Genomic DNA, 54,228 nt, shown 5'->3' with positions numbered 1-54,228 from the left:
GGCCGGGCCCTTCGGCATGCGCCCCTGGCCCGCCTCGCGGTCCCCGGGCCGCGATACCCCAGACTGGGCGCATGTCCATTCACCAGAACCTGCTCGGGGGCCCCGCCCCCACCCACCTCCCCGACGAGCCGGGCCGCGAGGCCCTCGCCGCGGGCACCCCCGCCGTCGAGGTGGCGGCCGCGCACCCCACCTCCTCCCTCGCCTGGGCGACCCTGGCCGACGAGGCCTTCGCCGCCGGTCGCACGGTCGAGTCGTACGCGTACGCCCGTACGGGCTACCACCGCGGCCTCGACGCCCTGCGCCGCGCCGGCTGGAAGGGCCACGGCCCGGTGCCGTGGGAGCACGAGCCGAACCGCGGCTTCCTGCGCGCCCTGAACGCGCTGGCCCGCGCGGCCGGGGAGATCGGCGAGAAGGAGGAGTACGAGCGCTGCTCGACCTTCCTGCGCGACTCCTCGCAGACGGCTGCGGACGCGCTCGGCGCCTGACGCGTACGCGGGTGTTCCGGCCGGGCTCCGCAGGGAGTCCGGCCGGAAGTGGAATGTGACCTACCTCACTCCCTATTGGAGCCTTCACCCGACCCGGTCTTATGATGCGGACAGGGGACCGGAGCTCCACTCACCTCACCGGAAGGAGCGGACCGCTACCCGGAAGCACGTGTCGAGGAGACAGCGATGTCGCACGCCCTTGATGCCTCCGGAGACGGCGGTTCGGACACCCCGAACCTCGACTTCGCCGGCACCACCCCGTACGAGGACTACGTTCAGGCGGACGTCCTGACCCACCTCCAGCACCTGCGCTCGGACGACCCGGGCGAGATGGTCTTCCTGGTGACGACCCAGGTCATGGAGCTGTGGTTCACGGTCATCGTCCACGAGTGGGAAACCGCCGCCCAGGCGCTGCGCGAGGACGACCTGCCGGTCGTGATGGACGCGCTGAAACGTTCCCTCCGGGAGCTGGAAGCCCTCAACTCCTCCTGGCGCCCCCTCGCCCAGCTCACCCCGGGCCAGTTCAACTCCTACCGCGCCGCCCTCGGCGAGGGCTCCGGCTTCCAGTCGGCGATGTACCGCCGGATGGAGTTCCTGCTCGGCGAGAAGTCCGCCTCCATGCTGGTCCCGCACCGCGGCGCCCCCCGCGTCCACGCGGAGCTGGAGAAGGCCCTGCACGAGCCCAGCCTCTACGACGAGGTCCTGCGCCTGCTCGCCCGCCGCGAGCTCCCGGTCCCCGAGTCGGTCCTCGGCCGCGACCTCTCGCAGCGCTACGAGCCTTCCCCCGAGGTCGAGGCCGTCTGGACGGCCCTGTACGCGGACCCCGACCGGCACCCGGACCTCCACCGCCTGGGCGAGGTCCTCACGGACGTGGCCGAACTGGTCTGGCGCTGGCGCAACGACCACCTGACCGCGACCCGCCGTGCGATGGGCGCGAAGACGGGAACGGGCGGCTCGGCAGGCGTGACCTGGCTGGAGAAGCGCGCCACGAAGAACGTCTTCCCGGAACTCTGGACGGCCCGCAGCCATGTCTGATCCGACGGCGAACGCCGCCCCCGGCGGGTCCCGCCCAGCGGATCTCCAGGCCCGCGCAGCCCGGCTGGACGCCACCGACGAGCTCGCCAAGCTCCGCGACCGCTTCCAGCTCCCCGACGGTGTCGTCTACCTCGACGGCAACAGCCTCGGCGCACTGCCGACCGGCGTCGCGCAGCGACTGGCCGAGGTCGTCACCCGGGAGTGGGGCACCAGCCTCATCGGCTCCTGGTCCGACGGCACCTGGTGGACCGCCCCCGAGCGCATCGGCGACAAACTCTCGCCGCTCATCGGCGCGGCCCCCGGCCAGACGGTCGTCGGCGACTCCACCAGCGTCAACCTCTTCAAGGCCCTGGTCGGCGCCGCCCGCCTCGCGGGCCCCGGCCGGACCCGGATGCTGGTCGACGCCGCCACCTTCCCCACCGACGGCTACATCGCCGGGTCCGCGGCCCGGATGACCGGCCTGACCGTGGTCCCCACCGACCCGGCGGACATCCCCGCGGCGCTCGGCGAGGACACCGCCGTGGTGCTCCTCAACCACGCCGACTACCGCACCGGCCGCCTGCACGACCTGCCCGCCCTCACCCGCGCGGCCCACGCCGTCGGCGCCATCACCGTCTGGGACCTGTGTCATTCCGCCGGCGCGCTCCCCGTCGGCCTCGACGCCCACGCCGTGGACCTGGCGGTCGGGTGCACGTACAAGTACCTCAACGGCGGCCCCGGCGCGCCCGCGTACCTGTACATCGCCGCCCGCCACCAGCAGGCCTTCGATTCTCCGCTGCCCGGCTGGAACGGCCACGCGGACCCCTTCGCGATGACCCCGGACTACGCGCCGGCCGCGGGAGCCACCCGCGGCCGCGTCGGCACCCCGGACATCCTGTCGATGCTCGCCCTGGAGTCGGCGCTCGACGCCTGGGACGGGGTGTCCATCGAGGCGGTCCGGGCCAAGTCCCTCGCGCTGACGGACTTCTTCCTGGAGTGCGTCGCGGCGTACGTCCCCGAGGGCGCGGTGGAGTCGGTGACCCCCGCCGAGCACGCCCACCGTGCCAGCCAGGTCTCGCTGCGTACCGAGAACGCCCGCGAGGTCATGGCGGAGCTCATCTCCCGGGGGGTCGTCGGGGACTTCCGCGCCCCCGACGTCCTGCGTTTCGGCTTCACCCCGCTCTACGTCGGTTTCGCCGACGCGGAGCGCGCAGCGCGCACGTTGGGTCACATTTTCGGGTGACTCTCTAGCGAACCGTCACATCACCGGGCGGGCGGGGCTGCGGCTCCGCCCGCCCGCGTGCATGGCGGACCCCGCACGGATCGCCCCGTTCCAGCCTGATACGGTCCCGCTCTGCCGGATCACCGGAACAACCGGAACATCTGTCCCTGCTGTCCCACGCGTTACCGAGAGGTTGAGTCGATGACGGACCCCGCAGTGGAACGGGACGCTGCCGAGGCCGCCTCGGCCTTCTCCCATCCGCCGGTCGCCCCCGACGCGACGGCGGCCTACGGTGAACACCCCGATCAGGTCGTCGATTTCTACGCCCCGCGCGGTGACGGGCCCCACGGGCCGGCCCCGCTGGTCGTGGTCCTGCACGGGGGCGCCTGGCGCGCTCCGTACGACCGGCAGCACATCACCCCCTTCGTGGACTTCCTGGCCCGCCGGGGTTTCGCGGTGGCCAATGTCGAGTACCGGCGCGGTAGTTCGCTGCCGCACCAGAACGCCGAGGGCCCGATCGCCGGGCGCTGGCCCGAGACCTTCGACGACGTCGCCGCGGCGATGGACGCGCTCCCGGGGCTGGCCGGGGCCGCGCTGCCGCTGGCCGACTCCCGCCGCGTGGTGATCACCGGCCACTCCGCCGGCGGACACCTCGCCCTGTGGGCCGCGGCCCGGCACGTACTGCCGGCCGGGTCCCCGTGGCGGCTGCCTTCCCCGCCGCTGCTGCGCGGCGTGGTGGCTCTGGCCCCCATCGCGGACTTCGGGGTCGCGGAGGAGTTGGGCGTGTGCGGCGGGGCGTCGGCGCAATTGCTGGGCGGCGGTGCGTTCTTCGAGGAGCGCCGCCCGTACGCCGACCCGGCGGCGCTGCTCCCGACGGGCATCGCCACGGCGGTGGTGCAGGGCCGGGAGGACATCGTGGTCCCGCACGCGGTGGCGGAGTCGTACGTGGCGGCGGCCGCGCAGGCGGGGGAGATGGTCGGGCTGACGCTGCTGGACGGGATCGGTCACTTCCCCCTGATCGACCCCGCGGCGGACGCCTGCGCGGTGGTCGCGGAGGAGATCTCGCAACTCGCCTGGTAGAGCCCGGCGGCCCGGTACAGGAGCAGCGCGTGCACGAAGCGGTCCTCCGCGGTCGGCCGGCACCGCCAGGCGAGCGGCCATGAGCCTTCCAGTTCGGGTACGGGGATGTAGGTGGTGCGGCGGGGCCCGGAGGCGAGCCGGGTGAACCCGGGCGGCCAGACGCGGTACGCGGCGCTGCCGACGGGGATCAGGAAGTAGACGGGCCGCCGCCCGTTGCTCTGGACCACGATCGGCCCGGGGTCACCGCCAGTGAGCGTGACGAGCAGATCGGCGAGATCCCGTCCCATGTCACCGTCCACGCGTAGAGCGTCAAATTGCACTCCTGCCTTGCGGATTCCGATGCCGGCGGCCGGAATCCAGCTGGGGACGGGGGAGTTGGGCGTGACGGGGGAGTGACTTTCCGTGTTCATGCGTCCAGCTTGATGGGTGAGGTCTAGCGTTTTCCATATCCCGGACTTGAGGGCTCAGAACTCTGGGATAGCGCCGCCATGCGGTGGAGACCGTTTGAGTTCGTTTGAGTTCGGGGGTGTTCGCATTGGCCAAGGCAGACGGCAACAAGGACAAGGAACGGGACGAGGACGACCGCCATGCGACGTCCTTGATCGCGGAGATCGCCCGCATCCTGCGACTGGAGAAGGGCCTGACCCAGGAGGAACTGGGGGTGCTCATCGGGTACACGGGCTCGGCCATCAGCGCCATGGAGACCGGGGCGCAACCGGCGAGCGACGTGATGCTGGAGCGGCTGGAGACGGCGATCGGGGACAGGCGCAAGATCTTCGAGGTGGCGCGCAAGTACGTGCTGATGGAGAAGTACCCGGTGCGGTTCCGGAGCTTTTCGCAGATGGAGGCGTTGGCGCACACGATCTCGTCGTACGAGACCTTGGTCGTGGACGGGCTCTTCCAGACGGAGGAGTACGCGCGGGCGCTGATCGGGGGCGGCTATCCACCGGTCTCGGAGGCCAAGGCGGAAGAACTGGTCGAGGCGCGACTGGCCCGCAAGAAGCTCTTCGACCGCGATCCGACGGCGATGATCGAGCTGATCCTCGAAGAGGGGGTCCTGACCCGCCCCTTCGGGGACCGGGAGGTCATGCGCGAGCAGCTGCTCTCGCTCGCCAAGGACGCCCAGCGCGACAACGTGACCGTGCAGGTGCTGCCCAAGGACCGCGGCCTGAAGGGCAGCTATGCGGGCGACCGCGGCCCGATGAAGCTGGTGGAGACCAAGGACCACGAGCGCGTGGTCTACCTGGAGATCGAGGACGAGAGCATCCTCATCAGCAACCGGGCCAAGGTCTCCAGGCTGTTCCAGCGGTATGCGAAGATCCGCGCACAGGCACTGAGCCCCGATGAATCCCTGGGTCTCATCGAGCGGTTGGCGGGAGAACGGAAATGAGCACCAGCACCCTGCGGTGGTTCAAGTCGAGCTACAGCGACAGCGGCGGCGGGAACTGCGTCGAGGTCGCCCGCGGCTGGCGGAAGTCGAGCTACAGCGACGACGGCGGCGGGAACTGCGTCGAGGTGGCGGAGTGCGCGACCGCCGTGCACGTGCGGGACTCCAAGAACCTCGGGCCCAGCTTCGCCGTCACGGCAACGGCGTGGGCCGAGTTCGCCGGATGGGCGGGGCGGCCGTGACCTGGTGGGGGCTGATCGTCGAGCAGAACTCCGGCTCCGGCTCGGACCTGACCTGGTCGGTCGACATCCTCGGACACACCAGCGGCACCCGCGAAGACGCCCTGGCGGCCCTCCAGGCAAAGGCCGAGCGGTACGTGCCCAAGCACCCCCACAAGGCCCGGCGCCGCGCCCTCTACCGGCAGAGCGACGGGTTCCTGCTGGTCCTGGACGGGCGGTACCGGCAGTACCTCTGCCGTTTCACCGTGGCGGAACAGCTGGCGGTGGAGGCCCCGGACGGGACCGGGAAGTGATGCTCGGCGCAGCGATGAGTTTTCGGCGGAGCGACGGTCTCAACACCGGAACACCGGAACGGCAGACGTGAAACGAAACGAGGAGACCCGTGCGCATCGTCATCAGTGAGTTCATGAGCCTGGACGGCGTCGTACAGGCGCCGGGCGGGGCCGAGGAGGACACGGACGGGGGCTTCGCGCACGGTGGGTGGTCGCACCCGTTCTTCGATCCGGAGGTGGTGGGCGGCGCTTTCGCCGACGCCACCTCGAAGGCCGAGGCGCTGCTGTTCGGGCGGCGGACGTGGCAGACCATGGCGGCGGCCTGGCCCGGGCGGGCGGGTGACCCGTTCGCGGACCGGATGAACGAGATCCCCAAGTACGTCGTGTCCGAGACGCTGACGGATCTGAACTGGAACAACAGCACACTCGTCACCCTGGACGGGATCCGGGAGCTGCACGGGCGGGACGGCGGTGACCTGCTGGTCATGGGCAGCCCCACGCTCGCGCGCACCCTCCTGGCCGAGGGGCTGGTCGACGAGCTCCGGCTCATCGTCATGCCGGTGCTCCTGGGAGGCGGCAAGTCGATCTTCCCGGCCGACGGTGGCCTCCGTACGCTCGAACTGGTCTCCACGGTCACCAGTCCCGCCGGCGCCAACGTATGCACCTATCGGCCCGTTAAGCAGTAGGTCCGCGCTGGTAGGAGTCAGGGCATGCCGTTCATGCGCGCAGGCCTGAATCTCTACTACGAGGTCACCGGCGAGGGCGATCCGCTCGTCCTCGTCCACGGATCCTGGAACGACCACACGTCGTGGCAGCCGGCGATCGAGGCCGATTTCCGGGCGTCGTTCCGGGTGGTCAGCTATGACCGCCGTGGTCACGGTCGGAGCGAAGCGGGGGCGGGCCAGGGCACGCGCCGGCAGGACGAGGACGACCTGGCCGCCCTGATCGAGCAGCTCGGCCCCGCACCGGCGCACGTGGCGGGCAACTCCTTCGGCGGCATCATCGCGCTCGGCCTGGCCGCCCGCCGCCCCGAGCTGCTGCGCAGCATCATGGTCCACGAGCCCCCGCTCGTCTCGCTCGTGGCCGACGACCCGGCCGCGATGCGGGAACTGGCTCCGACGCAGGCCTCGATCGCCGCTGTCCTCGACCACCTCCGCGAGGGCGAGCACGAAGCGGGCGCTCGTCTCTTCGTCGAACAGGTCGCGATGGGCCCCGGCACGTGGGACGGGCTCCCCGCCCAGCTCCGCGAGAAGCTCGTGGACAACGCCCTCACCTGGCTGGACGAACAGTCCGACCCCGACTGGTCCACGCTCGACCTCACGGCCCTCTCCCGCTGCACCGCCCCGGTCCTCCTGAGCCAAGGCACCGACAGCCCGGCTTGGTTCACGAGGATCCTCGACCGCCTGGCCGAAGCCCTCCCCCAGGCCCACCGCCAAACGATCGAAGGCGCGGGCCACATCCCGCACGTCACCCACCCCGATGAGTACGTAGCCACCCTCACCCACTTCCTCCAGCAGGCATGACCCCGGACGGCGGTCAGCCGGCCGCCCCCGCCTCGCTCCTTCAGGCGAAGCATCGGCATATGCCTGCTCTCGCGCGTGCAAGCTGGACTGGGCCCTGTCCCGGGTCAGGATCGAACCCGTCACCGAGCAGACGGCCAGATCCGCAGCGCGGCTCCTCAAAACCGCCGGCCTGCACGGCCACAAGTGCGCGATCGATGCCACGGTCGCCGAGTTGGCGCTGCGCCAGCCCGGACCGGTGGTCATGCTGACCTCGGACGTGGAGGACATGACAGTGCTCTGCGGCGACCGGGTCAAGCTCGTCGGGATGTGACGCCGAAGGGGGCGGGACGCTCGGTGCGTCCCGCCCCCTTCGGGCGGCCTGTGGGCGAGGCCTAGGCCTACAGGAACGAGTTGATCTCGATCGTCTCGGTGCGGCCGGGGCCGACGCCGATCGCGGAGATCGGGGCGCCCGACATCTCCTCAAGGGCCTTGACGTACGCCTGGGCGTTCTTCGGGAGGTCCGCGAAGGTCTTGGCCTTGGTGATGTCCTCGGACCAGCCGGGGAGGGTTTCGTAGATCGGCTTCGCGTGGTGGAAGTCGGTCTGCGAGTACGGGAGCTCCTCGACGCGCTTGCCGTCGATCTCGTACGCGACGCAGACCGGGATCTCCTCCCAGCCGGTCAGCACGTCCAGCTTGGTGAGGAAGAAGTCCGTCAGGCCGTTCACGCGGGTCGCGTAGCGCGCGATCGGGGCGTCGAACCAGCCGCAGCGGCGGTCGCGTCCGGTGGTCACGCCGCGCTCGCCGCCGATGCGGCGCAGGGCCTCGCCGTCCTCGTCGAACAGCTCGGTCGGGAACGGACCCGCACCCACACGCGTGGTGTAGGCCTTGAGGATGCCGATGACGCGGCTGATCTTCGTCGGGCCGACACCCGTACCCGTGCAGGCGCCGCCCGCGGTCGGGTTCGAGGAGGTGACGAAGGGGTACGTGCCGTGGTCGACGTCGAGCAGGGTGCCCTGGCCGCCCTCGAAGAGCACGACCTTGTCCTCGTCCAGCGCGTCGTTGAGGATCAGGGTGGTGTCGGCGACGTAACCCTTGATCTGGTCCGCGTACTGGAGCATCTCCTCGACGATCGCGGAGGCCTCGATCGCGCGGCGGTTGTACAGCTTCGCGAGGAGCTGGTTCTTGCCCTCCAGCGCCGCTTCGACCTTCTGGATGAGGATCGACTCGTCGTAGAGGTCCTGGACCCGGATGCCGATGCGGTTGATCTTGTCCGCGTAGGTCGGGCCGATGCCGCGGCCGGTCGTACCGATCTTGCGCTTGCCGAGGAAGCGCTCGCCGACCTTGTCGAGGGTGACGTTGTACGGCGTGATCAGGTGCGCGTTGCCGCTGATGAGCAGCTTGGAGGTATCGATGCCGCGCTCGTTCAGGCCGCGCAGCTCGGAGAGCAGGACGGCCGGGTCGACGACGACACCGTTGCCGATGACCGGGGTGCATCCGGGGGAGAGGATGCCGGAGGGGAGAAGGTGCAGTGCGTACTTCTGGTCGCCTACGACGACCGTGTGGCCGGCGTTGTTGCCGCCCTGGTAGCGCACCACATAGTCAACGGATCCACCGAGCAGGTCGGTGGCCTTTCCCTTGCCCTCGTCACCCCACTGAGCTCCGAGCAGCACAAGAGCGGGCACAGGCGTACACCTCTTCCGGATGGGGCATGTCCAAGGTCAGGGGGCGTACGACGATGTACACCGCAGGCTGAGCCGTCGGACCGGTACCCCGGAATAGACGAAGGCCCTGGCGCAATAGCGCAAGGGCCTCTTGCACAAAGATGCTACCCGAGGAAGGACCGAGGTGTCGGCTCCAGAGCCCACCATGAGCCATGCGGGCGCGCCGGTAGGCGGCCTGCTCGTGCTCGTCGACCCGGTCGCCCGCCGTCTTGACGGCGAGTCCGTGCGGATCGCGAAAGATGTGTTGTCAGCCGGAGCTGCGGCGAAAATCTGCCTCCCGGATTCACAGGAGGAGTTTGCGCGGGCCCTGGCCCGCCGGGGTCATCGGCAGCCGGTGATCGTGGGCGACGACCGGGCGCTCGTACGGGCCGTGGGGCTGCTGTACCGGGAGCGGGCGCTGTCCGACGGGGCCGTTTCGCTGATCCCCGTGGGGCAGCCGGGGTCGCTGATGCTGGCGAGGCTGCTGGGGGTGCCGTTGTCGGCCGTGTCGGCCGCGCGGGCGGTCCTGGACGGCACCGTCGGCACGCGGGACCTGCTGGTCGACGACAGCGACGGGGTGGTGCTGGGCGGGCTCAGCATTCCACCCGTCCGGGCGGTACCCCGTCCGGCGGGGCCCTCGGTCTGGAGCGCGTACCGCTCGCTGGTCCGCACCCTCGTGCGGCCGCCGGTGGGGGAGGGCCCGGACGGGTCCGGGCCCCCGGGAGTGGGGCACCGGCTGCGCGTGGAGGCCGACGGGGTGGTGATCGCGGACGTGGACCGGCTGGTGGAGGACGTGTCCGTGACGCCGCGGGAGGGCGACGGCCTCGCCGAGGTGGTCGTCCGGATGGGCACGGGCCCCGGCTCGGTGGTCCGTACGCGGGCCACCGCCGTGACGGTCTCGGGCGCGGACTTCCGCTACCGCGCCGACGCGGCGGTCACCGGCCCGGTCCGGCGGCGCACGTGGACCCTGCGGCCGGGGGCGTGGGCCCTGACGCTGCCGCACCAGCGGTGAGCGGTCCGCCGTCGCCTCCGGCTCCGCCTCCGCCTCCGTCGGCCCCGGTGCTGGCGGCGGAGCTGGGGGAGTGGCGGCGCGAGGGGCTGCTGGTGCCGGTGCCGGCGCCGGTGCTCGATCCGGACAGCACGCCGATCGACCGTGACCCGGGCCGCCCGGGCTGCCGCTGCCCCCGGTCGGCTGACGCTCAACGTCATCCGGGCGCCCGCCGGGGAGCCGGCGCCGAGGCCGGCCGCGCCGGTCCCGGCGGGAGCCGGGCTCAGCCTGCGGTGGCGGCGAACGGGCCGGCGGCGCCGAAGGCCTGCTCGGCGAAGCGCTCGCCGATGCGGCGGTGGCCGGCGGGATCCGGGTGGAGCGCGTCGGGCAGCGGCAGTTCGGCGAAGTCCGCTTCGCCGTAGAGCGAGCGGCCGTCGAGGTAGTGCAGGTTCGGGTCGTCGGCCGCCCGCGCGGCGGTGATGGCGGCGAGCGCGTCCCGGATGACGTTGAGCGTCAGCCGACCGGGGTCCGAGGGGTCGCCGGTGGCCCGGAAGCTCAGCTTTCCGTCGGCGTAGTCCGGTGCGATGGGGCCCGGGGTGTCCTCCTGGATGGGGCAGAGGACGGGGGAGAGCACCAGCAGCGGCGTGGTCGGGTGTCCCTCGCGGATGGTGTCGAGGAAACCGTGGACCGCCGGGCCGAAGGCGCGCAGGCGCATCAGGTCGGTGTTGGCCAGGTTGATGCCGATCTTGATGCTGATCAGGTCCGCGGGGGTGTCGCGCATGGCGCGCGCCACGAACGGGTCGAGCAGGGCGTTGCCGCCGAAACCCAGGTTGATCAGCTCCACGCCGGCCCGGACGGCGGCCACGGCCGGCCAGGTCTCGGTCGGGCTCTCGGCGGTGGACCCGTGGCTGATCGAACTGCCGTGGTGCAGCCACACCCGGCGGCCGAGGTCCGGCGCGGCCTCGACCGGGGCATCGGTGCGCAGGGCGATCACCTCGGTGATCTCGTTCTGCGGGAGCCAGATCTCGACGTTCTTCAGGCCGGCGGGCAGCTCGGCGAACCGGGCGGTGCCGGCCGGGCCGGGCGTGGTGGTCGCCGACCAGGTGGCCATGTCGACGGTGTGGAGGTTGCCGCCGGCCACGCTCGTCCGGTCGCTGAGCCGGCCGTCCACGAGCAGGTCGTACACGCCGTCCGGGCGGACCGGGCCGCCCCGGTAGACCGTCTTCGTGGGGAGCACGTCCAGCTCCACGGCCGTGGCCCGGGTGCGGAAGGCGAGGCGCACACCGGAGGGCTGGGCCTGCGTCATGGCCAGGTACTGATCGGGGAACTGCTTGCGCGCCCAGGCGGGCAGCCGGTGCGGCAGCACGCCCCGCGCGGTGCGTTCCACATCGAGGGCGCCGCGCAGCAGGCCGGCGTCGACGGGCGTGCTGATCCAGTCCGCGGCGCTCACGACGCGATGACCCTGGCGACGAAGGCGTCCAGGTTGCCCGACATGCGCGCGATGCGCTCGTCGAGGGTCAGGGACTCCTCGTACCGCACCGTACGCAGCTTCGGCTGCCGCTTGCCCCGCAGGTACAGGGGGCAGGCGAGGTCCGAGCAGATGTAGGTGCCGACCGTGTTGCCCTCGCGGCCGGCCGCGCCGGCCAGGGGGGCGACGAGCAGGGTGGTCCCGGAGGAGGCGTGGCCCGTCAGGCAGACCTGGCACAGGCTCGACTTCATCGCACTGGTGCGGCTGATGGCGGGCACGCGCAGGGAGATCCCCAGCGGCCCCTGCTCCCGGGGCAGCACGAGATGGGCCCGCAGCGGTGCGCCGGGGTCCACCCAGCCCAGGAAGTCCAGGTCCTGCCAGGGCAGTTCGGCGAAGTCGAGCGGCAAACGCAGGCGTGCCGCCTCGCCCTTGGTGCAGTTCACGAAGGACGAACGGATCTGTTTCTCACTGAGCGGTTCCACGGTCGTCGACCCTATGTCCGTGCCCATGGCCCCGCATCTCAATATTGCGTGATGTCATGATTTGCCGTCCGGCCCCAGCTAGAACTCGACCGCGAGCTCCCGCAGCCCCCGCATGACGTACCCGTCCTGCCACCGCGGCTCCCGGACCAGCCGCAGCGGCGGGATCCCGTCCGCCAGCAGCGCCCCGAAGGACGCGACCAGCTCCCGCCGGGCGAGCGGCGCGCCCAGGCAGTAGTGGATCCCGGCCCCGAAGCTCAGATGCGGATTGTCGGCCCGTACGAGGTCCAGGGCGTCGGGATCCGCGAAACGCGCGGGGTCCCGGTTCGCGGACCCGAAGAGCAGCGCGACCTCGGCTCCGCGGGGGATGGCGGTGTCACCGATGTGGATGTCGTCCAGGACCCAGCGCTCGAACATCTGCAGGGGAGTGTCGTAACGCAGAAGTTCATCCACAGCTGTGGACAACTTTTCGGGATCCGCCCGGAAGGTGCGCAGCAGCTCCAGCTGCGCCGGATTGCGGAACAGCGCCCACCAGCCGTTGGCCGTGGCGTTGACCGTCGCCTCGTGCCCGGCGTTGAGGAGCAGTACGCAGGTGGAGACCATCTCCTGCTCGCTGAGCCGGCCGCCCTCATCGTGGGCGGCGATCATGCCGGAGATCAAATCGCCGCCGGGTCGCCCCCGCCGGGCGGCGATCAGCCCGCGCAGGTAGTCGCTGAACTCCACGCTCGCCCGCACGGCCCTGCGCGCCGTCTCCTCGTCGGGCCGCAGCTCGAACATCCCGCAGATGTCCGCCGACCAGGGCCGCAGCAGCTCCCGGTCCGCCTCGGGCACCCCCAGCAGCTCCGCGATCACCGCGACGGGCAGTGGTTCGGCGACGGCGGTGAGCAGATCCCCGCCCCCGTCGGACACCAGCCGCCCGACCAGCTCCCCTGCCAGCCGCTCGACGGCGGGCGCGAGCTGCTCGACGGTGCGCGGGGTGAAGGCCTTCGCCACCAGCCGCCGCACCCGCGCATGCGCGGGGTCCTCCAGGTCCAGCAGGCCGGTCCCGTTGAGCACGTGGAACGGCTCGTGCTCGGCCGGCGGAGCTTGCTGCCCGAACTCCTCGTGGGTGAAGCGGTGCAGATACGTGCGCCCGAGCCGCCGGTCTCGCAGCAGCGCGCTCACGTCGGCGTGGTGCGGGACCAGCCACTGCCCGGTGGCCTCACACCACACGGCCCGCCCCCGCTCCCGCAACTCCCGGTAGGCGGGGTACGGATCGGCGACGAACGCGGCATCCCACGGATCAAAGCCCATCCCGGCAGCCTAGTGCTGCGCCTGGGAGATCAGGCCGGAGTGACCAGCCGGGTCTCGTACGCGTACACCGCCGCCTGGGTGCGGTCGCGCAGGCCCAACTTGACCAGGATCCGGCTCACGTGGGTCTTGATCGTGGACTCGGCGACGATCAGGCGGTCCGCTATCTCCGCATTGGACAGTCCCTGCGCGATCAGTACCAGCACCTCCGTCTCCCGCTCCGTCAACTCCTCCACACCCGCCGGGTTCGCGAGCCTCGGGGTCTCCGAGAGCTTCGAGAACTCCGAGATCAGCCGCTTGGTCACCGAGGGGGCCAGCAGGGCCTCCCCGGCCGCGACCACCCGCACCCCGTCGGCCAGTTGACGCGCCGACGCGTCCTTGAGCAGGAATCCGGAGGCTCCGGCCCGCAGGGCCTGGTACACGTACTCGTCGAGGTCGAAGGTCGTCAGGACCAGCACCTTCGCGTCCGTGTCGGCGGCCACGATCTCCCGCGTCGCCTCCAGGCCGTTCATCACCGGCATCCGGATGTCCATCAGCACCACATCCGGCTTCAGCGCCGCCACCTGTGTGATGGCCTCGCGGCCGTCCACCGCCTCGCCGACGACCTCGATGCCCTCCATCGCGTTCAGCAGGACGGAGAACCCCTCGCGGACCATCATCTGATCGTCGACGATCAGCACTCTGATCGTCATCCCTTGCCCTCCACCGGCTCGGGCTCCGGCTGGGGCCGACTGGCGACCGGTATGAACACCGCCACCTCATACCCGCCCGTCGCCGTCTTCCCTGCCGTCATATCCCCTTCCAGCATGGCCACCCGCTCCCGCATCCCGGTGATCCCGTGCCCCGCCCCCGGAGAGGGGCGCACATCCCCGGTCGCCGCGCCATTGACGACGCGTATCCCCAGGCCGCCCAGCACATACGACACCTCCACCCCGGCCACCGCGCCCGGCGCGTGCCGCAGGGTGTTGCTCAGGGCCTCCTGGATGATCCGGTACGCCGACAGCTCCACGCCCTGCGGCAGCTCCCGCACCGCGCCCGTCACCGTCTTCTCCACACTCAGCCCGGCCTCCCGCACATTGGCCAGCAGCCCGTCCAGCGAGGCCAGCGTCGGCTGCGGGGCGTCCGGCGCCTCGTAGTCCGCGGAGCGCACCACGCCGAGCACCCGCCGCAGCTCCGTCAGGGCCGCCACCGCGTTCTCCCGGATGGTGACGAATGCCGCCTCCAGCTCCGGCGGCGGGTTCTTCACCCGGTACGGCGCGGCCTCGGCCTGGATCGCGACCACCGACATGTGGTGCGCGACCACGTCGTGCAGCTCGCGGGCGATCGTGGTCCGCTCCTCCAGCAGAGTGCGCCGGTCCCGCTCGACGGCTGTGACCTCCTGCTGTGCGGTCACCTCCGCCGCGGCATGGCGGCGGATCTGGATGCTGGCCGCGATGGCCAGCGCGAAGGCGGAGAAGACGAACATCGTGGGCTGGGCCGGGCCGCCGATGCCGAAGCGGGCGCTGAAGGCGATCGAGGTGCTCACCCCGAAGGCCACGGTGATCACCCACATCCACGCCGCGACGCGGGGCCCGGTGCGCAGGGTCACCAGGAACATGACCGCGATGTACGAGAAGAAGGTGCCCGGGGTCCAGGGCCAGGTCTCCGACCAGCCGCCGCTCCCCAACGCCGCCGCCAGTGTCACTCCCACGACCGCCCAGTACGCGGCGATCGGGCGGGACAGGGTCATCAGCACCGGTGCGCCTGCCAGCAGCCCGATCGCGAACCGGGACGTATCGCTGATGTACCCCTCATGCGTGGCGCCCGCGAAGAGCATGATCACTACGGCCACCGCCCCCACCGCGGCATGGCGGCGCCACACGGCGCGGTGGCGTATCCCCCGGGGGAGCATGCGGGCAAAGGCGTCGTCGGCCGCCGCCAGCGCCAGCGGGCGGTAGGCGAAGGCGTCGGTGAAGAGGTCGTGACGCAGGGACTGCAACAGTCCCTTCGCCATTTTGATCTCCGGTGTCCGGGTGGTCCCCCCGGTGGTCGTCTTGCTCATGTACACGAAGGTACGTGCGGCCCCGCGTCACCCGCGTCGCCGCTGAAGGGGATTTCCCCGCCTCCCCCTTAAGTACTACTCCTGATCCTTCAGTAGCCCGTCGGGCGGATCAGGCCGGTCTCGTACGCGAACACCGCGGCCTGGGTACGGTCCCGCAGGCCCAGCTTCACCAGGATCCGGCCGACGTGGGTCTTCACCGTCTGCTCGGCCAGGAACAGGTGCTCGGCGATCTCCGCATTGGACAGGCCCTGGGCGATCAGGGAGAGCACCTCGGTCTCCCGCTCGGTCAGCTCGTCGATCCGCGACTTCGTGGGCGCCCGCGGGGCTCCCATCCGGGAGAACTCCGTGATCAGCCGCTTCGTGATGTTCGGCGAGAGCAGGGCCTCCCCGGCCGCGACCACGCGCACCGCCTCGGCGAGCTGGTCGGCCGAGGCGTCCTTGAGCAGGAAACCGGAGGCGCCGGCGCGCAGCGCCTCGTACACGTACTCGTCGAGGTCGAAGGTGGTCAGCACCAGCACCTTCACGGCCGAGCCCGGCGCGGAGGTGATGACGGAGGTGGCCTCGATGCCGCCCATGCCGGGCATGCGGATGTCCATCAGGACCACGTCCGGGGCCAGCTCGGCAACCTTCGCCACGGCCTCCGCGCCGTCCACGGCCTGGCCGACCACCTCGATGCCGGGCTGGGCGTTGAGGAGCACGGTGAAGCCCTGCCGGACCATCATCTGGTCGTCGGCGATCATCACCTTGATGGGGCCGGCGGTATCGGTCGGGGCGCTCATGCGTCCTTCTTCCTCGTGTCGGCGGCGGGGCTCGGCCCCATCGGGAGTACGGCGCTCACCTCGTACCCGCCGTCGGGACGCGGACCGGCAGCCAGCTCGCCCCCCAGCATGCCTGCCCGCTCGCGCATCCCGAGCAGCCCGTGCCCGGCCCCCTGCGACGGCGGAGCCGGCCTGGTCGGCGCGGTGTTGGCGATGCACAGGTGCAACTCGCCGGGCCCGTAGGCGACGCCGACCTCCACGCGGGAGCCGGGCGCGTGGCGCAGGCAGTTGCTCAGGGCCTCCTGCACGATGCGGTACGCGGTGAGCTCGACGCCCGGGGTCAGCGGCCGCCGGGTGCCCGCGAACTCGGTGGTGACCTCCAGGCCGGCGCCCCGGACGTTGTCCACGAGGCCGTCCAACTCCGCGAGGGTCGGCTGCGGATGGTGGGGAGCGGCCGGGTCGTCCGGGTCCTCGGAGCGCAGCACGCCCAGGACGCGGCGCAGCTCGGTCAGGGCCTCCAGCGCGTTCTCCCGGATGCCGGCCAGATTCTCCTTGAGCTCCTCGGAAGGGTTCTCCACCAGGTGCGGGGCGACCTGCGCCTGGATGGAGATCACCGACATGTGGTGGGCGACGACGTCGTGGAGTTCGCGGGCGATGCGGCTGCGCTCCTCGAGCAGGGTGCGGCGGGCCCGCTCCTCCTCGGTGAGGGTCTCCTGCTCGACGAGCTCGCCGCGCGCCAGGCGCAGTGCGCGCAGCGCGTACCCGAGGAGGGCCACGAAGCCGAAGAGGAGCGTCGCGCCGATGATGCTGCTCTGGCTGTGCTCCGGTTTGAAGAGGCCCTCGGCCAGGGCGGTGCAGGCGACCGAGATGCCGACGACGGCGATCGTCACCCGGGGCGGCACCCGCAGCGCGACGAGCAGCACCAGTGGCGCGAACGCGAAGATCCCGCTGGGCAGCCAGGGCCAGGTCTGGCCCTGGCCCACGTGGTCGTGGATCGACCAGGCGGTCAGGCCGGCCGTCAGCAGGCCGAGCCACCAGGCGGGAATCGGCCGGAACATCGCCAGCAGGATGGACACGCCCGTCAGGGCCGAGGTGGCGACCAGGAGGCTGCCGAAGACTTGGTAGTGGTCGCCGATCTGTTCCGCGTTGAGGAAGGCGAAGAAGGCCGCGAGGTAGCCGATGAGCACGTGCGGCAGCCGGGCCAGCCAGCGCGGCCGGGACATCCGGGGCAGCGGGTCCGAGCGCAGGGTGAACAACGCCCGGACCACCTGCCGCCCTTGGGCGCCGCCTTCGGCGGCGGAGGGCGGGGCTTCGGCCAGGGGGGCGCGCTGCTCGGTCACGTCCGCCAGCCTAGGCATGCCCGGCTTCCTTCACCGCTGTGGGCCGGAGGCGGACGGTGCGGGGTATCGGCACGCTGCGGGTGGTGCGGCCGGTGCCGGCCGGGCGGGGGGTCCGTGCGGGCCGGGGACGGGCGCCCTGTTCGTACGTGCGGAACGCGGCCCAGCAGATCGCCAGCGCGGCCGCGAACGCGGGCAGCCACAGCAGCCGGGCGGCTATCCACCCCGCGGAGCCGGGCACGGTGTGCAGTCCCGGCAGGTCGGTGGAGACCAGCAGCCCGAGGGCGGTGACGGCCATCATGGCGGTCTGGTGCCAGAGGAAGATCGTCATGGCGGACAGGTTCACCAGGGCCACCTTCGCCCAGGCCCGCGGCCGGCGCATCGCGCGGGCCAGCGGCTCGCGGAGCAGCAGGGCCAGGCCGCACTGGGCCAGGCCGAAGGTGACGGCGGCGAGGGTCGGCGGGTTCAGGTTCGAGAGGGCGGCCCCGGGCACCCCGACCATGGACGCCGGATACCCGCCCCAGAGGATCAGCGCGGCCGTGGCCACCACGCCGCCGCCCAGCAGGAGCGGGGCCGGGGCGCGCCGGGCGAACGCCCCTCGGGACCAGGCGGCCCCGAGGGTGTAGGGGACGAGCCAGCCGGCGGCCACATTGACCCAGCCGATCCACTCGGGCCCGCCGAAGGCGAACCGCCAGACATCGACGGCGGCCACGACGGCCAGCGGCCACACCGGGCCCAGCCGGGACACGAGCGGGGTCGCGGCGGTGAGCGCGGCGAAGACGAGGAGGAACCACAGCGGGGAGAGCACCAGCTTGAGCAGCGTCCGGATGGTGTCCGGCTCCACCCCGCCGAGCAGCAGCCCGGCCGATGCCACGGCCCAGAGGACCAGCACCGCGGCCACCGGCCGGAACAGCCGGCCCAGCCGCCGGGCGACCCATGTGCCGTACGGGACGCCGCGCGAGCGCGCCGATGCGTAACCCTGGGCGCCGACGTGGCCGCCGACCAGGAAGAAGACGGCCAGGGTCTGGAACACCCAGGAGACCGGGGCCAGTTCGCTCATGTGGGCGAGCGGACTGGTGGTCCTCAAGCCGCCGTCGGCGGTGGTCAGTGCGGTGACCAGCCAGTGGCCCAGCACCACGCCGAGTATCGCGAAGGCGCGCAGGGCGTCCACGGAGCGGTCCCGGGTGGCAGGGGTCCCGGCGTCGATGCGGTCCGCGAGGGCGGACCAGCGGGCTCGGAGCTCAGACACGGGACGCCTCCAGGGCGGCGGTGGGGGCGGCGGGCGCGGCGGGAGGTGCGGCAGCGGGGCCGGTCGGTGGACCGAGGACGATCCGGGCCAGGCTGTCGAGGGACTCGGTGCCGGGCTTGAGGTAGTCGCTGTGGCCGGCGGATCCGGCCGAGAAGGGCCGGGCGCCGAAGGCGGGGTCCACGGGGTCGGCGGCGAAGCCGAGCCCGGCGAGCCGTACATGAGGGACGCCGCCTATCCAGTCGCCGCTGCCCCGCGCGGCCCACACCCGGGCGCTCGTCGGCAGGTCGGCGGCGGAGTCGACGCCCGTGCCCGGGCTGCCGAACAGGGCCACGTCGGTGACTTGGGGGCCGGTCGGGGTCCGGGCGCAGACCACGGATCCGTAGGAGTGGCACAGCAGCGAGAGGTGGGCCTCCGGGGCGGTCATCCGCCGCAACCCGTCGAGGAGCGGGACCAGTTCGGCCGCGGCGTCCTGCGCGCGGCCAGCCGTCAGGACGGTCGTGCTGACCGTGCCGGGGGTGTCGTACCCGAGCCAGGCGACCACGGCGGAGCGGGGGTGCTCGGCCTGGAGGCGCTGCTGCAGGGCGACGGCCCCGGCACGGAACCTTTCGTAGGTGTCCAGGGTCGTGTCCGAGCCGGGCACCAGGACGGCGATGCGGTCGGCGGTCTCCAGATCACCGAACACCGCCGTGACGCGGCCCTTGCCGCGGCCGTCGAAGGCGAGGAACCGGGCACTGCCGTCGGCCTCCATGGCGCGGAGCTTGTCGGCCCGGGCGTCGCGGCCGGCGTCCCGCGCCATGCGCGCGGCCTCGGCGAGGTTGGCGCGGTTGGCCGCGTACCGGGCGAGGGGGCCGGTCTGCTCGGTGAAGGCCACGGGGGCGGGGGCGGGTACATGGGGGGAAGCGGCGGCGGAGAGGGGCACGACGACGGCCGCGGCGACGAGCCCGGCCAGCAGGGTGCGGCGCAGACGGCCGCCGGCGCGGCGGCCGTTGGGACGGGCGGTGGGGCGGCGGGTCATGGCTTCCCGACTCCTTCGTTCGATCCAGAGGGCCGTTGCGAAGGCTGTTGTCAGGCCGTCGCGTTCTCTGGTGTCGAAATTAGGAATCGGACCCCGTCATCGGCGTCCCGCTGCGGAGCCGCCTTTGGCACTGGCTCTCAGGTATGACGAGGGCTACTTGGGAGCCACGAGACCTGTCGGTTTTGCCCGCACGACCCGTCGTCTAGGGTCCCGGGATGGTCGACACCGATTGGCGCCGCGACCGGATCGGAAGCGCGCACCGGGGCGAGAACCCCACCGTCCTGCGGCACCTCGACGCCGGCTTCGCCGTGATCGGGGACCGGCAGTTCCTGCCCGGATACAGCTTGCTCCTGACCGACGACCCCGCCGTGACGCGGCTCTCGGACCTGCCCCGGGCGCGCAGGGCCGCGTACTTGAGCGACATGGAGCGGCTCGCCGAGGCCGTCGAAGGGGCCTGCCGACGCCTCGATCCGGCATTCCGCCGCGTGAACATCGAGATCCTGGGCAACACCGACCCGTACCTCCACGCCCACATCTGGCCCCGCTACGACTGGGAGCCCGCCGACCTCGTCCGGATACCCGTCTGGTTGTACGAGGAGGAGTACTGGAGGAGCCCGGAGCACCAGCTCGGGCCGCGGCATGACGCCCTGCGGGTCGCGATCGGAGAGGAGCTCGACCGGTTGCGGACGGAGTGAGGGTGGGCGGGGTGAGGGCGAGCGGGGTGAGGGGGGTGGGCTGGTCAGTCCGCGCGGAGGGGTTCGACGTAGCCCGCGCGCCAGCGGGGGGCCGGGTCCTGGCCGGGGCTGGTCCAGTACTCCCGCGCGCCCACGATCAGGCCCTCCCGTACGGTCCACAGGGAGACGGCCCGGTAGACGACGTGGTCCTCGGGCATCTCCACCTCGGTGACGACGAGGTCGCCGTCCGCGAGGATGCGCAGGACCTCCACCGAGCTCTCGTCCGCGTAGTCGTCGTCGCTGATCACGGCGATGAAGTTGGCGCGGCCCACGATGCGTTCACCGCTGACCGGCCATTCGATGACGGCGTCCTCGGCGATGAGCCCGGCCACTGCGTCCCAGTCGCGCGCCTCGATGCGCTCCCACAGGTGTGCCACTACCTTCAACGGCTCCATGTGCCGCAGTGTGCGCGGGGATTGTGCGATGCAACAAGCTTTGCTTGCAGGCTTATTGACTTCGCAATAAATTACTCCCCGAGCGCGTCCAGGGCCGCCGCCAGACGTTCCAGGACGCGGACGGTTTCGGCGAAGGCCTCCTCGCCCAGTTCCTCCGTGAGGCGGGTGGCCAGTTCCGCGTGGCCCGGGCTGATCCGGGCGATGGCGGCGCGTCCGGCGTCCGTCGGGCGCAGCAGCTTCGCGCGCCGGTGCGCGGGGTTCGGTACGTATTCGGCCAGGCCCTTGGCGGCCAGCAGGTCGGCGCTGCGCTGCACGCTCTGCCGGGTGATGCCCATGGCGCGGGCGATCCCGGCGACGGGGAGCGGTTCCCGGAGCACGGCCCCGAGCACCTGCCACCAGGCCGCGGTCAGCCCGGCGGGACGCGCCAGCTCCTCCGAAACGGTCAGGAAGCGGCCGTTCAGCCGGAACACCCCGAGCGCGGCGCGGCTCAGCAGGTCCTGCCGGGCGCGTACGGGGAGCCGCCCCTCCGGTCCCTCCGCGGATCCCTCCGCGGATCCCTCCGCCGGTCCCCCCTCCACCCCCTCCGCCGGAAGATCAGGCATCGCCGGACTCCGACGCGGCCGCGAGGACGGGGTACGCGCTCGCGTCCGAATCGTGGAACAGGCGGTACCAGGCGTCGAGCACGTCCGGCCCGTACACCGACAGCCGGGCGAAGACCTCGCGGGCGAACGCCACCGGTTCCGTCGGGCCCGCGGTGATCAGGTCGCCGTCCGTGACCGCGTCGGCCTCGACGTACCGCTCGGCGCCCGCGTATCCCGGCTGCCCGGCCAGGTAGAAGGGGGCCGCGCTGGTGTGCGTACGGCCGTCCAGTACGCCGGCCCGGGCCAGCCCGGCCGTGGCTCCGCAGATCGCCGCGACCGGGACTCCGGCCGCCAGGAACTCCTTCGCCTTGGCCGCGAACGGCGCCAGCTCGTCGCCCGTGTCCCACAGGCTCGCGCCCGTCAGGATCAGCAGGTCGGAATCCTCCGGGCGCAGGTCCGCGAGGGCCAGGTCGGGCTGGATGCGGACACCGCCCATGGTGGTGACGGGCTGCCCGGGTCCCGAGGCGCTGACCGTACGGACCTGGTGGCCGCGCTGGGTGAGGTGCGCGGTGGTGTGGCCCGTCTCCCAGTCCGCGTAAGTGTCGTAGACCGCGAGGTGGACCTGCCGGCGGGCAGCCGGCCCATCGGTCGCCGCCGTCTCGCTGGATGTTCCGGTCATGGGGATCGCCTCCACGGTCCGTGCGCCAACCCGTATTGCGCGCATGCGCGCATGCGGTTATGACATCAGGCTGTCATCTCGACAGGGTGCTGTCAATGGTAGGGCCGCCCGCCCGGCCCCGCGGCGCAGACAGACTGCCGAGACCCGCCCCCCACCCCCATACAGTCCGCCGATGTCCCTCCCCACCTGCGCACTTCTAGCGTGGCCTTATGACCCCTCATGTCACCTCCGGTGCCGCCGTCAAGACCGCCGACCGCGCACACGTCTTCCACTCCTGGTCCGCTCAGGCCCTGATCGACCCGCTCGCCGTCGCCGGGGCCGAGGGCTCGTACTTCTGGGACTACGACGGCAACCGCTACCTCGACTTCGCCTCCCAGCTGGTCAACACCAACATCGGCCACCAGCACCCCAAGGTCGTCGCCGCGATCCAGGAGCAGGCCGCCCGGCTCTGCACCCTGGCCCCCGGCTTCGCCGTGGAACCGCGTTCCGAGGCCGCACGCCTCATCGCCGAGCGCACCCCGGGCGACCTCGACAAGATCTTCTTCACCAACGGCGGCGCCGAGGCCGTCGAGAACGCCGTCCGCATGGCCCGGCTGCACACCGGCCGTCAGAAGGTGCTCTCCACCTACCGCTCGTACCACGGGGCCACCGCCGCCGCGATCAACCTGACCGGCGACCCGCGCCGCTGGCCCTCGGACACGGCCGCCGCCGGCGTCGTGCACTTCTGGGGCCCCTACCTCTACCGCTCGGCCTTCCACGCCACCACCGAGGCCGAGGAGTGCGCCCGCGCCCTCGCCCACCTCGCCGACACCATCGCCTTCGAGGGGCCGGCCACCATCGCGGCGATCATCCTGGAGTCGGTGCCCGGCACCGCCGGGATCATGACCCCGCCCGCCGGCTACCTCGCCGGGGTGCGCGAGCTCTGCGACCGCCACGGCATCGTCTTCATCCTCGACGAGGTCATGTCGGGCTTCGGCCGGACCGGCAAGTGGTTCGCCGCCGACCACTGGGACGTCACCCCCGACCTGATCACCTTCGCCAAGGGCGTCAACAGCGGCTACGTCCCGCTCGGCGGCGTCGCGATCTCCGCCGAGATCGCCGAGACCTTCGCCACGCGCCCGTACCCGGGCGGACTGACGTACTCCGGGCACCCGCTGGCCTGTGCCGCCGCCGTGGCGACGATCAACGCGATGGAGGAGGAGGGCGTGGTCGAGCACGCCGCCCACCTCGGCGAGAACGTGATCGGCCCGGCCCTCGCCGAGCTCGCGGAGCGCCACCCCTCGGTCGGGGAGGTCCGGGGCCTGGGTGCCTTCTGGGCGCTGGAGCTCGTACGGGACAAGGAGACGCGCGAGCCGCTCGTGCCCTACAACGCGGCCGGCGCCGACAACGCGCCGATGGCCGAGTTCGCCGCGGCCTGCAAGGCCTCGGGGCTGTGGCCCTTCGTCAACATGAACCGCACCCACGTCGTGCCCCCGTGCACCATCACGGAGGCCGAGGCCAAGGAGGGTCTGGCCCTCCTCGACGAGGCGCTGACGGTCGCGGACCGTCACACCTCGGGCGCATAGCGTCCACATAACGGGCGGTAAATCCGCATACCGGCCACAAAACGTTCGGTTTCGGCCTCGCTGCCTGGCCTATGGTGTCCGAAGATCTATGGAGGAGACGGACCCCTATGCCAGGCAGCGGCGCTGTCACGCGCAACACACTTCGGCAGCAGATCGCGGACGCGCTGCGTGACGAAGTGCTCGCCGGACGTCTGCCGCCGGGGACCGAGTTCACCGTCAAGCAGATCGCCGAGCAGTACGAGGTCTCCGCCACGCCCGTACGGGAGGCGCTCGTGGACCTCTCGGCGCAGGGCCTGCTGGACTCGGTCCAGCACCGGGGCTTCCGGGTCCACGTCTACTCCGTCGAGGACTACCGGGCCATGATCGAGGCCCGGACCCTGGTCGTGGACGGGATCTTCCGCCGGCTCGTCGAGCGCGGCACCGTCCCGGGCCACGGTGAGCGGCTGGTGTCGGTGCGCCGGCGGGCGGACGAGGCGCGGCGAGCAGCGCAGAAGGGCTCGCTCGAGGTGCTGATCGGCTACGACCTGCGCTTCTGGCGGGAGCTGAGCGAGCTGGTCGGCAACACCTACATCACCGAGTTCCTGCACCGGCTGCGGGTGCAGACCTGGGTCTTCGCCGTACCGCACCTGCAACGAGCGCCGCAGCAGATGCGTTCCGCGCTCTGGAACGGGCACAGCGAACTCGTGGACGCGATCACCCTCGCGGACGCGGACGAGGTGCGCCGCCTGGTGCACGCCTACAATCAGCATGGCCTGGACTGGGCTGCCGCTCTGTAGACGAGGCGAACGGCTTGAACGGGTTGGACGGGTTGAAGACCAAGAAGAGCAGTTTGCTCGCCCCCCTTGCACCCGGGGCCGACCCTGCGCCCGGGGCCGCGCCCGGGGCCGCGCCCGGGGCCGCGCCCGGGTCCGTCGCCGCGCCCGGGTCCGTCGGCCTGTCCGTCGTGATCCCGGCCTACGCTGAGGAGGAGCGGCTCGCTCCGACTCTCGACGCCGTCCGGGAGTACCTGGAGCAGCACGTCGGGACCGGCCCCGCCGACTGGGAGATCGTCGTCGTGGACGACGGCTCCCCGGACGCGACCGCCGACGTCGTCCTGAAGGCGGCCGACGACCCCAGGATCCGGCTCATCCGTTCCGAGCGGAACCGCGGCAAGGGCAACGCCCTGCGCCTCGGTGTGGCGGCCTCCGCGGGCCGGCGCGTCCTGGTCATGGACGCCGACCTGGCGACTCCGATGGAGGAGCTCGCCAAGCTGGAGCAGTGCCTGGCCGGCGACGAGCACCTCGACGCCGCCATCGGCTCCCGCGCCCACCGCGACTCCGCCATCGAGCGCCACCAGAGCATGCTGCGCGAGGTCCTCGGCCGGGTCGGCAACCGGGTCATCCGCCTGGTGGCCGTCCCCGGGATCCGCGACACGCAGTGCGGTTTCAAACTGTTCGACGGCGACCAGGCCCGCGCCGCCTTCGGTGCCTCCAGGCTCGACGGCTGGGCCATCGACGTGGAGATCCTCCAGTACTTCCGACGCAAGGGGTGGCCAGTGGCCGAGGTTCCGGTCCGCTGGGCGCACCAGGACGGTTCGAAGGTCCGGCCCCTGGACTACCTGCGCACGCTCGGCGAGCTGATGCGGCTGAACGCCGCCGGCATCGCCGTCGCCGCGCTGTACCTGCTGGCCTCGCTCTACCTCTACCAGGGGCTGTGGGGCGGCCTCGACGGGTCGATCCTCGCGAATTCGCTCCAGGACCAGAACCAGTGGGAGTGGTTCTTCGGCGTCACCGCCGACAACATCGCCCACCTGCGCAATCCGCTCTTCACCGACTTCCAGAACATGCCCGACGGCGTGAATCTGATGGGCAACACGGTGATGCTCGGACTGTCGGTGCCGCTGACCCCGCTCACGCTGCTCCTCGGCCCGACCTTCACCCTGGCGCTGGTCTTCACCCTCGGCATCGCCGGGACGGCCTGGGCCTGGTACTGGCTGATCCACCGCCGGCTGACCGAGAGCCGCGTGGCGGCCGCGGTGGGCGGCGCCCTCGCCGCCTTCGCGCCGCCGATGATCTCGCACGCCAACGCCCACCCGAACTTCGTCGTGCTCTTCATGATCCCGGTCATCATCGACCGGGCGCTGCGCCTGTGCGAGGGCAAGAACATCGTCCGCGACGGTGTGCTCCTGGGCCTGTTCTCCGCGTACCAGGTCCTGCTGGGCGAGGAGCCCTTCCTGCTGGCCGCCATGGGCATGCTGATCTTCGCCCTCGGGTACGCCTGCCACGACCGCGAGGGCGCCCGCAGGGCCGCCCGGCCGCTGGCCAGGGGCCTCGCCATCGCCGCGGCCGTTTCGGTGCCGCTGGTGGCCTACCCGCTGTACTGGCAGTTCTTCGGCTCCCAGAGCTACCACTCGGTGCTGCACGGCGACGAAGCGGGCAACCCGCTGCGCGCGCTGAGCGAGTACTCGGGGGGCTCGCTGTTCGGCGACCCGGAGAACGCCGGCAAGCTCGCGATCAACATCACCGAGCAGAACGCCTTCTACGGGTGGACGCTGCTGGCCCTGGCCGCCGCGATCACCGTGTGGATGTGGCGCCGGCCGGTCGTCCGCGCGCTGGGCATCACCGCGGCCGTCGCGGCCGTGCTCTCCCTCGGCCCCGAGGTCGAGATCCAGAGCCTCGGGATCACCGTCCCGGGGCCGTGGGCGCTCATGCGGCACCTGCCGCTGCTGGAGTCGGTCATCGAGAGCCGCGTCGCGATCATCTGCGCGCCCGTCTTCGCCCTGCTGATCGCCCTGGCGCTCGACCGGTTCACCGGCTTCGGCGCCCGCGAGCACCGGGTCCTCGGTTACATGGCGGTGGGCGCCGCGCTCGTCCCGATCCTGCCGCTGCCGCTGGTGGTCAAGGACCGCGAACCCGTGCCGGCCTTCATCACGCAGGGCCTGTACGAGGACTACGTCAAGGACGGCCGGTCCCTCGTAGCGGTGCCGCTGCCGGACCCGGCGGTGGCCGACGCGCTGCACTGGCAGAGCAGCACCGGCTTCGGTTTCAAGCTGGCCGGCGGCTACTTCAACGGCCCGTGGGGACCGGACCGCATCGGCATCTACGGCGCCGTGCCGCGGATGCTGTCCAACGTGCTCAGCGACGTCGGCTGGGGCGCCGCGCCGCCGGTGGTCACCGAGGAGATGCGGGAGCAGGCCCGCCGGGACCTCGAGTCCTGGAAGGCGGGCGTACTGGTCCTGCCGCAGCGCCACAAGCACGCCGAGGAGCTGCGCACGACGATCACGGAGCTGCTGGGCCAGGAGCCGGAGCAGGCCGCCGACTGCCTGGTCTGGCGGGTCGGGCCCCGGTAGGTTTTGCGCACCCCTTCGCGGAGGGTGTCCGGCGCACTACGCTGGCCCGATCGGCGGCAACGACTGATCGGAGGCCGAGTGGCCTGTGACCTGTGGCTGGTCCCCCTTGTCGACGTGCTGTGCCACAGCCCCGACAACCCCTTCGCGGAAGAGATCGCCTCGTACGACAAGGCGCTGAACGAGGCCGGGCTGCCGTCCGTGCCGGTGTTCGCGTACATGCCGGGCCTGAGCGGGGACGTCGCCCCGGTCGCCGGCTTCGACTACGACGCCCTGCACTTCCTGCGGCGGGCGTACCTGCTGCAGATCTGCGGGCTGCCGGTGACGCCCGTGGACGAGCTGGGCGGGGACTACGAACAGCTGCTGGAGATGTTCGAGCCGACGGCGCAGCAGTCGCACCTGGTGTGGCACTACGACCACGCGGGGGCGTACGTCCCGGTGGATTTCCCGGCCCCGCTGGCGAACGAGGAGCTGCTGGCCGGGGGCGGGCCGCTGGGGTCCGCGCAGGGGCTGCTGCGGGAGCTGGCGTTCGTCGCGCCGGCGATCGGGATAGACCCCGGGAACCCGCCGGCGGCGCCCGCGCCGCCGGGGCGGCCGACGTCGCTGGAGGAGCCCGCGGGGCCGATTCCGTACGACGACAGCCCCTTCGCGCGGGAGCGGCACGTATGGCTGGGGCTGCACGCGGCGGCGACGCGCAGCCTCGGACAAGGCTCGATGATCATCTTTAGCTGAGCCGGCCCCCGCCCCGCCCCTTCTCCTCGATCAGCGCGGCTGCTCCGGCGGGCGCTGGCGGGGCATGTTGGGGCGGGTGCCCGGGGGGAGGGGGAAGCGGGCCGGAGGGACGTACGCGTCCGCGCGCGAGCCTCCGGCGCCCAGGGACTGCATGACCAGCGGCGCGGGGCCGGAGCTGAACTCCACCATCCACTCCGCGGTCTCGGAGCGGACGAGTTCCGTCACGTCCTCCGAGAACCGGCGCAGCACCGTCAGACAGCGCTCCGCGGCCTCGCTCGCCGTGCCCTCGGTGGGGCCCAGGATCTCCCGTACGTTCTCCGAGGCCCAGTCGAACTGGAGCGTCTGCAGTCGGCGCTGCACCGCCTGGGCCGTGGCCACGTCCCGCATCCAGCCCGAGGTCAGGCCGAAGAACCGGTCGCAGGCCAGGCAGGCCGCACCCAGGAGCAGCGAGAGGTAGCCGTACGAGGCCGCGCCCGGCGCCGAGCCCGTCAGCTCCAGCAGCGGCATCGCGGCGCCCACGACGGCACCCGCCGCCGCCCCGGCGCGCAGCAGCCGCGCGCCCCGGCGCTTCCACGCCCGGTCGCAGAAGTACCACTCGGCGGTACGCAGGGCATCGGCCTCGACCCGGCGGTAGAGCTCGTCGAGCCGCTCGGCGGGCTCGCCCCAGTCCCCGAGAGGGAACGGTCGGCCGGTCAGGTCGCCGTCCTCTGCGGGATCCCGGGGTGGCCCCTCGGGCTGCATGTCCGGCTGACTCACCCGGCACTCCCTCTGCCTGCGCTGACGTGTGGTGGTGCGCGTGTGCGCAATGGTGCGCATGCCCTTCCTACCTTCGAAAGCCGATCGATGGGCGACGAATCCCGGGATTTCCGCCCGCAAGGAGGTCTCCATCAGGTACGCGCACGCCTCATCTCTCACTCGAAAGAGTTGGTCCTCACGGCGTAGGGCGCGGCGCCCGGGGAGCACGTAGGCTCGGATTGACCAAGCGTCCCGACATACGGAGTGAGTGACCTGTGATTCCCGGTGGTGGCCAGCCCAACATGCAGCAGCTGCTCCAGCAGGCCCAGAAGATGCAGCAGGACCTCGCCGTGGCCCAGGAAGAGCTGGCCTTGGCCGAGGTCGAGGGTCAGGCGGGCGGCGGCCTGGTCAAGGCGACCGTCACCGGCTCCGGTGAGCTGCGCGCCCTGGTGATCGACCCGAAGGCCGTGGACCCGGACGACACCGAGACCCTCGCCGACCTGGTGGTGGCGGCGGTCCAGGCGGCCAACGAGAACGCCCAGGCGCTCCAGCAGCAGAAGCTGGGCCCCCTCGCCCAGGGTCTGGGCGGCGGCAGCGGCATTCCCGGCCTCCCCTTCTAGTCCCCTCTCGTCCCCTCTCCCGCACCCGACCGCACACGTAACGAAAGAAGGCAGTCCGTTGTACGAAGGCGTGGTCCAGGACCTCATCGACGAACTGGGCAGGCTGCCCGGCGTCGGGCCCAAGAGCGCGCAGCGGATCGCCTTCCACATCCTGCAGGCCGAGCCCACCGATGTCCGCCGCCTCGCGCACACGCTGCTGGAGGTCAAGGACAAGGTCCGGTTCTGTGCGGTGTGCGGGAACGTGGCGCAGGAGGAGCGGTGCGGCATCTGCCGTGACCCGCGCCGCGACACCACGGTCATCTGCGTGGTGGAGGAGCCGAAGGACGTCGTCGCGATCGAGCGGACGCGAGAGTTCCGGGGCAAGTACCACGTCCTGGGCGGCGCGATCAGCCCGATCGAGGGCGTCGGCCCCGACGACCTGCGCATCCGCGAGCTGCTGGCGCGTCTCGCGGACGGCGAGGTGACCGAGCTGATCCTCGCCACCGACCCGAACCTGGAGGGCGAGGCGACCGCCACGTACCTCGCTCGCATGATCAAGCCCCTGGGCCTGAAGGTCACCCGCCTGGCCAGCGGGCTCCCCGTCGGGGGAGATCTGGAGTACGCGGACGAGGTCACGCTCGGGCGTGCCTTTGAAGGAAGGCGACTTCTCGATGTCTGACGCAACGCTGCACGCCCTGGGCCAGGATCCGGACGATTTCGCCGTCCAGATCGCCGACCAGATCGAGTCCTTCATCGTCGCGGTCACCGAGGTGGCCAAGGGCGAGGACCCGGACAGCGCGGTGCCCTTCCTCCTCCTGGAGGTCTCCCAGCTGCTGCTGGCGGGCGGCCGGCTGGGTGCGTACCAGGACGTCCTGCCGGACGAGCGCTACGAGCCCGACCTCGGCCCGGAGCCGGACGTGGACGACCTGCGCGAGCGGTTCGCGCTGATGCTGGAGCCGGTCGACGTCTACTCCGAGGTCTTCGACCCCTACGAGCCGCGCAAGGCCCCGGTCGCGCACCGGATCTCCGACGACCTGGCCGACGTGGTGGCCGACCTGCGCCACGGCCTCATCCACTACCAGTCGGACCGGATCACCGAGGCGCTGTGGTGGTGGCAGTTCTCGTACTTCACGAACTGGGGTCCGACGGCCTCGGCGACCCTGCGCGCCCTGCAGTCACTCGTCGCGCACGTACGCCTGGACCAGCCGCTGGAGGCGCTCGACGGCCTCGACACGGACGAGGACCTGGCCGAGGAGGACCTCGCGGAGCAGGCCGGACGGGTGATGGCGCAGGAGCTCGGCGGCCTCGGCAGGCCGTGAGATTCCGCCGTTCCGATGACCGGATTTCCGGAAATCGCCTGGTCAGGGAACCCGTTCTTTGATCTGTTCGTCTCATGATGTGGCATGGAGCGGCCGGATCGCGGTCGCTCGTTAGACTGCACCAGCAATGAGACGGACCGAGCGAGGAGCGCACGTGGGCCTTGTCGTGCAGAAGTACGGAGGCTCCTCCGTAGCCGATGCCGAGGGCATCAAGCGCGTCGCCAAGCGGATCGTGGATGCCAAGAAGAACGGCCACCAGGTGGTCGTCGTGGTTTCCGCGATGGGCGACACGACGGACGAGCTGATCGATCTCGCCGAGCAGGTGTCCCCGATGCCTGCCGGGCGCGAATTCGACATGCTGCTGACCGCCGGAGAGCGGATCTCCATGGCGCTGCTGGCCATGGCGATCAAAAACCTGGGCCACGAGGCCCAGTCGTTCACCGGTAGCCAGGCGGGCGTCATCACCGACTCGGTCCACAACAAAGCGCGCATCATCGATGTCACGCCGGGCCGTATCCGCACCGCGCTGGACGGCGGCAACATCGCCATCGTCGCCGGCTTCCAGGGCGTGTCCGCGGACAGCAAGGACATCACCACCCTCGGCCGCGGCGGCTCGGACACGACCGCCGTCGCGCTGGCCGCGGCGCTGGACGCCGAGGTCTGCGAGATCTACACCGACGTCGACGGCGTCTTCACCGCGGACCCCCGCGTCGTGAAGAAGGCGAAGAAGATCGACTGGATCTCCTCCGAGGACATGCTGGAGCTCGCCGCCTCCGGTTCCAAGGTGCTGCTGCACCGCTGTGTCGAGTACGCACGCCGATACAACATCCCGATCCACGTCCGGTCGTCCTTCTCGGGACTTCCGGGCACCTGGGTCAGCAACGAGAATCCGCAAGGGGACGAGCAGGTGGAGCACGCCATCATCTCCGGAGTCGCTCACGACGTCTCCGAAGCCAAGATCACGGTCGTCGGCGTCCCGGACAAGCCGGGTGAGGCCGCGGCGATCTTCCGCGCCGTCGCCGACGCCGAGATCAACATCGACATGATCGTGCAGAACGTGTCCGCGGCCTCCACGGGTCTGACGGACATCTCCTTCACCCTCCCCAAGACCGAGGGCCACAAGGCCATCGACGCCCTGGAGAAGGCGAAGGGCCGCATCGGCTTCGAGTCCCTGCGCTACGACGACCAGATCGGCAAGATCTCCCTGGTCGGCGCGGGCATGAAGACCAACCCGGGCGTCACCGCCGCCTTCTTCCAGGCGATGTCCGACGCGGGCGTCAACATCGAGCTGATCTCCACCTCGGAGATCCGCATCTCGGTCGTGACCCGCCAGGACGACGTGAACGAGGCCGTCCGCGCCGTGCACACGGCCTTCGGCCTCGACTCCGACAGCGACGAAGCCGTCGTCTACGGAGGCAGCGGACGATGACCGCGACCCGGTCCTCCGGCCCGGCGCTCGCCGTGGTCGGGGCGACCGGAGCTGTCGGCTCCGTCGTGCTCCGGATCCTGTCCCAGCGGGCGGACGTCTGGGGCGAGGTACGCCTGATCGCCTCCGCGCGCTCGGCCGGCCGGACGCTGACCGTCCGGGCGCGCGAGACCGAGGTGCTCGCCCTCACCGAGGACGCCTTCGACGGCCTCGGTGCGGGCGACGTCGTGCTCTTCGTGACCCCGGCCGAGGTCTCGGCGCGCTGGGCGCCCGTCGTCACCGCGCGCGGGGCCGTCGTCGTGGACCAGTCGTCGGCGTTCCGCGAGGACCCCGAGGTGCCTCTGGTGGTGCCCGAGGTCAACGGGCACGCCGTACGGACGCTGCCGCGCGGGATCGTCGCCGGGCCGGACTGCGTGACCGCGGCGATGATCGCCTCGCTGGGCGCGCTGCACGCCGAGTACGGGCTGGCCGACCTGGCCGTCTCCTCGTACCAGGCCGCGAGCGCCGCCGGCCGGGCCGGCTCCGAGGCGCTGCGCCGTCAGCTGTCGCTCGTGGCCGGGACCTCCCTGGGGGAGCTGCCCGGGGACGTACGCCGTGCCGTCGGCGAGGACACCGGCCCCTTCGCGGCGCCGCTCGCGATGAACGTCGTGCCGTGGTCCGGCGAGCTGTGCGCGGACGGCTGGTCCTCGCACGAGCTGGCCGTACGGGCGCAGACCCGCCGGATCCTGGGGCTGGACCGGCTCCCGGTGGCGGTGACCTGCGTACAGGTGCCGGTGCTGACGGGGCACTCGCTGACCGTGCGGGCCCGCTTCGAGGCGGAGGTCGGCGCCGCACGCGCACGGGAGGTCCTGGAGGCCGCGCCCGGGGTGGTGCTGGTGGACGATCCGGCGGCGGGGGAGTTTCCGACCCCGTCGGACGCGGCGGGCACGGATCCGGCCTGGGTGGGGCGGGTGCGGGCCTCGCTCGACGACCCGCGCGGCCTGGAGTTCTTCGTCTGCGCCGACAATCTGCGCCAGGGCGCCGCGCTGAACGCGACCCGGATCGCGGAACTGGTCGCGGGTGAGTTTGCGACTTTCAGTTTGTAGGATCGTCACTGATCCCTTGATCAAGGTGATGGCCCGACTGCCGCCTCGAAAGACGGGGCAACCGGGAAGAGCGGCACTGACGCATGAGGGCATTGGGGATATCGCGGGTGAGTCCGCCTCGCGCGTACAACCCTGACGGGGGGACGCGTGTCCAACAGGCGTGGCAGAGGCATTGCTGGACTTCGCAGTCATACCGGTGCGCACCGGGGGATATCCGGCGCGCCGGGGTTCGCGCTTTTCCGACGGCTTCCCGGTGATCGTTCCCGTCCCGCCGGCCCGCCCGGCAACCTCCGCCCCCACCGCGACCGCGGCCCCGCCGTCCGCCGTGCCGATCCGGGGCGGCCGCGTGCCCGCGCCCCGCGATAGCGCGGACGGCACCCGGAGCGGCACCGGAGCGGCCGCGAAGGCCGCGAAGACCTCGGTGGTCCCGGCGGTCCCGGCGGCCGAGGTGACCGGGCCGGCCGGGCTGACCGACGTGGTCGCGGGGACCACCGTCGACCACCTCACCGAGACCTACCAGGCCCACTACCGCTCGCTCCTCGGGCTCGCCGCGCTGCTCCTCGACGACACCGCCTCCTGCGAGGACGTGGTCCAGGAGGCCTTCATCCGCGTGCACTCCGCCCGCAACCGGGTCCGCGACCGGGACAAGACCCTGGCGTACCTGCGCCAGACCGTCGTGAACCTCTCGCGTTCCGCCCTGCGCCGCCGCATCCTCGGGCTGAAGCTGCTGTCGAAGCCGATGCCGGACATGGCGAGCGCGGAAGAGGGCGCCTACGACCAGCTGGAGCGGGACGATCTCATCAAGTCGATGCGCGGACTCCAGCGGCGCCAGCGCGAGGTGCTCGTGCTGCGCTACTTCGCGGACATGACGGAGGCCCAGGTGGCCGAGACGCTCGGCATCTCGCTCGGCTCGGTGAAGGCGTACGGATCGCGGGGCATTGCCGCGCTGCGGGTGGCGATGGAGGCTGCGCAGTCATGAACGAGGACCACAAGCCGATCGAGGAACAGGCACTGCGGAGCCTGCTGCACGGAGCCGTCGAGGGACTCGAACCCTCCGAGGGCGCGCTGGACCGCCTGCGGTACGAGGTCCCCGTGCGCCGGATCCGCAAGCGCCGGGCCGTCGTCGGCGCGGCCGCGGCGGTACTGCTGGCCGGGGCCGCGATCCCGACGGCCCTGCACCTGACCGCGGCGGACGGCGGGGCCCCCGACCACCCGGCCATGGCCGGCCACGGCGAGCTGCAGGGCGGCCAGAGCGCCGGATCCTCCGACCCGCACCAGAACGGCTCCGGCGCCCAGCCGAGGGCCGCCGAGCGCTCGGGCAGGAACCCCGGCGGCGCCGGCGGCACCACGGGCCTGCCCTCGCCGGTGCCCAGCGGCGCCCCCGCCACAGGGCCGACCGCCGGCTCCTCGGGCCTCGGCGCGTTCCCCGGGAGCGGGAGCATCGTCGGCCCGGGCACCGGGATGCTGCCCCCGCCGGCGGCCCCGGGCGTGCCCGGCTGCAGTGCCGAGCAGCTGGGGGTGTCGGCCAGTGCGCGGCCCCGCGAGGCGGACGGCAAGGTCTATGGCAGTTTCAAGGTCACCAACGTCTCGGCGCGCGGCTGTACGGTCCTGGGCCCGGACAGCGTGACCGCGGCCCCGGCGAGCGGGCCCGCGCCCGGCCAGGGCGGCACCGGCGTGGCCGTCGTCGAACACACCGCGGGGGATCCGGCGGCGGGGCTGCTGCCCGACCCGTCGAAGGAGGCGCCGCTGATGCTGCTCGCGCCGAACGCGGCGTACGAGGTCCGCTTCGCGTACGTGCCGCCGGCGCAGGGCTGCGCGGCGACGACCTCGGACCCGGTCGGCGTGCAGCCGCAGGGCGGCGTGGCGCAGGCTCCGTTGGAGGCCTCGGGCGCGGATCCCGGCGGCGCCGGTGGCGCGGGCGGTGGCACGGGCACCGGGTCGACGGGCGGGACGGGCGGGACGCCACCGACGACTCCGGCGGGTACGGGGGTGGCGGTGTCGCACACGCCCAGCACCACGCTGCCCGGCGCGGCCACCACGCAGACGACGATCCCCGACGCCTGCGGGGGCACGGTGTACCGCACGGGAGTGATCCCGGTCGACGCCCCGGCGAAGCCGTAGCGGGGCCTCGGCCTACGCCGCGGCCAGGCCCGCTTCCGCGTCGCGCAGGGTTTCCACCTCGCGGCGGTAGAGGCGGAACCACATGAAGAGCACGAAGGCGGCGAAGACGAACCACTCGCCGGTGTAGCCGAGGTTCTGGAAGGCCTTGAGGTCGAGCCCGGTGTTGGGCGGCGCCTGCGCGGGCACCGCGGTCAGCCCGTCCGCGGGGGTCTGCACGGTCAGCCAGGCGTCGTACAGCTCGTACGGCACGAGGTTGACGAGCGAGGCCGCGCCGATCACGCCGAGCTGCCCGGCCGGCAGACCGCCCTCCGCGCGCACGCCCTTGGTGCTGGAGTTCTCCGAGGGCTGCAGCGCGCCCGTCACCTCGACGTGCCCGGTGGGCGCGGCCGGCGCCCGGCCGGCGTCCGCGGTGCCCGGCAGCCAGCCCCGGACCACCGGGACGGCCTTGCCGGAGTCGGTCCTGAGCAGGGTCAGCACGTAGAAGCCGGACGTGCCGTCGAGCGACCGGTCGGGGACGAGCAGCTGCTCGGCGTACTCCCCGGAGGCGGAGGCGAGGCGTCCGGAGGTCTTCTTGTCCACCGGGAGCAGCGAATCCAGCGGCGCGGGCGCCTGGTCGGCGGGCCGCGCGGCGGTCACTTCCTCGTGGGTGGCGACGCGGTCCTCGAACCGGCCGAGCTGCCAGGTCCCCATGAACAGGCAGAAGGGAACGCCGAGCGCGACGAAGACGTTGATCCCCCACCAGCGCGGGGTCAGGAGAAACCGGTGCACCCCACCACCGTACGGGGGTGCACCGGGAACCCTTCCGCTGGGTCAGGCCGGCAGGTGCTTCAGGGCGAAGTCCAGTTCCATCCGGACCTGCTTGATCCGCTCCTCCACGACCAGCGAGCCGTGCCCGGCGTCGTAGCGGTACACCTCGTGCACCGCTCCGCGCGCCGCCAGCCGGTCCACGTAGTTGTCGATCTGCCGGATCGGGCAGCGCGGGTCGTTGACGCCCGCCGCGATGTGCACGGGGGCCTTGACCGCGTCGACGTAGGTCAGCGGCGAGGACACCTCGAAGCGCTCCGGGACCTCCTGCGGCGTGCCGCCGAAGAGCGTGCGGTCCAGGGACTTCAGGGCCTCCATCTCGTCGTGGTAGGCCGTCACGTAGTCGGCGACCGGCACGGCGGCCAGCCCCACCGCCCAGTCCTCGGGCTGCATGCCGATGCCCAGGAGCGTCAGGTAGCCGCCCCACGAGCCGCCCGACAGGACGAGGCGCGCCGGATCCGCGAGGCCGCTCGCGACGGCCCACGCGCGGACCGCCCCGATGTCCTCCAGCTCGATCAGGCCGACCCGGTGCTTGAGCGCGTCGGTCCACTCGCGCCCGTACCCGGTCGAGCCCCGGTAGTTCACCCGGACCACCGCGAAGCCGTGGTCCAGCCAGGCCGCCGGGCCCGCCGCGAAGGCGTCGCTGTCGTGCCAGGTGGGCCCGCCGTGCACCTCGAAGATCGTCGGGAAGGGGCCGTCGCCGTGGCCCACGGGCCGCTGCGCGAGCGCGTGGATCCGCCCGCCGGGGCCCTCCACCCACACGTCCTCCACCGGCACCGAGCCGGGCGCCCTGAAGCCGGGCGGGTCCAGTACGACCCCGCCCGCGGTCGACCGCAGCGCCGAGGGCTCGGCCGCCGAGGACCACTGGTACTCCACCGATCCGTCGGGCCGCGCCGTGGCGCCCGACACCGTTCCCGGCGGGGTGTCCAGCCGCAGCAGGCCCCGGGCGGCCAGGTCGTAGCGCCACAGCTCGCTGCGGGCCTCGTGGCTGTGCGCGATCAGCAGCGCGGAACCGTCCGGGTACCACTCGGCGCTGACATCGCCCGGCAGCTCGACCGCCAGCTCCTCCTGGGCGCCGGTGGCCACGTCCCACACCATCGGCTCCCACCGGCCGCGCCGCTGGTGGCCGATCAGGAGCCGGGTGTCGCCCGCGACCGGGGCGAAGCCGAGCACCTCCAGGCCGAGCTCCTCGGTGCCGCCCTTGGAGTCGTCCAGCTCGGCGACGGTCTTGCCGTCGAGGGTCAGCACGCGCAGGGAGCAGTGCATGGCGTCGCCGTGTTCGGTGTGCTCGACGGCGATCAGGGTCCCGTCGTGCGACAGGTCGCCCACGCCGGCCGACTCCCGGTGCCGGTAGACGACGACGGGCGCGCTGCCGTCGGCCGGTACGACGTGGATCGTGGACCCGTCCTCGTCGGTGGAGCGGCCGACGACCGCCGTGCCGTCCCGGCCGATGGCGAGCCCGGCGGGGTACGAGGGCTCCAGCCCGGGGGTGGCCGGCTCGTCGGGGCCGCCCGCGAAGGGCTGGCGCACCCAGGTGCCGAACTCGTCGCCGTCGGTGTCGGAGAACCACCAGATCCACTCGCCGTCGGGGGAGAGGGCGCCGTCGGTGGTGCCGTTGGGGCGGTCGGTGGCCTGCCGCTGCGCGCCGGTGGCGCGGTCCCAGGCGTAGAGCTCGTAGGTCCCGGTCGCGTTGGAGACGAAGAGCGAACGGTCCGGGGCGTCCTCGGCCCAGTCGGGCAGCCCTACGCGCGGCGCCCTGAACCGCTTTTCCCAGTCGGGCATGGCGTGTGCGTCAGTCATAGGCCCTATGTAACCCGATGGGCCGGGATGCCGACTGGTCCGGACGGGTGCATGGTGGTGTGCGTACGCCGATCGTTCCGGCGCCTCCGAGGAGGAGTGATCATGGCCAGGAAGGCTCGTACCGGTCAGCACGGCCACCAGGATTCCGAGCGCGCGATGGCGAAGAACACGGCGGCCGAGGCACGCGCCAAGGCCGCGGTCAGGGACCTGCACTCGAACGCCGCGAAGACGCGGGGCATGCAGCAGAAGGCGCAGTCCAAGCGCGGCTGAGCCCCCGCTGCGTAGGGTGGCGCCATGCGGATGACCGTCCGGGGCGCCCGGCTGCTGCACACCGAAGACCGCCCCGGAAGCCGGGGCCTCCATGACGTCGAGGTCGCGCAGGACGGGCGGATCGCGCGTGTGGTCCCCTACGACGACCAGAAGGAACCACCGGCGACGGGCGTGCTGATCGAGGCCCGCGGCGGGCTGCTCAGCGCCCCCTTCGTCGAGCCGCACATCCACCTCGACACCGCCCTGACCGCGGGCGAACCGCGGCCGAACGTCTCGGGCACCCTCTGGGAGGGCATCGCCTGCTGGAGCGAGCGCAAGCGGACCCTGACCCGCGAGGACGTGATCGCGCGGGCCACCGAGGTGCTGCGCTGGCAGGCGGCCCAGGGCGTGCTGCACGTGCGCACCCACTGCGACGTCACCGACCCGGCGCTCACCGCGCTCGACGCGCTGCTGGAGGTCCGCGACCGGGTCCGGGACGTCATGACCCTGCAGATCGTGGCCTTCCCGCAGGAGGGCATCGCCTCCTTCCCGGACGGCGAGGCGCTGCTGCGCGAGGCGATCGTCCGCGGCGCCGACGTCGTCGGCGCGATCCCGCACTTCGAGGACACGCGCGAGGACGGGGTGGCCTCGCTGGGCACGGCCTTCGCGCTGGCCGAGGAGTACGGGCTGCGGGTGGACGCCCACTGCGACGAGATCGACGACGAGCAGTCCCGGTTCGTGGAGGTGCTGGCGGCCCTCGCCCTGCGCTCGGGCCTGCGCGAGCGGGCGACGGCCTCGCACACGACGGCGATGGGCTCCTACGGCGGCGCTTACAGCTTCAAACTCCAGCGGCTGCTGGCGCGCTCCGGGATCAACCTGGTCTCCAACCCCTTCGCCAACCTGAACCTCCAGGGCCGCTTCGACGCCTACCCCAAGCGGCGGGGCCTGACCCAGGTCAAGGAGATGCTGGCGGCGGGGGTCAACGTGGCCTTCGGGCACGACGACGTGATGGACCCGTGGAACGCGCTCGGCACCGGCAACCCGCTGCAGACCGCCCTCGTCGGCGTCTACGCCGCCCAGCTCACGGGCGCGGACGAGATCCCGGCGGCGTTCTCGATGGTGACGGACCGCGCGGCGCGCGTGCTCGGCCTGTCGGGCGCGGAGTACGGGATCGCGGAGGGCGCCCCGGCCTCCTTCGTCCTGCTCCCGGCGCCGAGCCCCGAGGAGGCGATCCGCCGCCAGGTGCGCCCGCGCTACGTCGTCTCGCGCGGCACCGTCCTCGCGGAGACCCCGCCGGCGCCGGCCCGGCTGCTCGCGTGGCCGGGCGAACAGGAACCCTCCGAGGTGGACTTCGCCCGGCGCCCCCTACGCTGACGCCTCATGACTTGGACTCTTGACACCCCGGCGGGGCGCGCCGCCCTGGACATCGCCACCGAGTACGCGGACGCGGTGCTGCTCGGCCACTCCGTGCGCTCCTACGCCTTCGGCGTGCGGTACGCGGAGCAGCACGGGCTGGCGTACGACGCGGAACTCTTCTATGTCAGCGCGCTTTTGCACGACCTCGGCCTGACCGCGCCCTTCGACAGCCACACCCTGCCCTTCGAGGAGGCGGGCGGTCACGTCGCGCGCGTCCTGACGGCGGGGCTGGGCTGGCCGGTGGAGCGGCGGGCGCGGGCGCAGGAGGTCATCGTGCTGCACATGCGCGACGACGTCACGGCGGCCGAGGACGTGGAGAGCCACCTGCTCCAGGTCGGCACGAGCGCGGACGTCTCGGGGCTGCGGGTCGCGGACTTCGACCCGGCGTTCACCGCCGGCCTCCTCGCGGCGCATCCGCGGGGCGACTTCGGCGCGTCCTTCCTCGCGCTGGTGGAGGACCAGGCCGTACGCAAGCCCGCCTGCGCGGCGGCCGCGTACGTCGCCGGCGGCGCGGCCGCCCGGATCGCGGCGAACCCGCTGGGCTGAGGGCGCGTTCCTCGCGCTCCTCGCGTTCTCGCGTTCTCGCGTTCCGCGCGGTCAGAAGAGGCCGATGGCGTTGTCCAGCGACCAGACCTGCCAGCCCATGGCGAAGAAGGCGACGGCCGAGATCAGCGCCATCATCAGGTTCTGCCCCTGCTCGCCCCAGTCGTGGATCATGAGCACGAGGTAGACGAGGTTCAGGACCAGACCCGCCACCAGGGCTATCGGCGTCAGGAAGCCGACGACGAGGCCGAGCCCGAGGGCCAGTTCCGCATAGGCGACGAGGTAGGCCATGAAGCGCGGGTGGGGCTTCACCACCAGGTCGAAGCCGCGCGTGACGAAGGCCCATCGGTGCTCGGCCGCGACCCCGGCCGCCCAGCGGATGCCGCCGCCGCCGAACCAGTCCTTCTTGTCCTTGTGCCGCCAGCTCTCCAGCCACCACAGCCCGAGCCCGATCCGCAGAACGGCGACCCATTCGGGCCCGCCGAGCCAGATGGTCTGCATCCCCGGTTCCTTCCCTCGCACCGACCTGACGATCCGTCAGTTTCCAGGCAGGGGACCCGCGTGGCAAGGGGTCGGCGCCGCGCCCGCGCCCAACTTCCGCGCCGCGCAGGACGGATGTGGGGGGCATGTACTTCCGGCCAAGGGCTCGAGCCTGTCTCAAGTCTGCCCTTGACAGGGGTCTCGGGTCGGAAGAACCCTTACTGGGTGATCTTAGTTTCGTGCACGGCGGGACGGCGCCGGGTGCCTGACCACTCGCTTTGCGGCGCTCTTCGATGAGACCGCCCGGCGACTGACATCCAACTCCGCCCATCGAGATGGGGACCACCACGCATGGCCTACTTACACATCCTTCGGCTTCCCTCGGTGTTCCGGCTCCTCACCGGGAGCTGGGTGGGCCGGCTCCCCTCGGCCATGGCCGCGCTCGCCGTACCCCTGGCCCTGCGCGACGCGGGCGCCTCGTACGGCTTCATCGGCGTGACGGCGGGAACCTTCGCGATCTCGGCGGCGATCGGCGCGCCGCTCGTGGGGCGCGCGGTGGACCGGCGGGGCCAGACGCTGATCCTGCTCGTGACCGCCGTCCTGGCGGCGGCCGGGTTCATCACCATCGCCATCGCGCCGGAGCGGCACGCGCTGGTCCTGGTGGGCGCCGCGCTGGCGGGCGCGGCAACGCCCCCGCTGGAGCCCTGCCTTCGCGCGCTGTGGCCGGACCTGGTGCCCTCGCGAGAGCTGGAGTCCGCGTACGCGCTGGACTCCAGCGCACAGGAGCTGGTCTTCGTGGCCGGGCCCCTCGTGGTGGCGGGCACGGTGGCCGTGGTCTCGCCCACCGCGGTGCTCTGGGCCCAGGCCGCACTGGGCATCGTGGGCGTGCTGGTGGTCGCGAGCGCCGGTCCCTCGCGGCGCTGGCGGACCGAGGCCCGGTCGACGGACTGGCTCGGGCCCCTGCGTGAGCGGGGCCTGGTCCTCCTGCTGGTGTGCCTGGCGGGTGTCGGCTTCGCCATCGGCACCCTCAACATCCTGGTCGTGCACTACGCGGAGCGGAAGGGATTCCCGGGCGGGGCGCCCGGCCTCCTGGCCCTGCACGCGGGAGGGTCGCTGGTCGGCGTACTGCTCTACGGGGCACGCAAGTGGGCGGCTCCGCTTCCGCGGCGGGCGCTGTCGCTGGCCCTGGGGCTGCTGACCGGGTACACCCTTCTGATCCTGCTGCCGCCGCCGGCGCTGATGGGGCCGCTGATGGTCCTGACGGGGCTGTTCCTGGCCCCTCTGCTCGCCACCACCTTCATGCTCGTGGGCGAACTGGCCCCGGAGGGCACGGTCACCGAGGCGTTCGCCTGGCTGATCACGCTGTTCGCCACGGGCACCTCCCTGGGCTCCGCGATCACCGGCGGGGTCCTCCAGCACTCCAGCGAGCACTGGGGCGCGGCGTGCGGCGCCCTGGGCGTCTCGGTCACGGTGCTGCTGCTGTTCTCGGGCCGGCGCAAGCTGGTGTCCGCCAAGGTGCAGGGCCCCGGGGCGCTGGCCGCCGACGCGGTGTAGTCGCCCCTTGCGCGAGGGCCCGGATCCCGGTCGGATCCATGCCGGATTCCGGCCATCAAAGAAACGTTTCTGCATGGTTGCCCCGACGGGCACCTTCCTTTTCCTTCTCACCGGTCCGCGTCGCGGACCAGAATGGACTTGAGGCGTGCATTCCCATGTGATGTCCCGGCAGCCCGATATCGAAGGACGCAGCAAGAAGGTCTGGCTGGTCGATTCCGACACCTGCCTGGTCGAGCTGATCCCCTCCCTGCGCAGCCACACCTTCAACCGTGACGAACTGATCGACGGAACGGCCGAACTGCGCCTCGACTTCTACGAGCACGTGTCCGGCAAGCTGGCCGCCGAGGGCGTGCACACGGTCTTCCGCGAGCGGACCGGCCCCCTGTCCTACCTGGCCGACTACCGGCCCTCCTCGCCGTTCGAGGTCATCGTCAAGAACCGCGCGACGGGCTCGACGATGCGCAAGTACCCCGGACTGTTCACCGAGGGGCAGCTGCTGGACCGGCCCGTGGTCAAGTTCGACTACCGGACCGACCCCGAGGACCAGCCGATCGGCGAGGACTACCTCAGGATGCTGGGCCTGGACGTCGACGCGTTCCACGAGGCGGCGCAGCACTGCAACGCCGTGCTGCGCAGGCTCCTGGAACCCCTGGACCTCTGGGACTTCTGCCTGATCATCGCGCCCGACAAGGAGCGCGGAGTGGTGATCAACTCGGAGATCTCGCCCGACTGCATGCGGCTGCGGTCCGCGGAGGGCGAGTGCTACGACAAGGACCTCTTCCGGCAGGGCGCCTCGGGTGACGAGATCATCAAGCGGTGGACCGAGCTCATGGGGATCATCACCCGTGCGTGAGCGCCAGGCGCTCGTGACGGGATCCAACCGGGGCACGGGCCGGGCCATCCGCGGCCGCCTCACCGAGGACGGCTTCCACGTCCGCTGCCTGAACCGGCGTTCCTGTGACGACCACACCGACCCCGTCAGCGCCGACCTCACCGACGGACAGGCCGCGTACGAAGCGGCGCGGGCGGTCCTGGACGGCGTACCGGAGCTGGATCTGCTGGTACTGAACGCGGTCACGCGCAGCCTCGGCAGGGTCGAAGAGCTCAGCCCGGCGGACTGGGACGCCGCGGTGGCCGTCAACCTGACCTCCAACGTACGCATCATCCAGGCGGCCCTGCCCGCCCTGCGGGCCGCCGGCGGGCACATCGTGCTGATGGGCTCGCACGCGGGCGAGCGCCCCTTCGAGGGCGGGCTGGCGTACTGCGCGACCAAGGCGGCCCTGCGGTCCGTCGCCGAGGTGCTGCTGATGGAGGAGCGGCCCCACGGCGTCCGCACGACCCTGCTCAGCCCCGGCGCGATCCGCAATTTCGACGACGACTTCTCCGAACACAAGATGAGCGTCGAATCGGTGGCGTCAGTGGTGTCGTGGGTGGTCGCCGCCCCCGCCGACACCGTCCTCGGAGAGGTCGAACTGCGGCCGGCGCGGCTGGGAACCCCGCCGGCGGTCGGCTTCGACCGGCTCCAGCACGTGTGAGTCAGAAGTTCATCTGCTACCTGATGGGAGCGTTCTGATGGCGCCGCAAAGCTTCGTCACCGAGTGGAACGCGGTCACCGGTGTGCTGGAGGCCGAACTGGCCTCCGTGCCCGTGCGGTCCGGATCCTGCGGATCGTCGGGAGAAAACTCCGTCGACTTCCAGGCGGTCGCGGCGGTGAGCTTCACCTCCGACGGCGGTGTCTGCGCGGTCAACGTGCCGGACATCCCCGACCACGTCCTGCCCGCCATCCCGCCGGCCAGCGGCGAGGAGACGGTGGGACTGGCCTGGCTGGACAGCGGATGGCTGTGGATCCCGCTCAGCCACGAGCAGGTCGCGCGCAGGCGCTCGGGCCTCGCGCACATCGAACTGCGCCTGAACGAGGTCGGCGTAACCGGCGTGGTTCTGCGATTCGTTGATCAGGAGATGACGACGTGAGCTATGTGGCACTGCTGCGCAGGCCGTCCGTTGCGCACGCCCTGGGCGGCTCGCTGATCGGACGGCTGCCGACCGCGATGACCGCCCTCGCCATGACGCTCACCCTGCGCGCGCACGACGCGGACTTCCGCTTCGTCGGGCTCGCGACCGCGGTGCTCGCCGTGGCGGGGGCGGTCGGGGGGCCCGCGCTCGGGCGCATGGTGGACCGATGGGGGCAGAGAGACGTCCTGGTCGCCGCCGCCGTGCTGTCCAGCTGCGGCACCGTGCTCATCGCGCTCGGGCCCTCCAACCGGGCGCTGGTCCTGGCCGGCGCGGTGCTGGCCGGGGCGGCGACACCGCCGCTGGAGCCGTGCCTGCGTACCCTGTGGCCGCGCCTGGTCGGCCAGGAGAACCTCCAGCGGGCCTTCTCCATGGACGCCGCCGCGCAGGAACTGGTCTTCATCGGCGGTCCGTTGATCGTCTCGGCCGCGGTGGCGCTCGGCAGCCCGCAAGCCGCGGTGGTGCTGTCCGCGGCCCTGTGCCTGGTCGGCACCCTGATCATGGCCAGCTCGCGCCCCTCCCGGGAGTGGCGCGGACAGCCCGGCACCCGCGACTGGCTCGGCCCCTTGCGCAGCCGCGCCCTGGTCATGCTCTTCCTCGGCCTGGCCGGGGCCGGCGCGGCCATCGGCGGACTGAACATCGTGGCCGTGGCGTACGCCGAGCGCGAGCACGTCACGGGCGGCGCGGGCACGCTCCTCGCGCTGTCGGCCGTCGGGGCGCTCATCGGCGCGGTGGCCTACGGCCGGCGCGAGTGGCCGATGGCACCGACGGCGCAGGCCGTGCTCTACGGCGGCGGGCTCACGGTGACGTACCTGCTGGTCGCCACCATGGCCCCGGCGGGGGTGATGGCCCTCGTCTGCCTGTCGACCGGCCTGTTCCTGTCACCGCTGCTGGTGGTGTCCTTCACGCTGGTCGACGCGCTGGCCCCGGAGGGCACGGTCACCGAGGCCTTCGCCTGGCTGATCACGCTGCTCACCACGGGCACCGCCCTCGGCTCGGCCCTCGCGGGCCTGGTGCTGGAGGTCTACAGCCCCGGCCCGGCCGCCGCGGCGACCGCGCTGTGCTGCCTGCTGGGCACCGGGTTCCTGGTGCTGTGCCACCGGCTGCCCGAGAGCCGCAAGCCCGCCGAGGCCGCCCCGGCGGCAGGATGAGCGCGGTGACGGGCCACGGCCGCCACCGGCTCCTCGCCTGTGACCTCGACGGAACGCTCCTCGACTCGGACGGCCGGGTCACGGACGCCGTGTCCGCCGCACTGCTGCGGGCACGGGACGCGGGCCTCGCCCTCGCCGTCATCACGGCCCGGCCGCGCCGCGACGTGGCGCGGGAGGTGTCCTCCCGGGTGCCCGGGTCGGCGTACTGGGCGTACAGCAACGGAGCGGTGATCCACGGCCCGGGAGCCGCCGCCCCGCGGCGGCTGGTCGGGTTCGGGCCCGAGGAGGCACGGCGGCTCGTGGCGGCCGTGGGGGCGGCCGCCGCCGGCTGGTCCTGCGCGCTGGACCTCGTGGACCGCACCGTCACGATCGACCCCTTCCCGCAGGAGGCCTCGCGGCACTGGAACCACGTCGAGCGCCGTGGCGCGCGGGCGGCCGGGCCGTTCCCGGAGCAGCCCGTGCCGAAGGTGCTCGTGCACACGGGCACGGTCTGTGACGCGGCCGTCGTGGAGCGGGTCCAGCGCGTGGTCGGTCCCGGGGCGGTGGCCACCGCCTCGGGAGGGGCGTTCGTCGAGCTCGTCCCGCCCGGCACCGGCAAATCCGAGGCGCTCAAGTGGATCTGCGCGGAGCTGGCGCTGGAACCGCCGGCCGCGGTGGCCGTGGGAGACGGCCTCAACGACCTGACGATGCTGCGACTGGCCGGCCTCGGGGCCGCACCGGCGAACGCGCCCGCGCAGGTGCGGCTCGCCGCGGACCTCGTCCTGCCGTCGAACGACGAGGACGCGGTCGCCGCGCTCGTCGCCCTGCTGCTCGACTGACCCCGAGCACCGCAACACACCGCAACACGACGTACGAGGGGTGAAGGCATGCTGCACGACGAGCCGTTACAGGCGCCGTACGGGAGCTGGCGCTCGGCGCTCGGCGCCCGCGACGTGGCCCGCGGCGCGACCCTGCCGGAGTGGCTGGACTTCGTGGGCGGCGAGGTCTGGTGGACCGAGCCCCTGGCCCACGACGGCGGACGGGGCGCCCTGATGCGGCGGGGCCCGGACGGCTCCCCCCAGGAGGTGCTGCCGCCGGGCTGGGACGTGCGCAGCCGTCTGTGCGAGTACGGGGCCCGGCCCTGGCTCCCGCTGTCCGGCCACCTCGGCGACGGCATCGTGTTCACCCACTGGGCCGACCAGCGCGTGTACCGGTGGTGTCCGGGCACGCGCCCCGAGCCGCTGAGCCCGCCGGACGATCCGGAAGGCACGTACCGCTACGGGGACTTCGCCGCCTTCGCCGCGGAGGTCTGGTGCCTGCGCGAGGCCCGGGGCGGGCCCCGCGAGCTGGTGGCCCTGCCGCTCGACGGCAGCGCCGCCGAGGACCCCGGCTCCGTACGGGTGCTGGCGGCGAGCCACACGTTCATGACGGGCCCGCGGATCGAGCCGGGCGGCCGTCGCGTCGCCTGGCTGGGCTGGAACCACCCCGACATGCCCTGGGACAGCTCCGAGCTCATGGTCGCGGAAATCTCGCCCGAGGGCCTGCTCGGCCCGCCCGTGCGGGCCACCGGAGGCGCCGGGCAGGCGGTCGCCCAGGCGGAGTGGGCCACCGACGGCTCGGGCCGGCTGCTGGCGGTCACCGACCCGGACGGCTGGTGGAACCTCCACGAGGTCACCACCGGCGGAGACGCCGAGAACCTCTGCCCCCGGGAGGAGGAGTTCGGCGAGGCGCTGTGGCGGATCGGCACCCGCTGGTTCCTGCCCCTGCGCGACGGGAGCACCGCGGTCACCCACGGCGCCGGCAGCCGCCGGCTCGGGCTCCTCGGCCCGGGCGGCGAACTCACCGCCCTCGGCGCCGAAGGGCCCCGCGCCGAAGGGCCCTTGTCCGACGGGCCCCGCGCCGAATGCCCCTACACCGAGTGGACCTCGCCCGCCACCGACGGCCGCCGGATCGCCGCCGTGGCGGCCGGTCCCGGCCACCGGCCCACCGTGGTGCTGGTGGACCCGGCCGACGGCAGCATCGAGACCCTGCGCGCACCCGCCCACGAGCACCACGAGCTCGCGCCCGCCCCCTACCGGCGGACCTACCGGGGCCCCGGCGGCGAGGAGGTGCACGCGCACGTCTACCCGCCGCACCACCCGGCGTACCGGGCCCCCGAGGGAGAGCTGCCCCCGTACGTGGTGCTGGCGCACGGCGGTCCCACCAACCGCACCCACATGACCCCGCACCCGCACATCGCGTACTTCACCAGCCGCGGCATAGGCGTCCTGGACGTCCAGTACGGCGGCTCCACCGGCTACGGCAGGGCGTACCGGGAGCGGCTGCGCGGCGGCTGGGGCGTGGTCGACGTACGCGACTGCGCGACGGCTGCCCGCGGGCTGGCGGCCGAAGGGCTCGCCGACCCGCTGCGGATCGCGATCCGCGGGGCGAGCGCGGGCGGCTGGACCGCCGCGGCCTCGCTCATCGCCGAGCCCGGGCTCTACCGGGCCGCCGCGATCCACTTCCCGGTGCTGGACGCGGACACCTGGCAGCGCACGACCCACGACTTCGAGTCCCGGTACGCCCAGACGCTGATCGGCCCGTGGCCCGAGAGCCGTGAACTGTACGAGCGGCGCTCCCCGCTGCACGGCGCCGCCCGCATCCGGGCCCCGTTCGCGCTGTTCCAGGGCACGCAGGACGCGATCTGCCCGCCGAGCCAGGCCGAACTGCTGCTGGCGCGGCTGAAGGACAGCGACGTGACCTACACGTACGAGGCCTTCGAGGGCGAGGGGCACGGCTTCCGCAAGGCGGAGACGGTGCGGCGGACCCTGCGCACCGAGCTGGAGCTGTACGGCAGGGCCTTCGGATTCGAGCCCGCGCCGGAGTGACGGCGGGGCGCGGCGGACGGAGTTGTCACATCCCGGAGGCCGAGATCGTCTTCAACTCTGGGAGCCACCGTGCCGCTTGTGGGGCGCAATCCAGAGAGAAGAGTCGATGAAGCGCTGGTCCACGAAGGATCTGTACACACTGACACCGCCCGCGGACGGCCGGCCCGGTGATGGGATCCTGACGTTCACGGATCGATACTCCGTCTTCGATTTCGGCGTCATGCCCGACGAGATACCGGGCAAGGGCAAGGCCTCCTGCGCCATGGCGGTCCGGTCGTTCGGGCTGATGGCCGACGCCGGGATCACCACGCACTTCGTCGAGCAGGTCTCCGACAACGCCATCCGCATCAAGCTCCTCGACATCGACTTCGAGGGCCGCCGGGCGAGGACGGGACCGGGCGGCATGATCCCGCTCCAGGTCGTCTACCGGGGCGCGCTGCCCCGGGAGTCCTCGGTGCACCGGCGGGTCGCGGCCGGGCGCCTGGACCCGGCGCTGGTGCCGGGCCGCCGCGAGCCCGGCTCCCCGTGGCTGGCGGAGGTGATGGTCGAGTTCACCACGAAGTTCGAGGAGACCGACCGCTTCGTCACCCGGGAGGAGGCCGCGACCGTCGGCCGCGTCGGCCCGCAGGACATCGCCCGGATCGAGAAGCTGACGCAGGCGCTGGCCCCGGTCCTCACGGCGCACTGCGAGTCGGTCGGCCTGGAACTCGTCGACGGCAAGGCCGAGTACGGGTTCGACGCGGACGGCGAGCTGATGGTCATCGACCACGCCGGCACCCCTGACGAGAACCGCTTTTACCACGACGGAGTTCCGGTCTGTAAGGAGCTCCTGCGCCACCTCCACCCGGGTCTGCGCGAGCTCGTCCAGCAGAACATCCGCGCGGGGCTGCCGCGCGACCGGTGGGCGCCGCCGGCCCCGCTGGGATCCGCCGCGGTGGCCGCGACCAGCGAGGTGTACGCCGCGCTGACCGTGCTGTGGACCGCCCCGTCCGACGGCGCCCGTGAGCGGCTGTCGGCCGCGGTACGGGACTTCGTGGCGGCCACGGGGGCCACCCTCGGCGAGCGGACCGGGCTGTGACGGGGCGCGGCGGCGTGCGGGTGTCCGCCCCGGCCCGCCTGAGCTTCACCCTCATCAGCCTGGACGGCACCTCGATGCGCCGCAACGGCATCGCCGCCATGGCCGTGGACCGCCCCGGGCTGACGGCCGAGGTGCGGGCCGCCGCCGACGGGACCACCGTGGTGACCGGCACGGCCGAGGAGACCACCCGGGAGGTGGCCGCGGCCGTCGAGACGCTGCGCGGGCTCTGGGACGGCCCCGCGGCCCGCGTGGACGTCACCGAACCGCTGCCCCAGCACAGCGGGTTCGGTTCCAAGACCAACACCCTGCTCGCCATCGGGCACGCGTACGGGCGGCTGTGCGGGCAGAAGACCGATCTGCGGGAGCTCGCGCGGATCCTCGGCCGCGGCCGGACCTCGGGGGCGAGCACCGGCCTCGCCGAGTACGGCGGCTTCCTCGTGGACGGCGGGCACCGCAACCCGCCGGAGTTCGCCCGGGCGCCGCAGGACTTCCTGCGCCCGAGCCGGTTCGCCCGGGAGGTCGCGCCGCCGAAGCCCGTCGTCAGGCTCGACTTCCCCGACTGGCCGGTCCTCGTCCTGCTCACCAACGGCCGGCACCTGGGCGGCCAGGAGGAGCTGGACTGGTTCCAGAAGGTCACCCCGATCCCCCCGCAGGAGTCCTGGCGCACCTCGCACCTGGTCTTCATGGGGCTCGCCCCGGCGGTCCTGGAGCAGGACTACGAGGCCTTCTGCGCCGCGGTCGACGAGATCACCTTCACCGGCCACTTCAAGCAGGCGCAGATCGCGTTCCAGGGCGAGGCGGTGACGAGCGTGCTGGATGCGGGGCGCGCGGAACCCTCGGTCGACGCGATCGCGCTCAGCGTGACCGGCCCGGCCTGCTTCGCCTTCACGCAGCGGCCGCAGGCGGCCTCCGTGTGGGCCGAGGAGCTGCGTCGCCGCGGGCTGATCAGGGACTTCTGGTTCACCAAGGCGAACAACGACGGAATCAGCACCACTGACATCGATCCGACTCGGAAAGCAGTGCGATGAACGCGAACATCCCGGATGTACTGGCGGCCCGCTACGCCTCGCAGGAACTGGTCGAACTCTGGTCGCACGAGCACAAGATCGTGCTGGAGCGCCGGCTGTGGCTGGCGGTGCTCACCGCGCAGCGGGAGCTGGGCATCGACGTGCCCGCGCAGGCGATAGCCGACTACGAGCGGGTCGTCGACGAGATCGACCTGGACTCCATCGCCGAGCGGGAGCAGGTCACCCGCCACGACGTGAAGGCCCGGATCGAGGAGTTCAACGCCCTCGCGGGCCACGAGCACATCCACAAGGGCATGACCTCGCGCGATCTGACCGAGAACGTCGAGCAGCTCCAGATCCGCGACAGCCTCGTGCTGGTGCGGGACCGGGCCGTCGCGCTGCTCACGCGGCTCGGCCGGCTGGCCGCGCAGCACTCGGACCAGGTCATGGCGGCCCGTTCGCACAACGTGGCGGCGCAGACCACGACGCTGGGCAAGCGCTTCGCCACCGTGGCGGAAGAGGTGCTGGTGGCCTTCGGGCGGCTGGACGAGCTGGTCGGCCGCTACCCGATGCGGGGCATCAAGGGCCCGGTGGGCACCGCGCAGGACATGCTCGACCTGCTCGGCGGCGACCGCGGCCGGCTGGTGGAGCTGGAGGACCGCATCGCGGCACACCTCGGCTTCGCCCACCGCTTCACCAGCGTGGGCCAGGTCTACCCGCGCTCGCTGGACTACGAGGTGCTGAGCCTGCTGGTGCAGCTGGCCGCCGGTCCCTCCTCGCTGGCCCGCTCGATCCGGCTGATGGCCGGCGACGAGCTGGTCACCGAGGGCTTCGCGGAGGGCCAGGTCGGTTCCTCGGCCATGCCGCACAAGATGAACTCCCGTTCGTGCGAGCGGATCAACGGGCTGATGATCGTCCTGCGCGGTTTCGCGTCGATGGCCGCCGAGCTGTCGGGCGACCAGTGGAACGAGGGCGACGTGTCCTGCTCGGTGGTGCGCCGGGTCGCGCTGCCCGACGCGTTCTTCGCCCTGGACGGGCTGCTGGAGACCCTGCTGACGGTGCTGGACGAGTTCGAGGTCTTCCCGTCGATGATCGAGGCGGAGCTGGAGCGGTACCTGCCCTTCCTGGCGACGACGAAGATGCTGATGGCGGCCGTGCGCCGGGGCGTGGGCCGGGAGGCCGCTCACGAGGTCATCAAGGAGCACGCGGTCGGCTCGGCCCTCGACATGCGTTCCGACGGCGCCGACAACCGCCTGCTGGACCGCCTCGCGGCGGACGAGCGCTTCCCGCTCGACCGGGCGGAGCTCGACGAACTGCTGGCCGACCGCATCGGGTTCACGGGAGCGGCGGCCGAGCAGGTCACGGCGCTCGTGGCGCGGATCGACGCGGTCGCGGGCCGCTACCCGGACGGCGTGGGCTACAAGCCCGGCCGGCTGCTCTGAGCCCGTCGTCCCGCGGCGCGGACCCGGCGTCCGTCATAGCGCCGGGTCCGCGCCGCGGGGCGGCTTCCCTTCCACCGTCATCTGCACTTCCACCACCGGGAATTCGAGGGAATTGGCTTCCGTGCGAGACCACGAAATCGACACCATTGTGATCGGCTCCGGCGGCGCCGGACTGCTCGCGGCGTGCAGGGCCGCCGACGGCGGACGGCGGGTGCTCGTCCTTGAGCGCACGCCGGTGCTGGGCGGTACGACCGCCGTATCGGGCGGCATGGTCTGGGTTCCGAACAGTTCCGTGATGCGCGAGCACGGCATGCCCGACTCTCCCGAGGACGCCCTGCGCTACCTGGAGCTCGTCACCGAGGGCGCCGTCGAGCCGTGGCGCCTGGAGCAGTACGTCGAGACCGCCCCGGAGGTGGTCGACTACCTGCACGCCGAGACCCCGGTGCGGTTCTTCCCCATCGACCGGCCCGACTACCACTCGGACTGGCCGGGCGCCCGCGACGTGGGCCGCACCCTGGACAACGTCCCCTTCCCGACCGCCGACCGGCCGGGCCTGGTGGACCGGATCCGGCGCGGCAGTCATTTCGACGCCGTCACCTACGACGAACGCCACCGCTGGCACTCCCCGGAGCTCTACGACCACGAGCTCGTCTCCCGCCGCAAGGCCGAGGGCGTGCTGACCGTCGGCGCCGCGCTGGTGGCGGGCCTCGTCGCGGCCTGCGACGAGCGCGGGGTGTCCTTCGAGACCGGCGTACGGGTCCGCGGACTGCTGATCGAGGACGGCAGGGTGGCGGGGGTCCGGGCGCAGACCCCCCACGGCCCGGTCGAGTACCGGGCGAGCGCCGGCGTGGTCCTGGCCAGCGGCGGCTTCGAGTGGGACGAGCGGCTCAAGCGGGCGCACCTCGGGGTGGCCGGCACCCGTCCGGTCAGCCCGCCGTGGAACCACGGCGACGGGCTGCTGATGGCCCTGGAGGCCGGGGCGGCGGTGGACGGCATGTCGCAGGCCTGGTGGGTCCCCACGGTGAGCGCGCCCGGCGCCGAGTACGACGGATCGCAGCTCACCCGGCACCTGGTGGGCGAGCGCTGCCTGCCCGGGTCGGTCATCGTGAACCGGCAGGGCCGCCGCTTCGTCAACGAGGCCGTCAACTACAACGACGTCACCAAGGCCTTCCTGACCTTCGACCCCACCCGGCACGCGTACCCGAACGCCCCCGCCTGGCTGGTCTTCGACGAGGCGTTCCGCCGGCGCTACCCGATCACCTCCGTGCAGCCCTCGGACCCCGTACCGGACTGGTACGAGCGCGGGGACTCGCCCGCCGAGCTGGCCCGGCGCCTGGGCGTCGACGAGGAGGGGCTGACCGCCACCCTCGCGGCCTTCAACCTGCACGCGGCCCGCGGCGAGGATCCCGAGTTCGGCCGCGGCACCACCAGTCACGACCGCTACTACGGGGACGAGCGGCACGGCCCGAACCCCTGCCTGGCCCCGCTGGAGCAGGCGCCGTTCTACGCCGTCCGGGTCGAGCCCGGCATGCTCGGCACCAAGGGGGGCGTGGTCACCGACGTCGGCGGCCGGGTGCTGCGGCACGACGACACCCCGATCCCGGGCCTGTACGCCTGCGGCAACGTCTCGGCGGCGCCGATGGGACCGGGCTACCCCGGCTCAGGCGGCACCCTCGGGCCCGCGCTGGTCGGCGGCTACCTGTGCGGGACCGCCCTCGGAAAGAACGGCGGGGCGGCGCGATGAGGGCCGTGGTGGTCGGCGCCGGTTCGATCGGCGGCTGCGTGGCCCTGAACCTCGCCGAACAGGGAGTCTCCGTCATCCTGGTGGACGGCCAGGACCCCGGTACGGGCCTGTCCGCACACGGCTTCGGCTGGGTGAACGCCGTGGACAACGGGTCCGACGCCTACTTCGCCCTCACCGCGGAGAGCCTGGACGCCCACGAGCGGCTCGCCGCCCGGACCGAGGGCGAACCCTGGCTGTTCCGGCGCGGCAACCTGCACTGGGCGGACACGGCCGCCGGAGCCGACCGCTTGGCCGCCGTCGCCGCTGGCTACCGCGAACGCAACTACCCCGTCGAGGAGTTCGACGCCGAGCGCGCGTCGCGCGAACTCCAGCCGGGGCTCGCCCTGGACGCCCTGCACGGCCCGCTCCTCTACTACCCGGCCGACGCGCACGTGATCAGCGACCGGTTCGTGGCCGCCGTGCAGGCGCGCTGCCGCCGCGCGGGCGTGGAGATCCGTACGGGCGATCCGGTCGCGGGCTTCGTCGGCGCGGACCCGGTGCGCGGAGTCGTACTGGCCTCCGGGGAGCGGATCGAGGCGGACGCCGTCGTCACCTGCGCCGGGCGCGGCACCCGCGAACTGCTCGCCCGGGTGGGCGCCGACGTACCGCTGGTGGAGCCGGGGGACGAGGGCACGCTCACCCTGGGCCTGCTGGTACGCACCTCCGCGGTGCGGGCGCCGGCGCCGGTGGAGCGCGTGCTGCACGCCCCGGACCTGAGCATCCGGCCGCACAGCGGCGGCCGGCTGGTGCTGCACTGCCACGACGTGGACGAGGAACTGGTGCCGGGCCGAGGTGACTTGGCCGAACAGGGCCGAAGCGCCGCGCTGCGCGTGCTGGAGCGGCTGGACGGGGTGCTGCCCGGCGCCGGCACGGGGGTCGAGGTGGAGTCCGCGTACGTCGGCGTACGGCCGATGCCGGCGGACGGGATGAGCGTGCTCGGGTGGGTGCCGGGGGTCGGCTCGCTGTACGTGGTCGTCACGCACAGCGGCCTGACCCTGGCGCCCGTCCTGGGGGAGATCGTCGCCCGGGAGGTGCTGGGCGAGCCGTCGCCGCTGGCGGCGGCCTTCCGGCCCGAGCGGTTCGCCGCCCGGCTCGCGTAGGAGGAGACGAAGGGAAGGGGGGGGGCGGGGGGGCCCAGCCCCCAACCACACCTGGGCCGGTTACCGGGCACCGGGGCCCGCCCCAACGGGCCGGGGGGGGTGGGGGGGGGCAGGAAACGCGGCACGCCCCCCGAGACGACCGC

The 54,228-nt window shown here is 72.5% G+C and carries 55 protein-coding genes and 1 pseudogene; 38 read left to right on the top strand and 18 right to left on the bottom strand.

Annotated features, from left to right (window positions below; all coding sequences use genetic code 11):
* Window positions 1–71 precede the first annotated feature (71 nt).
* The 4 genes from ACFWB8_RS17290 to ACFWB8_RS17275 all read left to right on the top strand — a co-directional run bounded on the left by ACFWB8_RS17290 (window position 72) and on the right by ACFWB8_RS17275 (window position 3,801).
* Window positions 72–485 (top strand): DUF3151 domain-containing protein, encoded by a 414-nt coding sequence (locus ACFWB8_RS17290; protein ID WP_385226868.1) that lies wholly within the window; start codon window positions 72–74, stop codon window positions 483–485.
* A gap of 186 nt (window positions 486–671) precedes the next feature.
* Window positions 672–1,520: a tryptophan 2,3-dioxygenase family protein gene (locus tag ACFWB8_RS17285; RefSeq protein WP_385226866.1), complete on the top strand. Its 849-nt coding sequence runs from the start codon at window positions 672–674 to the stop codon at window positions 1,518–1,520.
* On the top strand, window positions 1,513–2,742 hold the full coding sequence (kynU, locus tag ACFWB8_RS17280) for a kynureninase (RefSeq protein WP_385226864.1): 1,230 nt from the start codon (window positions 1,513–1,515) through the stop codon (window positions 2,740–2,742). Before ACFWB8_RS17285 ends, kynU begins: the two co-directional genes overlap by 8 nt.
* A gap of 180 nt (window positions 2,743–2,922) precedes the next feature.
* Window positions 2,923–3,801, top strand: a complete 879-nt coding sequence (locus tag ACFWB8_RS17275; RefSeq protein ID WP_385226862.1) for an alpha/beta hydrolase family protein — start codon at window positions 2,923–2,925, stop codon at window positions 3,799–3,801.
* On the opposite strand, the gene ACFWB8_RS17270 is transcribed toward ACFWB8_RS17275, so the two are convergent.
* Entirely contained in the window at window positions 3,726–4,211 is a 486-nt protein-coding gene (locus ACFWB8_RS17270; RefSeq protein WP_385226861.1) for a hypothetical protein, read from the bottom strand. The genes ACFWB8_RS17275 and ACFWB8_RS17270 overlap by 76 nt on opposite strands.
* A 125-nt stretch (window positions 4,212–4,336) precedes the next feature.
* Between ACFWB8_RS17270 and ACFWB8_RS17265 the strand changes: the two genes are divergently transcribed.
* From ACFWB8_RS17265 to ACFWB8_RS17240, 6 genes and pseudogenes are all read left to right on the top strand, one after another.
* Complete coding sequence (locus tag ACFWB8_RS17265; protein ID WP_385226859.1) at window positions 4,337–5,191, top strand: helix-turn-helix domain-containing protein; 855 nt, start codon at window positions 4,337–4,339, stop codon at window positions 5,189–5,191.
* Window positions 5,188–5,430 (top strand): DUF397 domain-containing protein, encoded by a 243-nt coding sequence (locus ACFWB8_RS17260; RefSeq protein WP_385226857.1) that lies wholly within the window; start codon window positions 5,188–5,190, stop codon window positions 5,428–5,430. Before ACFWB8_RS17265 ends, ACFWB8_RS17260 begins: the two co-directional genes overlap by 4 nt.
* Window positions 5,394–5,720 (top strand): hypothetical protein, encoded by a 327-nt coding sequence (locus ACFWB8_RS17255; RefSeq protein WP_385226855.1) that lies wholly within the window; start codon window positions 5,394–5,396, stop codon window positions 5,718–5,720. The genes ACFWB8_RS17260 and ACFWB8_RS17255 overlap by 37 nt, the downstream gene beginning before the upstream one ends.
* A gap of 89 nt (window positions 5,721–5,809) precedes the next feature.
* Window positions 5,810–6,385, top strand: coding sequence for a dihydrofolate reductase family protein (locus ACFWB8_RS17250; protein WP_385226853.1), 576 nt, complete (start codon window positions 5,810–5,812; stop codon window positions 6,383–6,385).
* A 24-nt stretch (window positions 6,386–6,409) separates the two neighbouring features.
* Window positions 6,410–7,222 (top strand): alpha/beta fold hydrolase, encoded by an 813-nt coding sequence (locus tag ACFWB8_RS17245; protein WP_385226851.1) that lies wholly within the window; start codon window positions 6,410–6,412, stop codon window positions 7,220–7,222.
* A gap of 79 nt (window positions 7,223–7,301) precedes the next feature.
* Window positions 7,302–7,532: pseudogene (locus tag ACFWB8_RS17240) on the top strand (DNA-binding protein); the annotation flags it as partial.
* A gap of 67 nt (window positions 7,533–7,599) precedes the next feature.
* On the opposite strand, the gene ACFWB8_RS17235 reads toward ACFWB8_RS17240, so the two are convergent.
* Window positions 7,600–8,883, bottom strand: coding sequence for an adenylosuccinate synthase (locus ACFWB8_RS17235; protein WP_385226849.1), 1,284 nt, complete (start codon window positions 8,881–8,883; stop codon window positions 7,600–7,602).
* A gap of 184 nt (window positions 8,884–9,067) precedes the next feature.
* Here ACFWB8_RS17235 and ACFWB8_RS17230 point away from each other — a divergent pair, with 184 nt between their 5' ends.
* Window positions 9,068–9,913 (top strand): diacylglycerol kinase, encoded by an 846-nt coding sequence (locus ACFWB8_RS17230; protein ID WP_385226878.1) that lies wholly within the window; start codon window positions 9,068–9,070, stop codon window positions 9,911–9,913.
* 259 nt (window positions 9,914–10,172) lie between these two features.
* Here the strand turns inward: ACFWB8_RS17230 and ACFWB8_RS17225 are convergent, their stop codons facing one another.
* The 9 genes from ACFWB8_RS17225 to ACFWB8_RS17185 all read right to left on the bottom strand — a co-directional run bounded on the left by ACFWB8_RS17225 (window position 10,173) and on the right by ACFWB8_RS17185 (window position 19,526).
* The gene (locus tag ACFWB8_RS17225) at window positions 10,173–11,339 is read right to left on the bottom strand and encodes a GDSL-type esterase/lipase family protein (protein ID WP_385226847.1); all 1,167 of its coding nucleotides are present in this window, start codon (window positions 11,337–11,339) and stop codon (window positions 10,173–10,175) included.
* The gene (locus ACFWB8_RS17220; RefSeq protein WP_385226876.1) at window positions 11,336–11,839 is read right to left on the bottom strand and encodes an FBP domain-containing protein; all 504 of its coding nucleotides are present in this window, start codon (window positions 11,837–11,839) and stop codon (window positions 11,336–11,338) included. Before ACFWB8_RS17220 ends, ACFWB8_RS17225 begins: the two co-directional genes overlap by 4 nt.
* A gap of 78 nt (window positions 11,840–11,917) precedes the next feature.
* Complete coding sequence (locus ACFWB8_RS17215; RefSeq protein ID WP_385226845.1) at window positions 11,918–13,129, bottom strand: cytochrome P450; 1,212 nt, start codon at window positions 13,127–13,129, stop codon at window positions 11,918–11,920.
* A 29-nt stretch (window positions 13,130–13,158) separates the two neighbouring features.
* Complete coding sequence (locus ACFWB8_RS17210) at window positions 13,159–13,818, bottom strand: response regulator (protein WP_385226843.1); 660 nt, start codon at window positions 13,816–13,818, stop codon at window positions 13,159–13,161.
* Window positions 13,815–15,167, bottom strand: a complete 1,353-nt coding sequence (locus ACFWB8_RS17205) for a sensor histidine kinase (protein ID WP_385226841.1) — start codon at window positions 15,165–15,167, stop codon at window positions 13,815–13,817. Before ACFWB8_RS17205 ends, ACFWB8_RS17210 begins: the two co-directional genes overlap by 4 nt.
* 89 nt (window positions 15,168–15,256) lie before the next feature.
* Window positions 15,257–15,946: a response regulator gene (locus ACFWB8_RS17200; RefSeq protein ID WP_385226839.1), complete on the bottom strand. Its 690-nt coding sequence runs from the start codon at window positions 15,944–15,946 to the stop codon at window positions 15,257–15,259.
* Window positions 15,943–17,283, bottom strand: coding sequence for a histidine kinase (locus ACFWB8_RS17195; protein ID WP_385226837.1), 1,341 nt, complete (start codon window positions 17,281–17,283; stop codon window positions 15,943–15,945). The genes ACFWB8_RS17200 and ACFWB8_RS17195 overlap by 4 nt, the downstream gene beginning before the upstream one ends.
* Window positions 17,276–18,511 carry an acyltransferase gene (locus ACFWB8_RS17190; protein WP_385226835.1) on the bottom strand — a complete coding sequence of 412 codons (1,236 nt, stop codon included), beginning with the start codon at window positions 18,509–18,511 and terminating at the stop codon, window positions 17,276–17,278. Before ACFWB8_RS17190 ends, ACFWB8_RS17195 begins: the two co-directional genes overlap by 8 nt.
* Window positions 18,504–19,526, bottom strand: a complete 1,023-nt coding sequence (locus tag ACFWB8_RS17185; protein WP_385226833.1) for an alpha/beta hydrolase — start codon at window positions 19,524–19,526, stop codon at window positions 18,504–18,506. Before ACFWB8_RS17185 ends, ACFWB8_RS17190 begins: the two co-directional genes overlap by 8 nt.
* A gap of 215 nt (window positions 19,527–19,741) precedes the next feature.
* Here ACFWB8_RS17185 and ACFWB8_RS17180 point away from each other — a divergent pair, with 215 nt between their 5' ends.
* Entirely contained in the window at window positions 19,742–20,221 is a 480-nt protein-coding gene (locus ACFWB8_RS17180) for an HIT family protein (RefSeq protein WP_385226831.1), read from the top strand.
* A 44-nt stretch (window positions 20,222–20,265) separates the two neighbouring features.
* Here ACFWB8_RS17180 and ACFWB8_RS17175 read toward each other — a convergent pair whose 3' ends face one another.
* The 3 genes from ACFWB8_RS17175 to ACFWB8_RS17165 form a co-directional block, all read right to left on the bottom strand.
* Entirely contained in the window at window positions 20,266–20,655 is a 390-nt protein-coding gene (locus ACFWB8_RS17175) for a nuclear transport factor 2 family protein (protein WP_385226829.1), read from the bottom strand.
* Window positions 20,656–20,726: 71 nt separating this feature from the next.
* The gene (locus ACFWB8_RS17170) at window positions 20,727–21,257 is read right to left on the bottom strand and encodes a MarR family winged helix-turn-helix transcriptional regulator (RefSeq protein ID WP_385226827.1); all 531 of its coding nucleotides are present in this window, start codon (window positions 21,255–21,257) and stop codon (window positions 20,727–20,729) included.
* A complete protein-coding gene (locus ACFWB8_RS17165; protein ID WP_385226825.1) occupies window positions 21,250–21,915 on the bottom strand; it encodes a DJ-1/PfpI family protein in 666 nt (221 codons plus the stop codon). The genes ACFWB8_RS17170 and ACFWB8_RS17165 overlap by 8 nt, the downstream gene beginning before the upstream one ends.
* A 209-nt stretch (window positions 21,916–22,124) precedes the next feature.
* Here ACFWB8_RS17165 and ACFWB8_RS17160 point away from each other — a divergent pair, with 209 nt between their 5' ends.
* The 4 genes from ACFWB8_RS17160 to ACFWB8_RS17145 all read left to right on the top strand — a co-directional run bounded on the left by ACFWB8_RS17160 (window position 22,125) and on the right by ACFWB8_RS17145 (window position 27,537).
* Window positions 22,125–23,480 (top strand): aspartate aminotransferase family protein, encoded by a 1,356-nt coding sequence (locus ACFWB8_RS17160; RefSeq protein WP_385226823.1) that lies wholly within the window; start codon window positions 22,125–22,127, stop codon window positions 23,478–23,480.
* A gap of 107 nt (window positions 23,481–23,587) precedes the next feature.
* On the top strand, window positions 23,588–24,256 hold the full coding sequence (locus ACFWB8_RS17155; protein WP_385226821.1) for a GntR family transcriptional regulator: 669 nt from the start codon (window positions 23,588–23,590) through the stop codon (window positions 24,254–24,256).
* A 53-nt stretch (window positions 24,257–24,309) separates the two neighbouring features.
* A complete protein-coding gene (locus ACFWB8_RS17150; RefSeq protein WP_385226819.1) occupies window positions 24,310–26,808 on the top strand; it encodes a dolichyl-phosphate beta-glucosyltransferase in 2,499 nt (832 codons plus the stop codon).
* A gap of 78 nt (window positions 26,809–26,886) precedes the next feature.
* Window positions 26,887–27,537: a hypothetical protein gene (locus ACFWB8_RS17145; protein ID WP_385226817.1), complete on the top strand. Its 651-nt coding sequence runs from the start codon at window positions 26,887–26,889 to the stop codon at window positions 27,535–27,537.
* A gap of 30 nt (window positions 27,538–27,567) precedes the next feature.
* Here ACFWB8_RS17145 and ACFWB8_RS17140 read toward each other — a convergent pair whose 3' ends face one another.
* Window positions 27,568–28,293 carry an SLATT domain-containing protein gene (locus tag ACFWB8_RS17140; protein ID WP_385226815.1) on the bottom strand — a complete coding sequence of 242 codons (726 nt, stop codon included), beginning with the start codon at window positions 28,291–28,293 and terminating at the stop codon, window positions 27,568–27,570.
* A 254-nt stretch (window positions 28,294–28,547) separates the two neighbouring features.
* Between ACFWB8_RS17140 and ACFWB8_RS17135 the strand changes: the two genes are divergently transcribed.
* The 7 genes from ACFWB8_RS17135 (at window position 28,548) to ACFWB8_RS17105 (ending at window position 34,822) form a co-directional block, all read left to right on the top strand.
* On the top strand, window positions 28,548–28,892 hold the full coding sequence (locus tag ACFWB8_RS17135; protein ID WP_385226813.1) for a YbaB/EbfC family nucleoid-associated protein: 345 nt from the start codon (window positions 28,548–28,550) through the stop codon (window positions 28,890–28,892).
* Between the two features lie 58 nt (window positions 28,893–28,950).
* A complete protein-coding gene (gene recR / locus ACFWB8_RS17130) occupies window positions 28,951–29,550 on the top strand; it encodes a recombination mediator RecR (RefSeq protein ID WP_385226811.1) in 600 nt (199 codons plus the stop codon).
* Window positions 29,543–30,190 (top strand): DUF5063 domain-containing protein, encoded by a 648-nt coding sequence (locus ACFWB8_RS17125; RefSeq protein WP_385226809.1) that lies wholly within the window; start codon window positions 29,543–29,545, stop codon window positions 30,188–30,190. The genes recR and ACFWB8_RS17125 overlap by 8 nt, the downstream gene beginning before the upstream one ends.
* A gap of 154 nt (window positions 30,191–30,344) precedes the next feature.
* Window positions 30,345–31,619, top strand: a complete 1,275-nt coding sequence (locus ACFWB8_RS17120; protein ID WP_365923570.1) for an aspartate kinase — start codon at window positions 30,345–30,347, stop codon at window positions 31,617–31,619.
* The gene (locus ACFWB8_RS17115) at window positions 31,616–32,701 is read left to right on the top strand and encodes an aspartate-semialdehyde dehydrogenase (RefSeq protein ID WP_385226806.1); all 1,086 of its coding nucleotides are present in this window, start codon (window positions 31,616–31,618) and stop codon (window positions 32,699–32,701) included. The genes ACFWB8_RS17120 and ACFWB8_RS17115 overlap by 4 nt, the downstream gene beginning before the upstream one ends.
* 196 nt (window positions 32,702–32,897) lie before the next feature.
* Window positions 32,898–33,680 (top strand): SigE family RNA polymerase sigma factor, encoded by a 783-nt coding sequence (locus ACFWB8_RS17110; protein ID WP_385226874.1) that lies wholly within the window; start codon window positions 32,898–32,900, stop codon window positions 33,678–33,680.
* Window positions 33,677–34,822: a hypothetical protein gene (locus ACFWB8_RS17105; RefSeq protein WP_385226804.1), complete on the top strand. Its 1,146-nt coding sequence runs from the start codon at window positions 33,677–33,679 to the stop codon at window positions 34,820–34,822. The genes ACFWB8_RS17110 and ACFWB8_RS17105 overlap by 4 nt, the downstream gene beginning before the upstream one ends.
* A gap of 12 nt (window positions 34,823–34,834) precedes the next feature.
* On the opposite strand, the gene ACFWB8_RS17100 is transcribed toward ACFWB8_RS17105, so the two are convergent.
* Together ACFWB8_RS17100 and ACFWB8_RS17095 are read right to left on the bottom strand one after the other, a co-directional pair.
* Window positions 34,835–35,590 carry an SURF1 family protein gene (locus tag ACFWB8_RS17100; RefSeq protein WP_385226802.1) on the bottom strand — a complete coding sequence of 252 codons (756 nt, stop codon included), beginning with the start codon at window positions 35,588–35,590 and terminating at the stop codon, window positions 34,835–34,837.
* A gap of 42 nt (window positions 35,591–35,632) precedes the next feature.
* Window positions 35,633–37,426, bottom strand: coding sequence for a prolyl oligopeptidase family serine peptidase (locus ACFWB8_RS17095; RefSeq protein WP_385226800.1), 1,794 nt, complete (start codon window positions 37,424–37,426; stop codon window positions 35,633–35,635).
* Between the two features lie 102 nt (window positions 37,427–37,528).
* Between ACFWB8_RS17095 and ACFWB8_RS17090 the strand changes: the two genes are divergently transcribed.
* Genes ACFWB8_RS17090 through ACFWB8_RS17080 form a run of 3 tightly spaced genes read left to right on the top strand, consistent with a single transcriptional unit; the run spans window position 37,529 to window position 39,637 of the window.
* Window positions 37,529–37,696, top strand: a complete 168-nt coding sequence (locus ACFWB8_RS17090; RefSeq protein ID WP_385226798.1) for a hypothetical protein — start codon at window positions 37,529–37,531, stop codon at window positions 37,694–37,696.
* A 24-nt stretch (window positions 37,697–37,720) separates the two neighbouring features.
* A complete protein-coding gene (codA, locus tag ACFWB8_RS17085; protein WP_385226796.1) occupies window positions 37,721–39,049 on the top strand; it encodes a cytosine deaminase in 1,329 nt (442 codons plus the stop codon).
* Window positions 39,050–39,055: 6 nt separating this feature from the next.
* A complete protein-coding gene (locus tag ACFWB8_RS17080) occupies window positions 39,056–39,637 on the top strand; it encodes an HD domain-containing protein (RefSeq protein WP_385226794.1) in 582 nt (193 codons plus the stop codon).
* A gap of 51 nt (window positions 39,638–39,688) precedes the next feature.
* Here ACFWB8_RS17080 and ACFWB8_RS17075 read toward each other — a convergent pair whose 3' ends face one another.
* The gene (locus tag ACFWB8_RS17075; protein WP_385226792.1) at window positions 39,689–40,135 is read right to left on the bottom strand and encodes a DoxX family membrane protein; all 447 of its coding nucleotides are present in this window, start codon (window positions 40,133–40,135) and stop codon (window positions 39,689–39,691) included.
* Window positions 40,136–40,465: 330 nt separating this feature from the next.
* Between ACFWB8_RS17075 and ACFWB8_RS17070 the strand changes: the two genes are divergently transcribed.
* The 12 genes from ACFWB8_RS17070 to ACFWB8_RS17015 all read left to right on the top strand — a co-directional run bounded on the left by ACFWB8_RS17070 (window position 40,466) and on the right by ACFWB8_RS17015 (window position 54,085).
* A complete protein-coding gene (locus ACFWB8_RS17070) occupies window positions 40,466–41,668 on the top strand; it encodes an MFS transporter (RefSeq protein ID WP_385226790.1) in 1,203 nt (400 codons plus the stop codon).
* A gap of 145 nt (window positions 41,669–41,813) precedes the next feature.
* Window positions 41,814–42,521 carry a phosphoribosylaminoimidazolesuccinocarboxamide synthase gene (locus ACFWB8_RS17065; RefSeq protein WP_385226788.1) on the top strand — a complete coding sequence of 236 codons (708 nt, stop codon included), beginning with the start codon at window positions 41,814–41,816 and terminating at the stop codon, window positions 42,519–42,521.
* Entirely contained in the window at window positions 42,514–43,203 is a 690-nt protein-coding gene (locus ACFWB8_RS17060; RefSeq protein WP_385226786.1) for an SDR family oxidoreductase, read from the top strand. The genes ACFWB8_RS17065 and ACFWB8_RS17060 overlap by 8 nt, the downstream gene beginning before the upstream one ends.
* Before the next feature lie 37 nt (window positions 43,204–43,240).
* Entirely contained in the window at window positions 43,241–43,639 is a 399-nt protein-coding gene (locus tag ACFWB8_RS17055; RefSeq protein WP_385226784.1) for a hypothetical protein, read from the top strand.
* Window positions 43,636–44,829, top strand: a complete 1,194-nt coding sequence (locus ACFWB8_RS17050) for an MFS transporter (RefSeq protein ID WP_385226782.1) — start codon at window positions 43,636–43,638, stop codon at window positions 44,827–44,829. Before ACFWB8_RS17055 ends, ACFWB8_RS17050 begins: the two co-directional genes overlap by 4 nt.
* A 5-nt stretch (window positions 44,830–44,834) precedes the next feature.
* Complete coding sequence (locus ACFWB8_RS17045) at window positions 44,835–45,647, top strand: HAD family hydrolase (protein ID WP_385226780.1); 813 nt, start codon at window positions 44,835–44,837, stop codon at window positions 45,645–45,647.
* 48 nt (window positions 45,648–45,695) lie between these two features.
* Complete coding sequence (locus ACFWB8_RS17040; RefSeq protein ID WP_385226778.1) at window positions 45,696–47,675, top strand: alpha/beta hydrolase family protein; 1,980 nt, start codon at window positions 45,696–45,698, stop codon at window positions 47,673–47,675.
* Between the two features lie 106 nt (window positions 47,676–47,781).
* Window positions 47,782–48,753: a phosphoribosylaminoimidazolesuccinocarboxamide synthase gene (locus tag ACFWB8_RS17035; protein ID WP_385226776.1), complete on the top strand. Its 972-nt coding sequence runs from the start codon at window positions 47,782–47,784 to the stop codon at window positions 48,751–48,753.
* Window positions 48,750–49,781, top strand: a complete 1,032-nt coding sequence (locus tag ACFWB8_RS17030; RefSeq protein WP_385226774.1) for a beta-ribofuranosylaminobenzene 5'-phosphate synthase family protein — start codon at window positions 48,750–48,752, stop codon at window positions 49,779–49,781. The genes ACFWB8_RS17035 and ACFWB8_RS17030 overlap by 4 nt, the downstream gene beginning before the upstream one ends.
* Window positions 49,778–51,202 (top strand): adenylosuccinate lyase, encoded by a 1,425-nt coding sequence (gene purB, locus ACFWB8_RS17025; protein ID WP_385226772.1) that lies wholly within the window; start codon window positions 49,778–49,780, stop codon window positions 51,200–51,202. Before ACFWB8_RS17030 ends, purB begins: the two co-directional genes overlap by 4 nt.
* Before the next feature lie 121 nt (window positions 51,203–51,323).
* Window positions 51,324–52,946: an FAD-dependent oxidoreductase gene (locus ACFWB8_RS17020; protein WP_385226770.1), complete on the top strand. Its 1,623-nt coding sequence runs from the start codon at window positions 51,324–51,326 to the stop codon at window positions 52,944–52,946.
* Window positions 52,943–54,085, top strand: coding sequence for an NAD(P)/FAD-dependent oxidoreductase (locus ACFWB8_RS17015; protein WP_385226768.1), 1,143 nt, complete (start codon window positions 52,943–52,945; stop codon window positions 54,083–54,085). Before ACFWB8_RS17020 ends, ACFWB8_RS17015 begins: the two co-directional genes overlap by 4 nt.
* Window positions 54,086–54,228: the final 143 nt, after the last annotated feature.

The organism is Streptomyces sp. NPDC060031, from assembly GCF_042736805.1.
GTDB lineage: Bacteria > Actinomycetota > Actinomycetes > Streptomycetales > Streptomycetaceae > Streptomyces.
Note: the sequence above shows the minus strand (reverse complement) of the source record. Positions and strands in the feature narration are given on the sequence as shown.

Bases quoted from the DNA above. Each gene is read 5' to 3' on its own strand.
- ACFWB8_RS17290 (WP_385226868.1), top strand. From the start codon at position 72: ATGTCCATTCACCAGAACCTGCTCGGGGGCCCCGCCCCCACCCACCTC.
- ACFWB8_RS17285 (WP_385226866.1), top strand. From the start codon at position 672: ATGTCGCACGCCCTTGATGCCTCCGGAGACGGCGGTTCGGACACCCCG.
- kynU (WP_385226864.1), top strand. From the start codon at position 1,513: ATGTCTGATCCGACGGCGAACGCCGCCCCCGGCGGGTCCCGCCCAGCG.
- ACFWB8_RS17275 (WP_385226862.1), top strand. From the start codon at position 2,923: ATGACGGACCCCGCAGTGGAACGGGACGCTGCCGAGGCCGCCTCGGCC.
- ACFWB8_RS17270 (WP_385226861.1), bottom strand. From the start codon at position 4,211: ATGAACACGGAAAGTCACTCCCCCGTCACGCCCAACTCCCCCGTCCCC.
- ACFWB8_RS17260 (WP_385226857.1), top strand. From the start codon at position 5,188: ATGAGCACCAGCACCCTGCGGTGGTTCAAGTCGAGCTACAGCGACAGC.
- ACFWB8_RS17245 (WP_385226851.1), top strand. From the start codon at position 6,410: ATGCCGTTCATGCGCGCAGGCCTGAATCTCTACTACGAGGTCACCGGC.
- ACFWB8_RS17230 (WP_385226878.1), top strand. From the start codon at position 9,068: ATGAGCCATGCGGGCGCGCCGGTAGGCGGCCTGCTCGTGCTCGTCGAC.
- ACFWB8_RS17215 (WP_385226845.1), bottom strand. From the start codon at position 13,129: ATGGGCTTTGATCCGTGGGATGCCGCGTTCGTCGCCGATCCGTACCCC.
- ACFWB8_RS17210 (WP_385226843.1), bottom strand. From the start codon at position 13,818: ATGACGATCAGAGTGCTGATCGTCGACGATCAGATGATGGTCCGCGAG.
- ACFWB8_RS17205 (WP_385226841.1), bottom strand. From the start codon at position 15,167: ATGAGCAAGACGACCACCGGGGGGACCACCCGGACACCGGAGATCAAA.
- ACFWB8_RS17200 (WP_385226839.1), bottom strand. From the start codon at position 15,946: ATGAGCGCCCCGACCGATACCGCCGGCCCCATCAAGGTGATGATCGCC.
- ACFWB8_RS17195 (WP_385226837.1), bottom strand. From the start codon at position 17,283: ATGCCTAGGCTGGCGGACGTGACCGAGCAGCGCGCCCCCCTGGCCGAA.
- ACFWB8_RS17185 (WP_385226833.1), bottom strand. From the start codon at position 19,526: ATGACCCGCCGCCCCACCGCCCGTCCCAACGGCCGCCGCGCCGGCGGC.
- ACFWB8_RS17180 (WP_385226831.1), top strand. From the start codon at position 19,742: ATGGTCGACACCGATTGGCGCCGCGACCGGATCGGAAGCGCGCACCGG.
- ACFWB8_RS17175 (WP_385226829.1), bottom strand. From the start codon at position 20,655: ATGGAGCCGTTGAAGGTAGTGGCACACCTGTGGGAGCGCATCGAGGCG.
- ACFWB8_RS17170 (WP_385226827.1), bottom strand. From the start codon at position 21,257: ATGCCTGATCTTCCGGCGGAGGGGGTGGAGGGGGGACCGGCGGAGGGA.
- ACFWB8_RS17165 (WP_385226825.1), bottom strand. From the start codon at position 21,915: ATGACCGGAACATCCAGCGAGACGGCGGCGACCGATGGGCCGGCTGCC.
- ACFWB8_RS17160 (WP_385226823.1), top strand. From the start codon at position 22,125: ATGACCCCTCATGTCACCTCCGGTGCCGCCGTCAAGACCGCCGACCGC.
- ACFWB8_RS17155 (WP_385226821.1), top strand. From the start codon at position 23,588: ATGCCAGGCAGCGGCGCTGTCACGCGCAACACACTTCGGCAGCAGATC.
- ACFWB8_RS17125 (WP_385226809.1), top strand. From the start codon at position 29,543: ATGTCTGACGCAACGCTGCACGCCCTGGGCCAGGATCCGGACGATTTC.
- ACFWB8_RS17115 (WP_385226806.1), top strand. From the start codon at position 31,616: ATGACCGCGACCCGGTCCTCCGGCCCGGCGCTCGCCGTGGTCGGGGCG.
- ACFWB8_RS17105 (WP_385226804.1), top strand. From the start codon at position 33,677: ATGAACGAGGACCACAAGCCGATCGAGGAACAGGCACTGCGGAGCCTG.
- ACFWB8_RS17095 (WP_385226800.1), bottom strand. From the start codon at position 37,426: ATGACTGACGCACACGCCATGCCCGACTGGGAAAAGCGGTTCAGGGCG.
- ACFWB8_RS17090 (WP_385226798.1), top strand. From the start codon at position 37,529: ATGGCCAGGAAGGCTCGTACCGGTCAGCACGGCCACCAGGATTCCGAG.
- codA (WP_385226796.1), top strand. From the start codon at position 37,721: ATGCGGATGACCGTCCGGGGCGCCCGGCTGCTGCACACCGAAGACCGC.
- ACFWB8_RS17080 (WP_385226794.1), top strand. From the start codon at position 39,056: ATGACTTGGACTCTTGACACCCCGGCGGGGCGCGCCGCCCTGGACATC.
- ACFWB8_RS17075 (WP_385226792.1), bottom strand. From the start codon at position 40,135: ATGCAGACCATCTGGCTCGGCGGGCCCGAATGGGTCGCCGTTCTGCGG.
- ACFWB8_RS17070 (WP_385226790.1), top strand. From the start codon at position 40,466: ATGGCCTACTTACACATCCTTCGGCTTCCCTCGGTGTTCCGGCTCCTC.
- ACFWB8_RS17055 (WP_385226784.1), top strand. From the start codon at position 43,241: ATGGCGCCGCAAAGCTTCGTCACCGAGTGGAACGCGGTCACCGGTGTG.
- ACFWB8_RS17040 (WP_385226778.1), top strand. From the start codon at position 45,696: ATGCTGCACGACGAGCCGTTACAGGCGCCGTACGGGAGCTGGCGCTCG.
- ACFWB8_RS17035 (WP_385226776.1), top strand. From the start codon at position 47,782: ATGAAGCGCTGGTCCACGAAGGATCTGTACACACTGACACCGCCCGCG.
- purB (WP_385226772.1), top strand. From the start codon at position 49,778: ATGAACGCGAACATCCCGGATGTACTGGCGGCCCGCTACGCCTCGCAG.
- ACFWB8_RS17015 (WP_385226768.1), top strand. From the start codon at position 52,943: ATGAGGGCCGTGGTGGTCGGCGCCGGTTCGATCGGCGGCTGCGTGGCC.